Raw genomic sequence first — 46,392 nt, 5'->3', positions numbered from 1 at the left:
GATGTGATACTAAAACTTTAGTATTAACAATAACTAATGCAACAAATTCTACGCAGACAGAATTAGCTTGTGACAGTTACACTTGGCCTGTGAATGGGGTAACATACACAAATTCTGGAACTTACACTTATAGTGCTGGCTGTGATACTAAAACGTTACAATTAACTATCAACAATTCATCTGCCATTTTAAAATCTGTAAGTTTAAATTCAGGAATATTAACATCTGATCATGCAGGAGCCGTATACCAATGGTATAAATGTCCAAATACATTATTAGCTAACGAAAACAATCAATCCTTTACACCATCTGTTGTTGGAGAATATAAGGTTGAAATTACGGTGGCAGGCTGTACAATTGTTTCAGATTGTATAAATGTATCAACATTAGGTGTTGATGATTTTAAATCAGCCGAATTTAGAATGTATCCTATTCCAAGTAAAGGAATATTAAATATTGTAACTAAATATAATGGAAATTATATCATTATTGATGCTTCTGGTAAAATTGTAAAATCAGTAAATCTAGATTCAGATATTCTAAATACAATTCACATAGAAAATCTTTCTGATGGTGTTTATTTAATTAAAAACAGCAATCATAATACATTTAAAGCTCAAAAATTTATTCTAAAAAAATAATATATTTTAATATTTAAAGTAGCCCCGAATTAAAATTTAATTCGGGGTTTTTTATATCTAAAAATCTTACTTTTAGAGTCCCTAAATCTATTAAACAATAATTATGAAAAACCTACTTCTAATTACTGTTGCTTTTTTGTGCCTCAAAAGTAATGCACAAAAGCAGCCCTTTCCTGCCAATGTTGTTTTTGCGAATGGCTTGATGCCTTCACCCAAAAACAGTCTGGATGCCCAAAACAATTATGATATTTGGAAAAACAATTTTGTTGAGTCTTGTTCTAACGGAAGATACAGAGTGAAATTTGATACTTCTTCTCAAACAGTTTCTGAAGGAATTGGATACGGAATGCTCTTATCTGCTTACATGGCAGACAAAAACCTTTTTGATGGACTTTGGTTGTATTATAAAGACAATGTAAACAGCAACAAAGTAATGAACTGGAAAATTAATGGCTGTTCTGGAGCTATTGGTCAAAACGGAGCTACAGATGCAGAACTTGATGCTGCATTTGCCCTTATCGTTGCCGATTATCAATGGGGAAGCAGTGGTAACATTAACTACAAAACCGATGCGACTGCTTTAATTTCTGCTATTAAAAATTATGAAGTGGAAGCCAATACTTATGTTTTAAAACCTGGAGATCAATTCGGCGGCAGCCAAATCACAAATCCTTCTTACTTCTCGCCTGCTTATTACAGAGCATTTGGAGTTTTTACAAATGATGTCGTTTTTTGGAATCAGGTTGCAGCGAAATCTTATACGGTTATTAACAATAATCTTACTGTAAACAATGCCGTTGGCGGATTAGTTTCGGACTGGTGCGAAGCTTCTGGCGCTTATTCTGCTATAGCTGCAGCAAACGGATATAACAATTCCGGAAAAGGATATACATATGATGCTGCAAGAACTCCTTGGCGTATTGCGGTTGATTATTTATGGTATGGAAATGCCGATGCCAAAACTTATGCTAAGAAATCATCTGATTTTGTTCGTGTTAATCTTGGAGGTTCGGCAAATATTAAAGATGGATACAATCAAAACGGAACAGTAAGCGGCCAATGGCACAATGCTACTTTTGTGGGTGCATTTGCCTGTGCTGCAATGGCTGGAGAAAATCAAGCGCATTTAGATGCTTCTTACACCGATTTAAAAAACCTCAACGAACCAAACAGCTACTTCAATCACACCCTAAAAACATTATATTCTTTTTTACTAACTGGTAATTTTTATCTGCCTCCAACTGCTACTTTGTCCAATGAAAATTTTGATATTGAAAAATCTACTGTTACGCTTTTTCCAAATCCGAGCGCTGATCGAATCACAGTTAGTGCACCTGGGAAATCTACTATCTCGATAATATCTCCTTCAGGGAGTGTTATTCATCAACAAAAAACAACTTCAGAATTGACAGAAATAAATTTAGCCAACCAAGCGCGAGGAGTTTATTTGGTAAAAATATCCAATGATGATTTTAAAAACATTACCAAAAAAGTGATTTTGAAATAGTCTAAAAATAGAAACTCCCAAATTACAATTGTAATTTGGGAGTTTTTCATTTAAAGATTCCAAACAGTTTGGAATTTGGAATTTTATAAATTGGAATTTTATAAAATCATCGTCAGCTGAATCCTTTTTCTATCTTCATCAACTTCCGTAACCTTCACATCAACATGCTGATGTAATTTTACAACCTCGTTTACATCGCTTACAAATCCAGCTTTTAACTGTGAAATATGTACTAAACCGCTTTCTTTGATTCCGATGTCAACAAAACAGCCGAAGTTGGTAATGTTATTCACAATTCCAGGTAAAATCATTCCTGTTTTCAAATCTTTGATTGATTTTACATTGGCGTCAAATTCAAAAACCTTAGCCGACTTTCTTGGGTCTAAGCCAGGCTTTTCCAGCTCTTTTATGATGTCTTTTAGCGTAAGCAAACCAATTTCAGGTGTAATATAGTTTTCGGCCTTAATAAGCGCTGTTTTCTCTTTATTAGCAATTAATTCGTTTACAGAAATTTTCAAATCTTTTGCCATTTTCTCCACAACTGGATAAGCCTCTGGATGCACTGCCGAATTATCCAGCGGATTTTTAGCATTTGTAATTCTAATGAACGCTGCTCCTTGTTGATAAGCCTTATCTCCCAAACGAGGCACTTTTTTCAACTGTTTTCTGTCTTCAAAAGGTCCGTTTTCAGAGCGGTATTGTACGATGTTTTCTGCCAGCTTCTCTCCTATTCCACTCACATAACTCAGTAAATGTTTACTTGCGGTGTTGATGTTAATTCCAACCGAGTTTACGCAGCGAATTACGGTGTTATCCAATTCTTCTTTTAATTTCGTTTGGTCAACATCGTGCTGATACTGACCTACTCCAATGGCTTTTGGGTCAATTTTTACCAATTCGGCTAAAGGATCTGAAAGCCTTCTTCCGATAGAAACCGAACCACGAACCGTTACATCATAATTTGGAAATTCTTCCCTCGCAATTTTGGAAGCTGAATAAACTGAAGCTCCAGCCTCAGAAACTATAAAAACCTGCACTGGTTTGTCGAACGCGATTTTTTTGATGAAAAATTCGGTTTCGCGCGAAGCAGTTCCATTTCCAATAGAAATCGCATCAATTTGATAGGCGTTAACCATCGAACGAATTTTTTTAATCGCCATAGATTCTTCGTTTTGAGGCGCGTGCGGGTAAATCGTTTCGTTATATAACAAATCGCCTTTTTCGTCTAGACAAACTACTTTACAACCGCTTCTAAATCCTGGATCGATTGCCAGAATACGTTTTTCTCCCAAAGGCGGTGCCAATAATAATTGTCCTAAATTGTTGGCAAAAACCTGAATAGAATTCGCATCGGCTTTTGCTTTTGCTTCCTGAAGTGTTTCGTTTCCAATTGCTGGGTTTAATAAACGTTTGTAACTATCTTCAATTGCTAACTGCAAATGAGCTGTTGTGCTATTTTGTTTTTTAATAATGATTTCGTCAATAACATCGTAAGCATCATCGATATCAACATCTATTTTCATTTTAATAAAACCTTCGTTTTCAGCGCGAAGCATTGCCAATAAACGATGCGCCGGCGCTTTTGTCAAAGGCTCCTCCCAATCAAAATACTGACTGAATTTTTGTGCTCCTTCTTCTTCCGCTTTCTTTTTTACGACTTTGGTTGCAATTGTTGCTTTTCGTTGATATAATCTACGAAGCTGTTTACGAACATAAATATTTTCATTAATCCATTCTGCCACAATATCTCTTGCGCCTTGCATAGCCGCTTCTTCATTAATCACATTTTCATTAATGTATTGTGTCGAAACAAAATCGACATCAACATCACTTTCAGACATTATGATTTTTGCCAAAGGCTCTAAACCAAACTCGCGGGCAACATCTGCTTTTGTTTTTTTCTTCTTTTTGTACGGAAGATAGAAATCTTCAATTTCCTGCAGATCAAAACTGTCTTCAATTTTTTTCTTCAAATCCGCCGTGAGCGCTTTTTGTTCTTCAATAGATTTCAGAACTGCTTCTTTACGCTTTACAAGTGTGTCAAAATCTTTCTGCAATTTTGCAATCTGTTCAATTACAGTTTCATCAAGATTACCAGTCGCGTCTTTTCGGTATCTCGAAATAAACGGAATTGTACAATCTTCCTCTAATAATTTTACGGTGTTTTGAATGCTGACTGCAGGTGCCTGAACAGATTTGGCAATGAATTGAATATTAGTCATACGTTTAATGAAATAAATTCTTAATTACAACATGATATAATTTACTTGTTAAAACGATTTGTAAATTCATCAATGATTCGGCTAAAATAATATCTTTGTTTTTAATTTTACGCCAATGGAAATTTTTTTACTCTATTTTTTATTTATAAATATTGTTCTTTTTATTCTTGCTGGATACGATAAATATCTGGCTCGAAAAAATAAACGAAGAATTCCTGAAAATACTTTGTTTTTTCTTCAAACAATTGGCGGAACAATAGGTTTATTAACAGCTATGTTTTTCTTTAAACATAAAACGAGTAAAACTTCATTTATTGTCAAATTCTTATTGATTCTTTTACTACAAGTTGTTTTAATTTACTTCATGCTAACTCAAAAAATATAGATATTAACATTGTTAATAACCTTAAAAAGTATAATTTAAAATAACTTCAATATATTGAATGTAAGTACTTTAAATAAAAAAACCGGATGAATTTTAAAAATCCGCCCGGCTTGTTTATTTACATTGGTGCGAAGCACCCGATTTTTTTTGACTTTTTACGAACAAGCAATCTTATTAACTCTGTTTTGATGTCTTCCGCCTTCAAAAGCTGTTGTCAGGAAAGTTTCAACGATTTCAACTGCTTGATGAATAGAAGTAAAGCGCGCCGGAATACTTACAATATTAGCATCGTTATGCAAACGTGTCAAATAAGCAATTTCCTTAGTCCAGCATAAACCAGCTCTCACTTTCGGATGTTTATTAACAGTCATTGCAATTCCGTTACCGCTTCCGCAGATCACAATTCCAAAATCAGCTTTTCCTTCAGATACATCATTTGCAACTGGATGTCCAAAATCTGGATAATCTACAGAAGCATCAGTATCAGTTCCGTAATTCGTTACTTCGTATCCTTTTGCTTTAAGCATTTCAACAATTGCTTTTTTATATTCTGGTCCAGCGTGGTCGTTTCCTATCGATATTTTCATTTTCTATACTATTAAGTTGTGTAGTACAAATTTACTCAATTAATAAATGGTTGCCACGAATTACACCAATTTTCACAAATTATTTTCTTTTTTGAATACTATATAAACATTCCAATATAAATTCGTGTAGATTCGTGAAATTCATAGCAAAAAGCTTAGAAAGATAACTTACGTAATATCAAATATTTACCACTTATTAACAATTTTGATAACTTCATAAGTATCTCATAATCAATAAAGAATAACCAGAATATTTGTTAAAATTTTAAGGTGTTAATAGGAGTTTGTAATTCGTTGATATTCAGTTAACTTTAAATTAACAGAAACTGTTAATAAGTTCGAAAAGAAAATTAGAAGTTTTTTTTGGTTGTGTCGAAAAAAAACCTAATCCAAAACTGGAATCAAAAATCCTAATAAAGTTTCGGGAATTTTTAGAAAAGTTATCAATATCAAAAATGCCATTTTCAACAAATATCAACATATGAACTTATCTACAAAATCAATTCATTTTTGGTTGTCAACCGTTGTTAATTAAAATACAAAAAGTCTTATAAATTAATATTTTAGCTAAAAATAACTATGTTGATAACTCAAAATAACTAAGAGAAACTTCATTTCAATGCTTTTAAAAATAAATTTATTCGACATATTAACACACTATAATAACCAACAATTTTTTTTAAATTTTTAAAAATCTTTTTTGTTGTATTTAATATATGTTGAAAACTAAAAAAGTTTAAAAAGAAAAAAATTGAATTTAGTTTGAAAAAAGAATCTCTTTAAACGATTTTGAGAGGATTGTTTAAGTTGTCAAGGATTTCCTGAACTTGTTCGAAATCGTTGGGATGAACTTTGAGTTTGATTCCACCCAGCGCCGAAGTGTACATTGGAACGACTGAAAGTGTCATTTCGTTTTCGAAAAAATAAGGGATTTGTTCCTGCTCCAGTAAGTGTTTGAGAACCACTGTTTCGTGCTGATAATTGAATATGGCGATGGTCTTAAAGCTTTCCATATGAGGTGTTTTTGTAAATGTACGAAAAGTTATATTTTTAATAATTCTATTTGTTAAAAAGTATTATCTGATTTCTTATTTGTAATTTTAAACCTTATAAGAAAAGATATATGAGTAAGAAAATTAGAAAGCCGATAAAAAAAGAGAAAGATTTCTCTGGAAAAATAATAAAGATTTTATCGCAAAATGCTAATAAACCATTCAATTATAAACAAATAGGAGCAAAGCTTGAACTTGACGATACCAATAGCAGGAATCAAATTATAAAAGAACTAAAAATTCTAGCTTCGCAAAAGAAAATTATAGAATCAGAGCCTGGAAAATATCTAGTAAAAGCCGAAAGTCAGGATTACTACGAAGGAACAATAGATATGACGAGCAGAAAAACTGCTTATTTTATTTGTCCAGATTTTGCAGAAGATGTTTTTATTCCGACCAATAATTTGAATCGTGCATTAGATAAAGACAAAGTAAAAGTCTATGTTTATAATAGAAGAAAAGGTAAAAGACCTGAAGGTGAAGTAATTGAAGTTGTAGAAAGAGATAAAACAGAATTTGTTGGTGTAATTGATATGCAGCCAAATTTTGCATTTGTTTCTACTGCAAATCCTAAAATGTATACCGATATTTTTATTCCGAAGGATAAAATTGGTGAAGCAGAAAACGGTGATGTTGTTTTAGTTAAGATTGAAGACTGGCCAAAAAGAGCTGATAGTCCGTTTGGATCTGTCATAAAAGTTTTAGGAAAACCTGGTGAACACAATACTGAGATTCACGCTATTTTAGCGGAATATGGACTTCCATCAGATTTTCCGGTAGAAGTAGAGGTTTATGCACAAAAAATAGATACTTCGATTCAGGAATCTGAAATAGCAAAACGTCGTGATATGCGTGATACGCTTACGTTTACGATAGATCCAAAAGATGCAAAAGATTTTGATGATGCCTTGTCTTTCAAAAAGTTAGAGAATGGAAACTTCGAAATTGGAATTCACATTGCCGATGTTTCTTATTATTTGGAAGAAGGTACAATCTTGGATGATGAAGCTTATCAAAGAGCTACTTCTGTTTACTTAGTAGATAGGGTAGTGCCAATGCTTCCTGAAGTTTTATCTAATTTTGCCTGTTCACTTCGTCCGAATGAAGAGAAATATACATTCTCTGCGATATTCGAAGTTTCTCCAACTGCACAAGTTATCAACCAATGGTTTGGAAGAACAGTAATTTATTCAGATCAGCGTTTTGCTTACGAAGAAGCACAGTATATTATTGAAACAAAAGATAATACAATTCCAGTTGATGTTTCAATTACTGGAGAATCTTATGTTGTTTCAGATGAAATTACAGAAGCAACTTTAAAATTAGATGAATTAGCGAAGATTTTAAGAAAGAAAAGAATGCAGAATGGTGCAATTTCTTTTGATAAAGTTGAAGTGAAATTTAATTTGGATGCAGAAGGTGAACCAGAAGGAGTTTACTTTAAAGTATCTAAAGATGCCAATCATTTGATTGAAGAATTTATGCTTTTAGCCAACAGAAAAGTGGCTGAATACATTGGAAAACAAAAGAAAACATTTGTTTACAGGATTCACGACGAACCAAACGAAGACAAATTAATTGCGATGCAAACCGTAATTGCTAAATTTGGTTATAAAATAGATTTCCGTAACAAAGGCGATATTTCAAAGTCTTTGAATGCATTGATGGAAGAAGTAAATGGTAAAAAAGAACAGAACTTAATTGACACTCTTGCGATTAGAAGTATGAGTAAAGCCAAATATTCTACAGATAATATTGGTCATTACGGATTAGCTTTTGATTATTACAGCCATTTTACATCGCCAATTCGTCGTTATCCAGACGTAATGGTACATCGTTTGCTGCAGTATTATCTAGATGGCGGCGCTTCTGTAGACGAAGAAACTTATGAAACAAAATGTCTGCATTGTTCTAATATGGAAAGTTTAGCAACAAATGCTGAGCGAGATAGTATTAAATACATGCAGGTTAAATACATGCAGGATCATCAGGACGAAGAATTTTTGGGAGTTATTTCAGGAGTTACAGAATGGGGAATTTATGTTGAAATTGTTTCTAACAAATGCGAAGGAATGGTAAGAATCAGAGAAATAAAAGATGATTACTATACTTTTGATGAAAAGCAGTATGCTTTAGTTGGAGCAACTTCAAACAGTATTTTACAATTAGGAGATGAAATTTATGTTAAAGTAAAAAATGCCGATTTAGTTAAAAAACAATTGGATTTTCATTTTTTAAGAAGAGCAGAATAAAGTTTAATTTAAAAAAATAAAAGTATGAAAAAGTTAATTATAGGAGCTGCAATTTTATTTGTTCAAATGTCTTTTGGTCAGGTTACCAAAGAGTTAGGTGAATTCGATACCGTAAAAGTTTACGATAAGTTAAGTGTAAAATTAGTTCAATCTTCAGAGAATAAAGTTGTTATAAAAGGAGCAAGAGAAGCAGAGGTTGAAGCTGTCAATAAAAATGGAATATTAAAATTAAGAATGCCTTTTCCTAAACTATTATCAGGAAATGATTTAGATATTACTTTGTATTACAAAAGAATAGAATTGATTGATGTTAATGAAGGAGCAGAAGTTACAAGTAAAGAAACACTAAAAGCAACTTCGTTTAAAGTAAGTGCGCAGGAAGGTGGAAAAATTAATGTAGATTTGAATGTTGATAAGTTAAAAGTAAGTTCAGTTTCTGGTGGAGAAATCACTGCAACTGGTAAAGCAGATAACCTTGATGCCAGTTTAGGAGCCGGTGGTTATTTCCTTGGAAGTAAATTAGCGACTTCTCAGACTAATGTAAGCGTTTCTGCGGGAGGAAAAGCTGATGTTAATGCTTCGACCTTAGTTGATGCAAAAGTAAGCGCAGGAGGCTCTATTTACATTTATGGAAAACCAAAGCAAATAAATCAAAAAACAGTTTTTGGAGGTAAAATCGAAGAAGTAAAATAACAAGTTGTATTTTGATGGTAAATGATATTTTGGCTGGACTGCCATGGGGACTTTTTCTAAGTTTTATGGTAGGTCCAGTATTTTTTATACTACTAGAAACCAGTATTACAAAAGGATTCAGAGCAGCAATTGTATTTGACTTCGGTGTAGTTCTAGGTGATATTTTTTTTATAGCTATCGCGTATTTAGGAAGTTACAGATTAATTCAGAGTTTAAAAGATAAACCAGCTTTGTTTATTTTTGGAGGAATAATAATGCTGGCTTATGGTATAATTTCTTTCGTTCGTTTAAAAAATGAAGAAAAAATAGACGATGAAGAAATTGATCGTGATATCATCAAAAGAAACTACGGAAGTCTATTTATAAAAGGCTTTTTACTCAACGTTATTAACATTGGAGTATTAGGTTTTTGGCTGGCTGTTATCATTTCTGTAGGACCAAAATTAGAAATGCAAAACTCAAGAATGATTACTTTTTTTACATCAGTTATCATTACTTATTTGCTGGTTGATTGTCTTAAAATAGTATTAGCCAAACAATTAAAATCTAAAATGACACCAACTAATATCGTTAAAATCAAAAAAGGAATTAGTATTGTTTTAATGGTTTTTGGAGTTGCTTTAATCACACAAGGATGGTTTCCAAAAGAAAAAGAAATGGTTAAAAATGCTTTCGAAAAAATAGAAAAGTAGTTGTTAATAACTCAAAAATATAAAATTAAGCCTCTGAATTTCAGAGGCTTTTTTGTGTTTATAAGTCCTTGCGAGGAACGAAGCAATCTAACTAATTATATCAACATTTATAATCTATAGTAGTGAGATTGCTTCGTTCCTCGCAAGGACAAGACATAAAAAAAAACCTTCAAATTGCTTTGAAGGTTTTAGAGGCATCGTCCGGATTCGAACCGGAGTAGGAGCTTTTGCAGAGCCCAGCCTAGCCGCTCGGCCACGACGCCATTGCTTGAACGGATGGCAAAAGTAACTAAAATCTTTAAATTTCAAAAGTTTCATATGAACTATTTTGAAAAAATACGATTTTAAATAAAATAATTACTTTCTAATTTCTGTCATTTTTATAGTAACTGACTCAACATCACCACCAATAGGAGGATTAATTTTAGAAACCCAAACTGTTGTTTTTTCTACAGTTTCTATCTCTGCCAGCACACGAATATTGATTCTTTTGGCTACATGTTCTAGTAAATGCGAACGAATTGCCATTTCTTCAGTAACAATTTTATTCAAATGAACGTAATCAACAGTGTCTAAAAGATGATCTGTTTCAGCCGATTTCTGAAGATTTGTTTTAATTTTTAGATCTACAGTATAGTCAGATCCTATTTTTCCTTCTTCAATTAAACATCCGTGGTATGAAAAAGTGCGAATGTTTTTAAGTTTAATAACTCCCATTTTTATCTTGTTTCAAGTTTAAAGTTTCAGGTTTTGCGCTAGTTAAATGACTTTAAACCTGAAACCTGAAACCTTTTTTTTATCTTTGCTAAAATTACTATAAAATAATGGCATCAGAAGAGAAATCACTCAATTTTATTGAACAAATCATAGAGGAAGATCTAAAATCAGGTCTTTCGCAAACTAAACTTCATTTTCGTTTTCCACCAGAACCAAACGGTTATTTACACATTGGGCACGCTAGTTCTATTGCTTTAAATTTTGGTTTAGGTATTGATTATCAGTCACCTGTAAATTTACGTTTTGACGATACAAATCCAGAAAAAGAAGAGCAGGAATTTGTTGACGCCATTAAAAAAGACGTTGAATGGCTGGGTTATACCTGGGCAGAAGAACGTTATGCTTCTGATTACTTTCAACAATTATACGATTGGGCTGTTTTATTAATTAAAAAAGATAAAGCCTATGTTGATAGCCAGTCTTCTGAAGATATGGCCATTCAAAAAGGAACGCCATCAACAGTTGGGACAGATAGTCCATACAGAAATCGTTCTGTTGAAGAAAATTTAGATTTATTCGAAAGAATGAAAAACGGTGAATTTGAGGCTGGTACACATATTCTTCGTGCAAAAATAGACATGAAATCAACTAATATGTTGATGCGTGATCCTATCATGTACAGAATTTTACATAAGCATCATCATAGAACTGGAGATGCCTGGAAAATTTATCCAATGTACGATTGGGCACACGGACAAAGTGATTATTTAGAAGAAATCTCACATTCATTTTGTACACTTGAATTCTTGCCTCACCGTGAATTATACGATTGGTTTTTAGACCAGATTTTAGATGAAAATAAACTGCGTCCAAAGCAGAGAGAATTTGCAAGACGTAATTTATCACATACCGTTGTTAGTAAAAGAAAATTACAGCAACTAGTTAAAGAAAAGCATGTTAATGGTTGGGATGATCCTAGAATGTCAACAATTTCTGGGTTAAGAAGACGTGGTTATACAGCAGCATCTTTACGTAATTTTGCCAACACAATTGGAATTGCAAAACGTGATAATTTAATTAATGTATCGGTTTTAGAATTTTGTATTCGTGAAGATTTGAACAAAATTGCACCTCGTGTAATGGCTGTTTTAGATCCGGTAAAATTGGTAATTACCAATTATCCAGAAGGTAAAGAAGAGTGGTTAGAAGCTGAAAATAATCAGGAAGATGAAAATGCAGGTTTCAGAAAAGTACCTTTTTCTCGTGAATTATACATCGAAAGAGAAGACTTTTTAGAAGAAGCTCCAGCTAAATTTTTCCGTTTGACTTTAGGAAAAGAAGTTCGTCTTAAAAATGCTTATATCATTAAAGGTGAATCTGTTATAAAAGATGCAGAAGGAAATATTACTGAAATTCATGTTACTTATGATACCGATTCTTTAAGCGGAAGCGGGACAGAAGCAAGCCAAAGAAAAGTATCTGGAACATTACATTGGGTTTCTATTCAACATGCGCTTGAAGCAGAAGTTCGTTTATACGATCGTTTGTTTACAGATGAAGCTCCAGACAGTTATAAAGAGAAAAATTTCTTAGATTTTGTGAATCCAAATTCATTAGAAATTGTAACTGGATATGTTGAACCAAGTTTAGCTACAGCTCAAAATGAAGATAAATTCCAGTTTCAACGTTTGGGTTATTTTACTGTTGATAAAGACTCAACTGCTTCAAAATTAGTGTTTAACAAAACTGTTGGACTAAAAGATGCTTGGGAAGAAAAAGGTAAAAAAGAAGAAAACAGCATTAATAATTCGTTAAAAGAAATCAACAAATATTTTAAAGTTGAAACTAAACCAGAACGTATTGCAATTGAAAGTGCGATAGGGGAGAACATTAAAAATGTTACTAGTTTTTCACTTTTACAGAATTCTTTAAAGAAAAATATCAATAATAATAAGGCTTCGTTGTTGTTTGCTCAATTTATTTTGAAATATGGAAGTTGGAAATCAACAGATTTTGAAGAAGAAGATATTAAGAAATTATATTCAATGTCTTTAAAAAGTGAATCAACTTATGTTCGATCTAAAGCATTATTAAATTTGAGAGATATCGAAGAAGTAAGTTTCAAAAATCAATTTGATGATGAAATTTTAAAATTATATTCAAATCCTCCCAAAAATGCATCGGAGAGAGAAATTGAAATTCTTGCCGAGATGGTAAAAAAATAAAATAACTAGAATCTATGGAGAAGCGCTTTTTAAAAGCGCTTTTTTATTATATATAAAATTTATTAAAATATTAATATCTATAACTTTTATAAATTAAAAATAGCTTTCATACATTAATTTTAAAGCATTTTTTTAATTCGTCCACCTCATTAACCTTATTTTAAAAGATCTTTTATTACAAGTCTTTATTTTAAATTTTACTTTTTTTACTACATATTTTACTTTTTTTGAGCCAGATTTTTTTCTTTAAAAATTTTTAAATGAAATTCTGGTATAATTTTTAATGTATTTTAAATTATAAAATAGTATTATTGCTATTTTGTATATGATAATTTATTTTTATTATTATTAAAATTGATGTGTATAATAAAAAATATAGATTTTATAAATTAAAAGTGACTTTCATAAATTTATTATAAGAGGCTTTTTAAATTTATCCATCTCTAGAATCCTATTATTTAAATTGATTGAAATTTGCTGCTTATTTTAAGTTTTGAATTTTTTGACCAAATTTTTACCTTGTCCAAACTTTTTTATTTTTCATAATATAAAACCGATTTTATTATATAAATTAATTTGATTAAAATTTTAAAACGATAGTTTAATTTAATAATTAATATAATTGATTAAAATATTAATTATTATAGTTTTTATATATTAAAATAGCTTAAATAAATTAATTTTAACGCATTTTTTTCTTCAAGTTGATATGTAACTCGTTTTTTGATTTATTGTTTATTTATGAGCTTTATTTTAGTTTTAGCTGTTATTTTTGTCAGTTTAACGGGTTGTTAACATACAATTGTTTATAAAGTTGCTATTTTTAACTCAATACCAAAAGTCAGAGATGATTTTTATAAAAATTAAAATTTGCCGTTAAAGAAACTAAACTGAAATTTATTGTTTTTAAAAACTCGTAATTTTTAAAACAGTAAATCTTCAAAATTGATTTCTTGAAAAGACAATTTTATGTTCTCATTTTTATTATGATGTAATCCTGATAATATTTCGCGTAAAAGGTATTTTTCAAATTGTATCATAATGTACAAAATTCCATAATGTTGAATTTGTGTTAAGCTTTAGTTTTTAAATTTCAAATCTGATCATTTTTAATTTAAATCTAATTATCATGAAAATTTTATATTTTACGCTAGCAATGTTATTTGCAAATGTTGCAATTTCACAAACACATCAAATTACAAAACACAATGGTGAACAACTTGATGTTAATTTCATAAAAAACGAAAATGGTTTAATTTATTATTCACTAAACGGAAGTTCAGAAGAAATTAAAATTAGCAAACATGCTGTTTCATCAATTACGAATAAGCAAACCAAACAAACTCAAAAAATTTCTGATAAAATAATAGTAGATTCAAAAGATGATTACAAAATGGTAACTGTTCTGCCTCAGGAAAAGACAATAGGACTGAAGCAATCTGCTAGTTTTACTGGTGTCTCGACAAGGACAAAAGGTGAACCGCCAATTGCAAACCAGAAACAAACTGCTATGAGAATAAAATCTAAGTCGGCTTCAAATGGTTCTCCTTTTGTGAGTATTGTTGAAAAAGGTGATGGAAAATATGAAGCAGTTACTTATGTGTATTAATTCTATTGTTAAATTTTGAATTTTACTGTTTAGCATTTTAAAAAAGAACTATCTTTATTAATCACTAAAAAAGAAATATTATGTCTAATAATTCAAATACAATTGCAGCAATTTTAGCTGGTGCTGCAGTAGGAGCGGCAATCGGGATTTTATTTGCTCCAGAAAAAGGATCAAAAACTCGAGCTAAAATTAAAGAAGGAATTGATGATGCAAAACATAATTTGCAGGATTCATTTGAAGCAAGTTCTGAAGTACTACGTGAAAAATTCACAGGTGCAACCAAAAATCTTGATGGAACTTTAAATGATTTACTTTCAAATGTAAGTCATAAGACAGAAGAAGTGATCACTTTTTTAGAATCTAAATTGGCTGATTTAAAAGCACAAAACGCTAAACTTCAAAAATAAAAATCTATTAAATTGTACAAGAAGCACTTAACTTGCTTATTTTTATAAGACAGTTTTGTGCTTTTTTTATTTTAAAAAATCTAGTTATGGCTTTTGAAGAGTTAAAAGAAAACACCGAAAAAATTCAGGATCAGACTAAAGTTTACATCGACAGTCATTTGGCCTATTATAAACTTTGGGGTTTTAAAGTTGCAATGAAATCAACAACGCTAATTTTTAAATTCACGTTGATATTATTGTGTTTTAGTATGGTTTTGATTTTTGGATCTTTTGCAGCAGCGTATGCTTTTGGAGATTTGTTAGGCAGTAATGCTCTAGGATTTTTAGCAGTAGGAGGGATCTATCTATTATTTAGTATTTTACTTTTCTTTATAAAAGATAAAATGGTTGAAGGACCAATTTTAGAAAAGTTTTCAGAAATATTTTTTAACGATTGAGAATTATGGAAAAGAAAAAATACTCATCTTATGCTGAAATTGACAGAGATTTAGAAATCTTAAAATTGGAAAAAGATATCAATTATCAGAAATTGGTTTTAAGTTTTCAGAGAACAAAAGAAAGCATAACTCCGCAAAATATTGTAAACGGATTTGTTTCATCGTATACAGATTATTTTAAAAATTCGTATCCGCAAATACTTCAATCTATATTACCATTTGTTATCAATTGGTTTACCAATAAAAAAAGAGGCCGTTAAGCCTCTTTTTTATTTTACAATTATTGTTGAACATCTGGTTGAATATCATCTTCATAACCAGATTGAGGTTTTATTTGTTTTGGTTTTTCTACTTTTTTATTATTTTTCTTCATCATTTCGCCAACTTGGTTAGAAGCTGAAAAAGAAGCAACCATATTATTCAACATGTCACTTCCGGCTTGTGGTGAGTTTGGTAAAAGAATCAAGTTAGAGTTTGTATCAGATCCGATAGATTGTAGAGTATCATAATGTTGTGTAACCACAATTAAGGCAGATGCTTCTTGAGAATTAATTCCAACATTATTCAAAACTTCAACACTTTCTACAAGACCTCTAGCAATTTCACGACGTTGATCTGCAATACCTTGACCTTGTAAACGTTTACTTTCTGCTTCTGCTTTTGCTTTTGCAACGATTCTAATTCTTGAACTTTCTGCTTCAAATTCTGCTGCAGTTTTTTCTCTGTCAGCCGCGTTGATTCTGTTCATTGCATTTTTTACCTGAATATCTGGATCAATATCAGTTACCAAAGTATTGATAATATCATAACCGTAAGTAGTCATTGCTTCATTCAATTCTCTTTTTACCGCAATTGCGATATCATCTTTTCTTTCAAAAACATCATCCAGTTTTAGTTTCGGAACTTCGGCACGGACAACGTCAAAAACGTAAGCCGTAATCTGATCGTGTGGATATTCTAGTTTGTAAAATGCATCATACACTTTATCCTGAATTACTTTAAACTGAACTGAAACTTTCATTTTAATAAAAACGTTGTCTTTAGTTTTAGTTTCGATGATAACATCTAATTGCTGGATTTTAAGATTTACACGTCCGGCCAATCTATCTACCAACGGAATTTTAAGTTGTAATCCTGAATTTCTAACACTCTGAAATTTTCCGAATCTTTCTATTATGACAGAACTCTGCTGTTTTACTGTAAAGAAAGAAGACATGAAAATGAAGAATGCCAATACTAAAAAGATAATTAATCCTGTACCCATGGTTATAAAATTTATGTTTATGATTTTGGTAAATTACGAAAATTCTTCTAAAATAAAATTTTTAGACATTAAAAAAACGCTAAGAACATTTGTGATATGTTTCTTAGCGTTTCAATTTTAATTCGAATTCTAATTATAAAGTAGCTATCGCTTTTTGAATTCTCGAAATAGTTTCTTCTTTTCCAATGATTTCAACAATGTCAAATAGGTGAGGACCTTTAAGAGCTCCAACCAAACTTAAACGGAAAGGCTGCATAACTTTACCCATTCCGATTTCGTTTTTGGTTAACCAATCTTTTACAACACTTTCAATATTTGCCGAATCAAAACCATCAATATATTCTAGAGTAGAAATCAATTCTTGCATTAAAGGTGGAGTTTCTTCTTTCCAGTTCTTGCTTGCTTTTTCATCATAAGATGTTGGAGCTTGGAAAAAGAAATCTGTTAGATCCCAAAATTCAGAAACAAAATGCGCTCTTTCTTTTATTAATGAAACAATTCTTGTGATGTCATATTTAGAAATGTCAATTCCTTTTTCCTGTAAAATAGGAGTGAAGGCTTTAGCTAAATCCTCATCATTTTGTTTGACTAAATATTGGTGATTGAACCATTTGTTTTTCTCCGGATCAAATTTAGCTCCAGCTTTATGCACTCTGTTCAAGTCAAAAGATTGAGCTAATTCTTCTAAAGAAAATAATTCTTTATCAGTTCCATCATTCCATCCTAATAAAGCTAGGAAGTTGACAACAGCTTCTGGGAAAAATCCTTTTTCTCTGTAACCAGATGAAACTCCTTCTTCAGTTTTCCATTCTAAAGGAAATACTGGGAATCCCATTTTATCACCATCTCTTTTTGATAATTTACCATTTCCAATTGGTTTTAAAATCAAAGGTAAATGAGCAAATTCTGGAGCTTCCCAACCAAATGCTTTGTATAATAAAACGTGAAGTGGCATAGATGGCAGCCATTCTTCGCCACGAATAACGTGTGAAGTTTCCATCAAATGATCATCTACAATATTTGCTAAATGGTATGTTGGCATTCCATCACTTTTAAACAAAACTTTATCATCCAAAAGATTAGTTTCAAACTTAACATCTCCGCGAATAATATCTTTCAAATGTAAAGTTTCATCAACCGGAGTTTTAAAACGGATTACATAATGCTCTCCATTTTCAATTCTTTTAGCAGTTTCTTCTGCAGAAATTACTAATGAAGTATCTAGTTTTTCACGATTGTGATGATTGTAAATAAATGTTTTTCCTTCAGCTTCGTGTTGTTTTCTATGTGCATCTAAAGCTTCAGGAGTATCAAAAGCATAATAAGCCCAGCCAGAATTTATTAATTGATCGGCATATTGCTGGTACAAATCTTTACGTTCGCTTTGTCTGTATGGACCAAATTTTTCATTTTTCCCTACAGTTTCTTCAGGAGCAATTCCTAACCATTCAAGGGCTTCCATAATGTAAGCCTCTGCACCTGGAACAAAACGGGTCTGATCTGTATCTTCAATTCGAAGATAAAAAACACCGTTATGTTTTTTTGCAAATAAATAATTAAATAGGGCAGTACGAACTCCGCCAATATGTAATGGTCCAGTTGGACTTGGTGCAAAACGCACGCGAACTTGCTTTGACATTTGTTTAAAATTTTGATGCAAAGATACAACTTTAGATAAATCCCAATTTTTTAAAATTCCAAATTCCAAACACAGTGAATAGTTGGAATTTGGAATTTAATTTTTTGGAATTTGAATCTTTATAATTACTACTTTTATAGGTTATAATCAAAACAGATTTATTTTGAAAACAACATCTGCTATATATCAGAAGCTCGAGGCTTTCATTAAGAAATATTATACCAACGAACTGATAAAAGGAATGCTTCTTTTTACTGGTTTTGGTTTATTGTATTTTTTATTTACGCTTTTTGTAGAGTACTTTCTATGGTTAAAACCTTTGGGAAGAACTTTTCTATTCTGGTTATTTATTGCCGTTGAAGTTTTCCTTCTGGTTCGATTAATTATTTTCCCTTTGTTTAAATTATTTAAACTTCAAAAAGGAATAGATTATACTCAGGCCTCAAAAATTATTGGAAACCATTTTACAGAAGTAAGTGATAAACTAACTAACTTTTTACAATTATCAGCTGATAATAATGCTGAAAGTTCTGAATTGGTTTTGGCTTCGATAGAACAAAAAGCAAATTCACTTCAGCCAATTCCTTTTGGAAATGCCATTAATTTTAAAGCTAATAAAAAATATCTGCCATTGGCCTTGGTTCCAGTTTTGCTTTTTGCCGTGTTTTATATTTCTGGAAATAGCAATATTATTTCTCAAAGTTTGAATAGGGTAGTGCATTTCAATTCTGCATTTTTGCCACCTGCTCCTTTTAAATTTGTGGTTTTAAATTCTAATTTACAAGCAGAACAAAACAAAGATTTCGTGATCAAAATGGAATCAGTTGGGAATGTTGTTCCAGAAAATGTCATGATCCATATTGGTGATGAAAGTTATTTTATGGAATCTTCACAGCCAGGAAAGTTTGAATTTAAAGTTGAAAAACCAGCAGAAGATATTAGCTTTTCTTTTGAAGGAAATAATGTTACTTCTCAAGAATATGAATTGAAAGTTATTACAGTTCCATCTATTGCAAACTTCGAAATGGTTTTAAATTTTCCTTCTTACTTAAAGAAAAAATCTGAGACAATTCAGGGAACTGGAAACGCAATTGTACCAGAGGGAACAACAGTAACTTGGAAAATGAATACCAAATCGACTCAAGAAATTATATGGAAAAGAGATAATGAAGTTTTTAGATTTAATAAGATAGAAAATGACTTTAAATTGGCTAAAAATATTAGTCAAAATACAGAATATCAAATTCTTACGTCAAATGATAAGGTTAAAAACTACGAAAAACTAGATTATCAGCTGTCTGTTATCAAAGATCAGTTCCCAACCATCAATGTTGGGCCTGCACCAGATAGTTTGAAGCTGGATAAGAACTATATTTTAGGAAGATTAGGTGATGATTACGGACTTTCAAAACTACAAATTGTATACTACGAACGTAACAAACCTCAGTCTGCTAAACGTGGAAACATTCCGGTAAAGGCTGGTGTATTTGATCAGTTTGTTTTTAATTTTCCGAGTAACCTTCCAGTAGAAGAAGGAGTTTCATACGAATACTATTTTGAAGTTTTTGATAATGATGCGACACATGGTTTTAAGAGTACAAAGTCTTCAACGTTTTCAGATCGAGTAGCTACAACAGACGAGATTCAAGATCAAGAATTGCAACAGCAAAATCAAAATATAAGTAGTTTATCTAAATCTTTGAAGAACCAAAACAAGCAGATTTCAGAAATGGATAAGCTTCAAAATACCGGAAAAGAGAAAGATAATTTAGAGTTTAAAGATCAGCAGAAGATCAATGATTTTATCAAACGTCAGAAACAACAAGACGAAATGATGAAACAGTTTTCTGAAAAAATGAATCAGAACTTAGATAAATTTAAGGATGATAAGAAAGATAAAACGGCTGAAGATTTACAAAAACGTTTAGATAATGCACAAAAAGATTTAGAAAAGAATCAGAAATTATTAGACGAATTGAAGAACTTAAACGATAAATTAAACAGTGAAGAATTGTTTGATAAAATGGAAAAGTTCAAACAGATCAGCAAAAACCAATCTCGTAATTTAGAACAATTGGTTGAGTTGACCAAGCGTTTTTATGTTTCTAAGAAAGCAGAACAAGTTGCTGAGAAACTAAATAAACTGTCAGAACAACAGGAACAGTTATCTAATAAAGAGAAAGAAAATACGAAAGAAAAACAAGATGAAATCAATAAATCTTTTGATAAAATTCAAGAAGATTTAAAAGATTTGAAAGAGGAAAATAAGACTTTGAAGAAACCTTTGGACATTCCATCTGATGCTTCAAAAGAGAAGGATGTAGATAATGATCTTCAAAAAGCTTCAGAAGAATTAAGTAAAAAGAATACTTCTTCGGCTAAGCCAAAACAGAAAAGTGCTTCAAAGAAAATGAAAAGCATGGCTCAGGAAATGCAGAGCGAAATGGAAGGCGGCGAGCAAGAACAGATGGAAGAAGATGTCGCAATGCTTCGTCAGATTCTAGACAACCTTTTAGCATATTCTTTATCACAAGAAGATGTAATGAAACAGTTTAAATCTATGAAATTGGGTTCATCTGCATTTACAAAAAACATTAAAATTCAGCAGAATTTGAAACAACAATTCAGACATGTTGATGATAGTTTGTTTGCACTTTCACTACGTAATCCAAAAGTAGCTGAAGACGTAACAAAAGAAATTGGAAACGTACAATACAATATGGATAAAGCTATAGAAACTCTAACCGATGTTCAAATTCCAAGAGGAGTTTCACACCAGCAATATGCAGTTTCATCCGCCAATAAGTTAGCTGATTTCTTGAGTGATTTATTGAATAATATGCAGATGTCCATGTCTAAACCGGGAGCGGGAAAACCTAAACCAGGAGATGGTCAAGGGATGCAACTACCAGATATTATTCAGAAACAAAAAGGACTTGCTGATAAAATGAAAGAGGGAATGAAACCAAGTCAAAAGCCTGGTGATAAACCGGGGGAAGGTCAAGAAGGAAAGTCTGGTCAAGGACAAAGTGGAAAAGGTAAAGAAGGTCAGGGTAAAGAAGGTCAGGGTAAAGAAGGGCAAGGTAACAAAAGCGGTGATAAAGGTTCTTCTGGTAAAGATGGAAAAAGCGGTAAAGGAGAAAAGGGAGATAAGAATGGAAATGAAGGTGAAGATGGAGAAGGAGATGCAGAAGCTATAATGGAGATATACAAAGAACAGGTTAAACTTCGTGAAGCTTTACAAAAAGAATTAGCGAAGAAAGGTTTAGATTCTCAAGGCAAATCTGTAATCGATCAGATGAAGCAATCAGAAAAGCAAATTTTAAATAAAGGATTTAAGAATGAAAACCTGCAGCGTATCTTAAATATTCAACAAGAATTATGGAAACTAAACAACGCAGTTCAGCAACAAGGACAAGATACACAAAGACAATCTGAAACCAATAAAGCTGAATTTAGTAATCGTTCGAATGCTTTACCAAGTTCATTATTGGAATATTTAAACAGTGTAGAGATATTAAACAGACAATCACTACCTTTGCGCTCGAATTTTAATCAAAAAGTTCAAGAATACTTTAATACAAAATGATAAATTTTAATTACGAAACTGATTTTACTTTAGGAGACGAGCAGGCTTTTAGTGACTGGCTTAGTGCTGTGATTGTTTCTGAAAAGAAAAATGAAGGAGAGATCAATTATATATTTTGTGATGATGAATATCTACATAAAATCAATGTTGAATATCTAGATCACGATACACTTACAGATATTATTAGTTTTGACTATACTGTTGGCAACGAGTTAAATGGAGATATTTTTGTATCTGTGGAACGTGTTGCAGACAACGCTAAAGACTTCAATGTTTCGTTTGCTGAAGAATTGAAAAGAGTACTTTCCCATGGGATACTTCATTACTGCGGTTACAAAGATAAAACGGATGAAGATGCTCAATTAATGAGAGCAAAGGAAGAAGAAAAAATGAAGATGTTTCACGTGGAACAGTAATTAAATCTCTTTTTTATTTTCAATGTTCCACGTGAAACGTTGTAGTTTTTAATTTTTAATTTTTAAGAACGTTCCACGTGAAACATTTTTATAGGAAATAAAAGTTTTTTATAACGTTCCACGTGGAACGTTGAAGTAATGAATTCAATAAAAGATTTAATCGTTCCACGTGGAACATGATTCTTGATAGGTTTTTAGAAGTAGAGAATGGAAGTTTAGGAAATGTTTCACGTGAAACATTTCGTTTTAAAGATTGTATTTTGAAAATCTGGATTTGAAGTTCTATTTTGAAGATTCTATTTTGAAGATTCTATTTTGAAGATTTCGGTTTGAAGATTTCGGTTTGAAGACTCCAGTTTGAAGACTCCAGTTTGAAGACTCCAGTTTGAAGACTTCAGTTTTGGAATTTGGAATTTTATAGATTGAAAATTAAATATGCGTTCCACGTGGAACAAGAAAAAATATAAATGTAATTCTAAAAACCGCGTTAGCGGTTTTTGGAGAATAATAAAACAAAATGTTTTTAGAAGAATACGATGTTATTGTGGTGGGTGCAGGCCATGCTGGTTCTGAAGCTGCGGCTGCGGCTGCAAATTTGGGATCGAAAACTTTATTGGTTACAATGAGTTTGCAAAACATTGCACAAATGTCTTGTAATCCTGCGATGGGAGGAATTGCAAAAGGACAGATCGTTCGAGAAATTGACGCGCTTGGTGGATATTCGGGAATTGTGTCGGATAGAACGGCAATTCAATTTAAAATGTTGAATAAATCGAAAGGACCTGCAATGTGGTCGCCAAGAGTTCAAAGTGACAGAATGCGTTTTGCTGAGGAATGGAGAATGATGTTGGAGGGAACTCCAAATTTGGATTTCTACCAAGAAATGGTAAAAGGACTGATTATTGAGAATGGAAAGATAAAAGGAATTAGAACTTCACTTGGTGTGGAGATTCGTTCCAAATCTGTTGTTTTGACAAATGGTACCTTTTTGAATGGTTTGATTCATATTGGAGAAAAACAATTCGGTGGAGGAAGAGCAGGGGAAAGTGCTGCAACTGGAATTACCGAGGATTTGATTAAAGCAGGTTTTGAAGCTGGAAGAATGAAAACAGGAACGCCGCCTCGAGTAGATGGACGTTCTTTGGATTATTCTAAAATGAATGAAGAAAAAGGAGATGCGAAGCCATCGAAATTTTCGTATTCAGATGTGACAGCTCCATTAACACATCAGCGTTCTTGTTACATGACGTATACGTCATTGGATGTTCATGATATTTTGAGAGAAGGTTTTGATCGTTCCCCAATGTTCAACGGAAGAATCAAAAGTTTAGGTCCAAGATATTGTCCGTCGATCGAGGATAAGATAAATCGTTTTGCAGATAAAGAACGTCATCAATTATTTGTAGAGCCCGAAGGATGGAATACTTGTGAAGTTTATGTAAACGGATTTTCAACTTCGCTTCCTGAGGATATTCAGTTTAAAGCGCTTCGTTCTGTAGCAGGTTTTGAGAATGTAAAATTCTTTAGACCTGGTTATGCTATCGAATATGATTTCTTTCCACCAACACAATTGAAACATACTTTGGAAACAAAGTTGGTAGAGGGATTATATTTTGCTGGACAAATAAATGGAACAACTGGATATGAAGAAGCAGCTTCTCAAGGTTTGATGGCTGGAATAAATGCGCATTTAAAAGTGCACGAAAAAGATCCTTTAATTTTAAAACGTGATGAAGCGTATATTGGAGTTCTAATTGACGACTTAATTACAAAAGGAACGGAAGAACCATATCGTATGTTTACATCGAGAGCAGAATATAGAACATTGTTGCGTCAAGATAATGCCGATTTCAGATTGACTCCAATGTCGTACGAAATTGGTTTAGCTTCTGAAGATCGTTTACGCAGAATGGAACAGAAATTAAACGAATCTGAAAAGATGGTTTCGTTCTTCAAAGAAACGAGTGTTAGTGTTGCAGAAACAAATCCAATTTTGGAGGCGAAAGAATCTGCCCCAATCACACAAGGAGATAAAATGTTTAAAATTTTCTCTCGTCCACAAGTTGAATTAGAGGACATGGTAAAATTTGAAAAAGTCGCATCATATATTCAAGAAAATGATTTGGATGAAGAAATTGTTGAGCAAGCAGTTATTCAAGTAAAATATTCTGGTTATATTGAGAAAGAAAGAAATAATGCTGATAAACTAAATCGTTTAGAAGAAGTAAAGATTCCAGAGAATTTCGACTATAATAAAATTAAATCAATGTCTATTGAGGCAAAACAAAAATTAAGCAAGATACGTCCTGTGACAATTTCTCAAGCTTCAAGAATAAGCGGGGTATCACCAAGTGATATTTCCGTACTTTTGATTTATATGGGAAGGTAGTCTAGTTTTATATTTCAGTTTGTTGATTTTAGATTTTAGTTTTTTAATTTGTATTATAAATCTAAAATGTGAAATGTTCCACGTGAAACCTTTTACAAAATAAATAATCTAATTTATCGTTTCACAATCTGAAAAAGACATCTTTTCGAGTGTAATATTTTCTAAAACTTCTGCAAAATAAGATTTGCAATTATGTTGAATATTAAATCTCGTGAGAACGAAAAGAATTTAAAAGAATAAAATAAAAAAACTAAAAAATCCTAAAAGCGATAAAATTCGTTTTTAGGATTTGCTATAAATTAAACCCAATATCTATAAAATTTAAAAATGAACGTTTTAAACAAAAAACACTTTCTAACTGTAAAAGACCATTCTGTTTCAAAAGAAATTTTTGATTTGTATTACGATGAAGAATTAGATATGCTAATTACTTCTCCACAACCCGAACTTCAAAATTTAGGAAAATACTACGAAAGCGAAGATTATATTTCTCATACAGATAACAAACGTTCATTATTTGAAAAAGCTTATCATTTTGTAAAAAACATTGCACTTCAAAACAAATTGAATTTAATTAATAGTGAACAGCCTAAAAAAGGTAAACTTCTGGATATTGGAGCTGGAACTGGAGATTTTCTTTTAACAGCAAAAAATAATGGCTGGGAAACAATTGGAGTAGAACCAAGCGAAAGAGCAAAGAATATTGCCAAACAAAAAGGAATTTTATTTGTGGAAGAAATAAGCAGTTTAGAAAATAATTCTTTAGACGTGATTACAATGTGGCATGTTTTAGAACACGTGCCAAATTTAGAAGTTCAGATTCAAGAATTGAAGCGTTTATTAAAACCAACTGGAACATTAATTGTTGCGGTTCCAAACTACAAATCGTTTGACGCAAATCATTATCAAACTTTTTGGGCAGCTTATGATGTGCCAATTCACTTTTGGCATTTTTCAAAAAAATCAATTCAGCTGCTTTTTGAAAGGGTAGATATGAAATTAGAAAAAATACTTCCAATGAAGTTTGATTCATTTTACGTTAGTCTTTTATCAGAAAAATACAAAACAGGAAAAATGAATTACATCAAGGCATTTTTCATTGGTTTGAAATCAAATTGGAAAGCTAAAAAAACAAACGAATTTTCATCACACATTTACGTGTTGAAAAATAAATAAGATTTTATAAAGCTATTTTGCCCTCGATGGGTGAGATGGCTTTTTTAGGTTAAAAAAATCGTAAAAAATGCGATTTTATTCTAATAGTGTCAGTTTATTGTAAATATTTTTTCAATAAATAAAAACAATATCATAAAATTTGCGCATTTTTTAAACTTTATGCTGATGCTATTGATTTTTTTATATTTTTGTCTTCAATACTTAAAAAATAGAATTAAAAAAAATGAAAAAAGCATTAGTTATTATCGCACTTTCAGTTTTCGCAGTTTCTTGTAATAAAACAGCAGAGGTAAAGGAAGTAAAAACAGCTTACGTGGATACTTCGGTTTTGATGAAAGAGTACACTGAGGCAAAAGATTTAGAGGCAAAATACAAAGCTCAAGCGGAAGAAAAAGGAAGACAATTACAAGCTGAAATTTCACGTTTTAAACAAGACGCTGCTAATTTTCAAAGTCAAGCGCAGGCTAATGGTCAAGCATGGGCACAGCAAAGAGGTGCTGAATTGCAAAAAAGAGAGCAGCAATTAGGATATGCTCAACAAGCACTAGCACAACAATTACAACAAGAAAGTGGTGTAGAAATGGATTCTCTTGTTAGTGGAGTTAAAAAATTCATCAAAGATTACGGAAAGAAAAACGGTTATTCTTACATCTACGGAACTGGAGATGCTGCAAGTATTTTGTATGCTGAAGATAAATATGATATTACAAAAGATATTATTAAAGCACTAAATGATAAATATAAAGCAGAGCCAAAAACAGATGCAAAACCAGCAGCTGAAGCTAAAGAAGGCGAAGCAAAAAAATAAAACTACCAAACTAACTAAATTACTGAAAACCTAAATCCACTAAGATTTAGGTTTTTTCTTTTTATAAAAATGCGGTAATTTTATTTTTTAATACAAGCCCAATGCAAAACGTTTCAGAAGCGGCAGCTTACACTTTACAATTCATCAATCAGACGCAAAAATCTATTTTCCTAACGGGTAAGGCAGGAACAGGAAAAACTACGCTTTTACGCGAAATTATTGCCACAACCCACAAAAATACAGTGGTTGTAGCTCCAACAGGAATCGCTGCCTTGAATGCAGGTGGAGTAACAATTCACTCGATGTTTCAACTTCCTTTTTCGGCCTTTATTCCGTCTTACGAGGGGAGTGCGCAATTTACAGACACGGTTAAGTTTGAAAATAAAGAATCACTTCGCCGTCATTTTAAGATGAATAACGTCAAAAGAAATGTAATTCGAAATATGGAGCTTCTGATAATTGATGAAGTTAGTATGCTTCGAGCAGATTTATTGGATGCAGTCGATTTTATGATGCAGTCTGTGCGACGAAACAGCCAGGCTTTTGGAGGTGTTCAAGTTTTATTTATTGGAGATTTATTACAGTTACCGCCGGTTATTCGCGATGAAGAGTGGAGAACTTTGAAAAATTACTATCGAGGAAAATTCTTTTTTCATTCGCATGTGCTGCAGCTCAATCCGCCGATTTATATCGAGTTGTCTAAAATTTATCGCCAGACAGACGATATTTTTATTTCGGTTTTGAATAATCTGCGAAATAACCAGATTACACCAGAAGACGTTGCGGTTCTAAATCAATATGTTAAGCCCGATTTTGATTTCAAGGAAAACAAAGGCTACATAACGCTTACAACGCATAACGCTAAGGCAGATTCTATTAACTTACAGTCAATCAATGATTTACATGGTAAAGAGTATGTATACACGCCATTTGTTGTGGGCGATTTTCCAGAAAAGATTTTCCCAGTCGAAGAAGAATTAAAATTGAAAGTCGGAGCACAAATCATGTTCGTTAAGAATGATTTGTCTTTCGAAAAAAGATATTTCAACGGAAAAATGGGTGTAATCAAATCACTTTCAGACGAGGAAATCTTTGTTCATTTTCCAGAAGAGAATATGACACTTGAAGTGGAAAAGTACGAATGGAAAAATATTCGGTACAAAGTCAACGAACAGACAAAAGAAATCGAAGAAGAAGTTTTAGGCACATTTGCGCATTATCCCATCAAACTTGCTTGGGCGATTACGGTTCACAAAAGTCAAGGTTTAACTTTCGACAAAGCTGCGCTCGATGTATCGCAAGTTTTTCTGCCGGGACAAGCCTATGTTGCACTTTCGCGTTTGCGTTCGTTAAACGGGCTTATTTTGCTTTCTCCGATGCAGATGAATGGCATTTCGAACGATCAAGATGTGATGGATTATGCTTTGAACAAAGCAACAGAAGAAGTTTTGAAAAACTCACTGCATTTTGAAATCAAGAATTTTATTCATAACTATTTGATAAACAGTTTTAATTGGACAGAACTCGCGCAGGAGTGGCGCAATCATCGTTTTAGTTATAACGAAAATGCGGCAGGTTCAGAAAAATCAAAGCATACCGTTTGGGCACATAAGCGTCTAGACACAATCGAACAGCTTTTAGAGCCTTCGCAGAAATTCATCATTCAGCTGAATAAAATTTTCAGCAAAGAAACGGTTGATTTATTTTTTGTGAAAGAAAGGGTAGAAGCGGCCTATGATTATTTTTTCAAACCAATGGACAAATTGGTCGATGACTTGATTTATAAAATTGCTGAAATCCAAAAATTTAAAAAAGTAAAAGAGTTTTATGAAGAGCTTCATTTTTTAGAAGATCTGCAGACAAAAGCAGTTTTGAGATTATTGAAAGCAAAACTGTTGATCGAAGTTATGGTTTCTGGCGAAGCAATCTCCAAAGAAAAGCTTTCATCTCCATTTATTAGAAATTATAAAAGCAATAAAGCCGAAAGGATTCGTGATGAGCTTAAAATAACAAATACAGACATTTTTAGAACCGAAGAACCCGTTGTTCGATACAAACCAGCTAAAGCAGATAAAAATGAGCTTAAAACGGCTAAAAAAACAACAGTAGAAGAAACGTATGATTTGTGGCTGGAGAAAAATTCTGTTGAAGATATCGCAAGAATGCGTAAATTGAATGTTCAAACTATAGAAGGACATTTGATAAGACTTATCCAAGCGAAGAAAATTGAAATAACGGATGTTTTACCTTATGATAAAATTTTGGCTTTGAGAGAAGCGTTTGAGTTTTATCAAGAAGAATCTCTAAGCGGTTTGAAAGAAAAACATGGAGATGAATTTACCTGGGATGAACTAAAAATGTTCAAAGCCAGTATTAATTGATTTTCTAGAGGTCCCACGTGAAACATCATTTTCGTTTTTCAAAATACTTATTTATAACGCATTAAATTATTTTGATATGAAAATAGTCAGATTGTTTTTAATTTATTTTATGTTTTGTGCTTTGAGCATGAGCGCACAGGATTTGAAACCTGAATACCAAAAATTTGTTTCAAAATTTATTTCAGAAGTAAAAAGCGGTAATAAAACAGCTGTTTCAAATCGGATAAAATTTCCATTAAAAAGAGATTCTCCAATTCCAGCGATAAAAAATAAAACAGATTTTGTTAAAAAATACGATCAAATTTTCGACCCGATTTTAGTTGAAAAAATTAGCAAATCAGATCCTGCAAAAGATTGGTCGGAACTGGGCTGGAGAGGAATTATGCTGAATCAAGGAGATTTGTGGATTGATACTGATGGAAAAATCATCAGCATAAATTACCAGTCAGAAGCAGAGAAAAAATTAAAAAATTCGCTGATTGCTTCTCAGAAAAAAAATGTAAACAGTTCTATTTCAGATTTCAAACAACCTGTTGTGGTTTTAGAAACGTCAAAATTTCGAATCAGAATCGATGATTTAGGAAATGGCAAATATCGCTACGCTTCTTGGTCAATCAAACAAAAAATGACAGACAAGCCAGATTTAGTAATTGAAAATGGAGTTTTCTTTGCCGATGGAACAGGAGGGAATCATTATTACGAATTTAAAAAAGGTGATTTTAGATATGAATGTCATTTTATCGTTTTGGGCGAAAAAAATTCGGCGCCTGCGGCGTTAATTGTATATCAAGCCGAGAAAAAAATTCTATCACAAGATGCAAAAATTGTTTCACGATAAACATTAAAAAAGCCTAATTCATAACGAATTAGGCTTTTTAATTAGATTGCTGAAATCACTTTTTCAAGTTCTTTTTCCTGAGTAATTTGAGTCAGTTTCAGTTTCTGAATGTTCACCTCATTTTCTTTAGTTTTGATTCTCTGCTTTTGAATTTCTTCATCAGAAATTGAAGACGTTGTTATCTTGTTTTCAATTTTCTGATTAGCAAGTTCAAGTTTGCTGATTTTTTCCTTCGTCGATTTCAAATTGTTTTCAGATTTCGAAAGGTTTTTCTTTTTGCTTTCCAGTTCTTTCTGCTCCTTCTTCAGCTGTTCAATTTTGTCATCCAATCTTTTATAATTTTCTTTTAAGATTTTTTGCGTTTCAGCTTCAGCTTTTTTCAGTTCTAAATCTGGAGCATTATTGTTTTGAATTTGCTGTGCAAAAAATGACTGCGAATTAAGCAATAATAAGAATACTAGGGTTTTGAAGATTTTATTCATTTTGTTTTAAATTTTTACGGGACGAATTTATTCGAAGGAATCTTCAAAAAGTGCCAGTCAAATTTTTTAAAACAACAGAATAGGACAAAAAAAATCCCGTTCAAAAGAACAGGATTTTTAAAATTATAAGTTTTCGACCAAGATCCAGGCTTGTGGATTTTCGCCTTTTTGTATTTCTTTCTGAGCTACTTCAGCTTCTTTCATTGTAGCATAACTTCCGTATAAAACCGGAAACAAACCGTGCTTATTTTCTTTTAGCATTCTAGCTTTAAAACCATCTTTAATTAATTGATTATAAGCTTTTCTAGCATTTTGTTCGCTTCTAAAAGCACCGGCCATAATGTGGTATGGCATTGTTGGCTCAACAGTTTCAACTTTAGCAGAATCTACAGAAAGCGTAACAGCTGGAAGCGGACTTTTGATAAAAAATGTTGCTTCTTGAATTTTGTCTTGTACTTTTTTCTGAACCGATTTTTCTACCAAAAGGGTTTGGTTATCAATTTGGTTTTGGTACAATGGATAACCGATGCTTCCTGTAATTCCAAGTCCTAAAACTAGAATAGCAGCATATCTTAAGAATGAATTTGAAGATTTAGTCTGTTCTTCGTTTTCATATAACAAAACAGCGTCTTTTTCTTTTGCCGCAATCTTTTCGATTTTTTTCTCGAAAATTTCTTTTTTCACAACTGGAGAAACAAAAGGACTTAATCCGAAAGAAGTAGCCAAATAGTTAGTTTGATCGTTTGGTCTGAAAACAATATTCCCTTCAGAATTTAAACGAAGCTCTCCAATATTTTTTAAAAGAATAACACCGTTTTCATCTAAAGTTTTTTTCCAATTTAAAACCTCAAAAGCAATTGCGCTAACTGCAAAACCATAAGATGTTTTTTCAGCTTGAGCAATATGATTTGCCAGCAATCCGTCATTATTTTTGATACGGCTGTTGAAAGAAATGGTTTTTTTTGGAGGAAAAAACGAATTAGTGCTCTCATTCAGCTGAGCCGAATGAATTTCGGTTAAAAATGCACCAAATCCTGGAACCGTTACACACTGATAACGATACAATAACTGCGAGATATATACTTCGATTTTCATAGTAACAAAGTTATGCATCGCTTATAGTTATCAAAATTTTATTCACAATTTTTATTAACAATTCACAATTATTTTTAGACAATTCGTTTTCAAATATTTAGCTCAATGTTTTGGCTTAGTACAAAAAGTAAATAGATTTTAATTTTAAAATTTATTAAGAAATTACTTTGTTTTAATGATATTTGCGCCTCCTAAAAAGTAAAATTATTTTTCTATTTTACATAATGTTTTAAAAGATGACCGATCAAGAATTGTTTTATTTATTAGCCCTGCTAAAGGTTGATGGAGTGGGTGATATAATGGGTAAAAAGCTGCTCCATTCATTTGGTAGTGCTCAAGCTATTTTTAATGCAAAAAACAATCAACTAGCAGCAGTTGACGGAATTGGAACGGTTTTATTGAAGAACTTAAAAGATAAAAGTGTTTTTGAAAAGGCTCAAAAAGAATTAGAATTCATACAAAAGAACAATATTCAGATTTCTTGCTTTAAAGATGAAAGCTATCCCGAAAGATTAAAGCATTGTATTGATGCGCCAATTTTAATTTTTACAGCTGGGAATATTGATCTTAAAAACAAGAAAATAATCAGCATTGTCGGTACTCGGCAGATTACTTCGTATGGAACTGAATTTTGTAAAAAACTGATCGAAGATTTGGCGCCCTTAGACCCTATAATCGTCAGCGGATTTGCTTATGGTGTTGATATTGTTGCCCATCAAGCCGCGATGGATTATAATTTGCAGACCATTGGAGTTTTGGCTCATGGATTAAATCAAATTTATCCCAGAACGCATAAAAAGTATATGGCAAAAATGGAGGAGAACGGCGGTTTTATAACTGAATTTTGGAGCGATTCTAATCCTGATAAAGAGAAATTTGTACGCCGAAATCGAATTGTAGCAGGAATGACCGAAGCAACAATTGTAATCGAATCTGCAGACAAGGGAGGTTCGTTAATAACGGCAAATATGGCCAATGAATATAATCGCGATGTATTTGCTGTGCCTGGAAGAGTTACAGACAAATACAGTCAAGGCTGTAATAATTTGATTAAAACTCAGAAAGCTAATCTATTAACAGATGCAGCCGATTTGATTTATATGTTGAATTGGGATATTAAAGAAAAATCAAAAAGTATTCAGAAACAGCTTTTTATAGAACTAGAACCTGACGAACAGAAGATCTATGATTTTCTTCAAAAAAACGGCAAAGAATTGCTAGACATTATTGCTGTTAAATGTGATTTTCCAATTTATAGAATGTCGGGAATTTTAATTAATATGGAACTTAAAGGCTTAATACGACCACTTCCTGGAAAACTTTTTGAGTCAATTTAACGCAGAAAATCTTATTTTTTATTCTTGAAGTGTTTGTACAATTTGTAAAGTATAAAAATCAGTAATAGCCCAAATAGGATATTTAGAATTTGAAATAAATAGGGCGGTACATCATAATCTTCAATATATTTATTCATCTTTTTATTCTTTAAAAGATTAATATAGATGAAGTTACAAAAAAATATTCAGATATTTTACAAAAAAAACGTTGACAAGTTTTGAAACTTGATCAACGTTTTAATTTATGAAACTTAAATTTTATTTTGTGAAGCCAAGTACTTCGCGAACTTTTGCTAAAACTCCATCGGCAACAACAGAAGCTTTTACTGCACCTTTTTTCAATAGAGCGTCTACCTCTTCAAGGTTATTGATGTAGTAATTGTATTTTTCTCTTTCAGTTTTGAATTTCTCTGTAATCAATTCAAACAAAGCTTGTTTCGCGTGACCGTAACCATAATTTCCGCCTAAATAATTTGCTCTCATTTCGGCAATCTGATCTTCATTTGCTAACAAAGAATAAATTGCAAAAGCATTACAAGTATCTGGATTTTTCGGATCTTCAAGCGGCGTACTGTCTGTTTCGATACTCATTACCTGTTTGCGTAACGCTTTGTCGTCCAAGAAAATATTAATAATATTATTGGCAGATTTACTCATTTTTCCTCCATTTGTTCCAGGAATCAACATAATGTTTTCTTGAATTTTAGCTTCAGGAATTACAAAAGTTTCGCCCATTTGATGATTAAAACGAGAAGCGACATCGCGAGTGATTTCTAAATGCTGCAGTTGATCTTTTCCAACCGGAACAAATTCAGCATCATACAATAAAATATCTGCAGCCATTAACATCGGATACGTAAATAGTCCAGCGTTAACATCATCTAAACGATCCGCTTTATCTTTGAAAGAATGTGCTAAAGTCAATCTTTGGAAAGGGAAAAAACAGCTTAAATACCAAGTCAATTCAGTAGTCTGCACCACATCAGATTGTCTGTAGAAAGTCACTTTTTCAGGATTTAAACCACATGCAAGCCAAGCCGCAGCCGTGCTGTAGGTGTTTTCTCTTAAAGTTTTTCCGTCTTTAATCTGAGTAATCGAATGTAAATCAGCAATAAACAAAAAAGATTCGTTATCCGGATTGTTTGACAATTCGATTGCTGGAATAATTGCTCCTAATAAATTTCCTAAATGCGGCGTTCCTGTACTTTGAACACCCGTAAGTATTTTTGCCATTCTAGATTTTTTCTTAACTGCAAATGTCGTGATGTTTTTTTTAACCGCAAAGTGTGCAAAGGTTTATAACAATGTTTTTGTTTTTTTGTGAGTCATTTTAACGCAGAGCGCGCAAAGGGTTTTCGCAAAGGAAACAAGTTTATTTCTTTGAGAAATTGCTTTGCAATAAGTTCACTAAGCTTTATCTTCTGTAAAGTAGTCTGAATTAAAACCATTCAATTAAATTATAAGAAAATATTTATAATTTTGATTTTTTTAGATTATGACAGAAAACGAAATATCAAATATTGTAATTGGGTTAGCTATTGAAATTCATAAAAAACTTGGACCAGGTTTATTAGAAAATGTGTATAAAGAATGTTTGTTTTATAAGATTAAACAAAAAGGTCTTCTTGTCGAAAAAGAGAAAGCTTTGCTATTAGTTTTTGAAGAAGTAAAGCTGGATTGTGGATACCGCATTGATTTGCTTGTGGAAAACAAATTATTAATAGAAATAAAAAGTGTGGAATCACTCACCGTTAATCATTTGGCTCAAACATTAACGTATTTAAAACTTGGAAATTTTAAACTCGGCCTTCTCATTAATTTCAGCGAAAGTCTTTTAAAAAATGGTGTCAGAAGGGTAGCGAATAATTTACAACAATAGCTTTGTGAACTTATTGCGTAGCAAAAGAACTTCTAAATCTTTGCGAAAACTCTTTGCGGTCTTTGCGTTAAAAGATATTTTGCGGTGGCATTAATAATTCTTTTTGTAAAATTCGCTTCTGTTTTTCTTACTTTTGAAACCATGAAAGGATTAAAGATTATTTTTTGGGTTTTATGGCGCGTTTGGTTTTACATTTTAATGGCCATTCCGATTTTGATTATGCTGCCGTTTTTACTGATTTCTATTATCTCAGAGAAAGGTTATCCCTATTTTTTTAAAATGGCTCGTATTTGGGCTAAATTCATTCTTTTTGGAATGGGTTTTTACTATACCGTAAAACGCGAACAGAAGCTCATTAAAGGCAAAAGTTATATGATTGTGGCCAATCATACCTCAATGACAGATATAATGCTTATGCTGGCCATAATTAAAAATCCGTTTGTTTTTGTTGGAAAAAAGGAGCTTGTGAAGATTCCACTTTTTGGATTTTTCTATAAAAGGACCTGCATTTTGGTTGACAGAAGTTCTTCAAGAAGTAAAAATGAAGTTTTTAAAAGAGCTCAAAGCCGTTTAAATCAAGGTTTGAGTATTTGTATATTTCCAGAAGGCGGCGTCCCAGACGATGAAAGTATTTTGCTTGATGAATTTAAAGACGGGGCTTTCAGACTAGCAATAGATCATCAAATTCCGATTGTTCCAATAGTTTTTGCCGATAATAAAGAACGTTTTTCGTATACTTTTTTAAGCGGAAGTCCTGGCAGAATGAGAGTTAAAGTTCTTCCTTTTATAGAAACAAAAAATTTGACCATTGATCATAGGAAAGAACTTAAAGATCAGGTTCGAAATATAATTTACGATGGTTTGGTTGATTTCCAGAAGACCAAATAAATATAAAAGCCGATAGATTTCTTAAATCTATCGGCTTTTGTTTTTGAATTAAAAACCCCCCATTTTTATTCAAAAGTTATCTATGAATTATTTTTTCAGAAATAAAACGCAATACTTTTTTAAATTTCAATTTGGTTTTTCTTCGGTTTTTATTGTACAACAATTCTATTTTTTCTTTCATGGTTAAAAATATTAATGGTTGATAATAAAGAGTTTAAATTAATAACTCAAGTTAATGTCACATTATTATAGATAGAGAAAAATAAAAATGGTTGCGTCAAAATTGGAAAAAAAAGTAAAAAAAATTTGATAAAACCCGTCAGTATGAATAACTAACGGGTTTTAATTCAAATAACCAACCAATTTAAATTCTAAAAAAGCCTCAAATTGATATATGGCTTACCAATTTGGAAACCCTGCTTTTTTAATAGATGCACTTTTGTCGAAAAGGTTGCGTCAAGTTTTTATTTTTATTTGAATAAAAAAATCCTGACAGATTTTATAGTCTATCAGGATTTAGATTAGTCTTTTTTTGACTTATATGAGATTAAGCATTTGCTAATTCTTTAATATGTTCTTTAATTTTAACTTCAAGTTCGTCAGCAAGTTCTGGATTATCTTTAATTAAAGTTTTAACAGCATCACGACCTTGTCCTAATTTTGTATCGCCGTAGCTGAACCAAGATCCTGCCTTTTTAACGATGTCAAATTCTACAGCTAAATCTAAAATTTCTCCTGTTTTAGAAACTCCTTCTCCATACATAATGTCAAATTCGGCAGTTTTAAAAGGTGGAGCAACTTTATTTTTAACAATTTTAACTTTAGTTCTGTTTCCAATTACATTTTCACCGTCTTTGATTTGTGCAGAACGACGAATATCTAAACGTACAGAAGCGTAAAATTTAAGTGCATTACCTCCAGTTGTAGTTTCTGGATTTCCGAACATTACACCAATTTTTTCACGAAGCTGGTTGATAAAGAAAACAGTACAATTCGTTTTGCTGATAGTTCCAGTAAGTTTTCTCAAAGCCTGAGACATTAGACGAGCATGAAGACCCATTTTCGAATCTCCCATTTCACCTTCGATTTCGCTTTTTGGAGTCAACGCTGCAACCGAGTCAATTACGACAATATCAATTGCTCCAGAACGAATTAAGTTCTCTGCAATTTCTAAAGCCTGTTCACCATTGTCCGGCTGAGAAATAATTAAATTCTCGATATCAACATTTAGTTTTTCTGCATAGTTTCTATCAAAAGCATGTTCCGCATCGATAAAAGCAGCAATACCTCCAGCTTTTTGAGCTTCTGCAATAGCATGAAGCGTCAAAGTAGTTTTACCAGAAGATTCTGGTCCGTATATTTCAATAATTCTTCCTTTAGGATAACCATTCACTCCAAGAGCTAAATCAACGCCAAGTGAACCAGAAGAAATCGTTTCTACCTCCACAATGGCTCTGTCGCCCATTTTCATTACGGTTCCTTTTCCGTAGGTTTTGTCAAGTTTGTCAAGCGTTAATTGTAACGCTTTTAATTTGGCTTCTTTGTCTGAACTCATCTTTTTATTAAGTGTCTAAATTGTTATTTTCTTTCAAACAAAAATCAAAAAGAGCAAATAACTTCCTGGTTTTTATTTGAGACTTGTAATTTGGTAAAATTAGTTCTTTTTTTTGAAGTTAATTGTCCCAAATTGTATCAAATTTGCACAAATTGTACTATAAAAATAAAGCCTTTAATTCTGTTGCATCAGATGGTTTTATCTTTCCGGCAAGTAGTAAACTCAGCTGTTTACGACGAAGCGCCGCGTCAAAACGTTGTATTTCTAGATCGGTTTCAGGTACAATCGAAGGTACTTCAACTGGTCGTCCAGTGTCGTCTACGGCAACAAAAGTATAAATTGCTTCATTTGCTTTTGTTCTGTTTCCAGATTCGCGGTCTTCTACCCACACATCAATAAAAACTTCCATAGAACTTTTGAATGATCTTGAAACTTTTGCTTCTACCGTTACAACGCTTCCAAGCGAAATAGCTCTGTTAAAAGCAACGTGATTTACAGAAGCTGTAACTACAATTCTACGTGAATGTCTGCGGGCAGCAATACTTGCAGCGCGATCCATTCGGGCTAATAATTCGCCGCCAAAAAGATTGTTTAAAGGATTAGTTTCGCTCGGTAAAACTAAATCAGTTAAAATAGTTAGAGATTCTGAAGGATGTTTTGGATTCATTTTTTTAATAATAAAATTTTGTTTGGATGCCGAATAATTGGACTTTTTTTTACCACAGATTACACAGATTAAAATCTGCTAGAATTTGTGTAATCTATGGCTAACTTTTAAAATATTTACGGTTGTTAATTCAACCAATAAACTGCCATTACAGCCGGTATAAAATATATAACAATGGTTCTCGCGCCATCGTAATCTTTTGCTAGTCTTTGTCCGAAAAGCATCATTAAGAGACAAATACATGAAAATATAGCTCCATAAAAACCAAATTCTCTTCCGTTATTTGTTAGCAATTGAATACCGCCGACAACACATAAGATTCCCGAAATTAATTCTAATATCAGTAAGTGTAAAAGAGCGAGCGGTACTTGATTTTTTAGTGGTGTTTTGGCAAAATGTTCTTTAAGCCAAGTTACATTATCATTCCAATAAAAAATTTTTTCGTAGCCCGATTGTAAAAAAGTTAAGGCTAAAAATGCCAAAAGTAAGATTGAAGCAACATTGTTCATTTGAAATCTATTTTTTATGAATTAAACGAGTCAGTTTGATAGATAAATCGGTTAGAATTATTTTTGCATTTCCGTTTCTTTCAATATGGTACATAGCATCTGAAAGTTCTTTGAAAATTTCGTGAATGTTGTTTCCATTTACAAAAGGCGCAAAATTTTCGAGTTTAAATTTATCAACTTTAGGTTCGATGTAAACTAAACTCGGTGCTTGATAATTTAACATCAGAGCTTGACGAAACATTTCGATACAATACTGTATGAATTTTTTCTGGCTTTCGCGTCCAAGTGCAGCAATTTGTTCGCTCCAGGCAATTAAATCCTGAATAGCTGCTGCATTTCCTTTTGCTCTAAAAGCAGCTCGAACCCAATTTACAAACCATTGTTCAAACGGAAATTCGTCATCATCTTCTTTTAATAAATGCAGTGCTTTGCTAAAATTACCCTGTGCTTGATGCGCAATTTTTTTAGCTAAATTCGGATCTATATTTTCTCGTGCAACCAAAGCTTCGGCTATAACTTTTTCCGGAAGTCCATTAAAGTGAATTACTTGGCAGCGCGAACGAATGGTTTGAATAATATCTTCTTCATTTTCAGAAATCAGAATAAAAATGGTTTTATCTGACGGTTCTTCTAAAAGTTTCAAAAGTTTATTAGAAGCGGCGATATTCATTTTATCGGCCATCCAGATAATCATGATTTTATAACCGCCTTCATAAGATTTCAAAGCAAGTGATTTTAACACTTCCTGAGCATCTTCAACACGAATCTCTCCCTGTTTGTTTTGTACACCAAGAATTTTATACCAATCAAACAAACCACCGTAAGGCATTTCTTGAATGAAACTTCGCCAGTCTTGTATAAAATCTAAACTTTTGGGTTTGGTTTTTACATCTTCGGTAGTAACGGTTGGATAAATAAAATGCAGATCTGGATGTGAAATGTTTTCAAACTTAAGATTACAAGAATCGTTTCCGTTTGAATTTTCGTCACCTGTATTACTGCATAAAATGTACTGGGCATAAGCAATGGCAGTGATTAATGTGCCGCTTCCTTCTGGACCAACGAATAATTGTGCATGCGGGATTCTACCAGAAGCAGCACTTTTTATCAAGTGGCTTTTGATGTAATCTTGACCTAAAATTTGAGAAAATTGCATGGAGCAAAGATAGAAGAAAATGATGTAGTCAAAAATTTTACAGATAAGATTATTTCGTAGTTATAATTTTGAAATTACAAACTCATTTTTCGATTTTTTTCGGATGACTTTCGACATAATTTTGTTAATAAATGTCTCAACCTGAGCAGATATCAAGATTTTTTTGTTAATATTTTTTTTCAAAAAACGCGAAACGTAAGTATTTTTTTATTATTTAAAAGAAAGAATTCATTTTTTTTATAGCGATTATCCTACGGTTTCGATTTTAACAAATTTAACAAAAAGCACGTTAAAACGCACATTTTCTCGACATAACACTGGTTTTTAAGGTTTTTTTAAGGTTTTTTTTTGAAAAAAAAAACCATTAGAGTTGTAATTTAAGTTAATTTATATATTTTTGTTTTTATCAACAACCAATTATAAATAAGAATCTATGAAAGGGAAAATTACTCTGTTAAGTGCACTTTTTATCTTAACTACTGCAGCCGTTTCGGCACAGGCAAAAAACGCACCAAGAAGTATTATTAGTACAACAGCTCTTATTCGTAAATACCATGATCAAAAAGAATTGAGTGGTATGCAAAAAGGAGAACTTTTGGAATTATACATTGAGCGTATCAAGGTTCTTGTAAAAACCCTTCCTTACATTGCTTTGGTTACAAAACCTGGAGTTACTATGGCCGATCTTGGTATTCCAGACGATAACGAACACAAAAAAGTTTTAGATGCTCAGGCAGTTGGTACATCAACATTTTTGGATACTACAGTAGAATTCCAAAGAAAAATGATGCCTTACTCTGATAAAGGAAATCTAATCGCTGCAATCTTGTTCTACGAAAGTACATTGAAATCATTACACGAGTTCAACGATTTGAACGAAATGTAATAAAGATATTTTTTTTAAAACCTTTTTCGAAATGTTTACGTAGATGGATGAAATCTATTTGAACATTCTTGAGAAACAAAATAAAAAAAAACTCATTCTCGAGGGTTCTGATAATTTCGGAAAACTCGAGAGGAGTTTTTTCATTTACGCATACCCAAATTTATTATTAACCGTAATACCCCCCTTATCATGAAAAAAATTACTCAATTAATCTGCGTTCTTTTGACAGTTACGAGTATGAGTGCTCAACAAGAGAAAGGAATTATGGGCTACAACAATTGGTTAAACAATTGGACTGAATTTAAGCCTAACAAAGTGGACTATGGAGAAGCAAACCAAATTTTAGCAGGAAATATTTCTGTTAATACTAAATTGCTGAAAAGAAATATCTACGTTTTGCAAGGAAACGTATATGTTACAAACAATGCTGTTTTAACTATTGAACCAGGAACTTTAATTATTGGTGATTTCGAAACAAAAGGAACATTGGTAGTTACAAAAGGTGCACAAATTGTTGCAGACGGTTTAGAAACAGATCCAATTGTATTTACTTCAAACCGCAGCATGAAAAAAGCTGGAGACTGGGGTGGACTTGTAATTCTTGGTGATGCTCCAATTAATAAATTTGGAAATGTAGGTTCTTACAACCTTGATCTTGACCCAACTCTTACTACTTACGGTGGAGACAACGTAGCTTCAAACTCTGGAATTTTAAGATTTGTTAGAATCGAGTTTGCTGGTAAAAAAGTAAAAGGTTTAGATACATTTAACGGTTTAACTATTGCAGGTGTTGGTAACAAAACGATTATTGACAATGTAATGGTAAGCTACTCTGGAGGAGATTCATTTGCTTTCTTCGGTGGAGATGTTAATGCTTCTAAATTAGTTTCTTATAAATCTATCAACGACGACTTTAAATTTACACAAGGTGTACAATGTCGTTTATTCAACTCTTTAGCAGTTAGATCTTCTTACTTATCAAGTAACAAAGACGGATCTCGTTGTATGGAAGTGAAATCTTATGAGAAAAAGAACGAAACAGACTTTACAAAAAAACAAACTCTCGTAGCTGCTACAAATATTACTATGCTTAATGACAGTGAAAATATCAAAGCTGATATTCAAGCAGGGTTAGTAAAAGAATGTGTATATGTTGCAGAAGCTGCTTCTCTTGAATTAAAGCGTAGTGTAATCTCTGGTTTCAATCCTGCTGTTTTATTAGACAGTAAAATTGAAATCAACGATGCTAATCTTAAAAAAATCAAATTTGAAGAAATGTACTTCAACTTATGTAACGGAAACATCTTTACAGAGTACAATTCTAATAATGAAGATTTAGAGAGCTGGTATGGAAATAGCGTGTTTTTTAACGTTTATTCTCAAAGCAGTAACAATGAAACATTCATTGATATCGCAAACCCTAAAAAACCAGATTTCAGATTACAACTAGGAAAAATCACGGCTTCAAGCGGCAATAGATAAATAGATTTCGATTTTTATTTCCACGCGTAAATTTTATTAATAAAGTCCCCAGACACAATTTATGTATCGTCTCTAACGGACCCAAATAAAGATCAAAACATAATGGTATCTACGAAAAAATATTTTTTATATATAATATTTTTGGTTTCGCCTATTTCGTTAACTCTATATGCACAGAATACAGCAGAAAAACCTACAAAGGCTGCTGGTTCTGAGTGCACATTAACTTTAGGTAATGTTAACCAAAACAGTACTAATGCTGTAATTGAAAACAGCAATTCGGATAAATTTAATCAGTTTATAGTAGGGATGTCCAACCCCAAGGACAGCCTTACTATAGTAGCTGAACCAAATACTGTATCTGACGAATGTCAGGAAAATTCATCGCTTACAGCAACTTCAATTCTTGCAAAAGATATAATTGAAAACTACAAGTATGATTTTTCTGAAACATTCATTGATATTTTGTTTTTTGAGCGTATAGACTTAGCAAGAACACGCACTATATGATTCAAAAAATTACTTTATCTTTTACTAAATTTTTACTTTTATTTAGCATTTTGTTCTTTGCTAAATCGAATTCTTATGCGCAAACTATAGTGCCTCAAACATTTGATGGTTTAGAAAAGCTTTGTGCTGGAAATTCGTTTAATGAATTTTATGCTAGTTTCAGTTATATAGATTTTCCCGCAGGTACTACTTTTGTAGTTGAGCTTTCAGACGCTGCGGGAAATTTTACTTCTCCTATTGCTACGACACTGCTACAGACAATCGATGTTTCTGCTACTCAAAAAACAATTAAATACGCAGTGCCAACAGATTTAGTTGGTTCTGACATCTATAGTTTAAGAGTGAAAAGTTCAACTGGAGTTACTAGTACGAGATTTAAAAATTCTTTGGGAAATACTTCTTTTCCTGCTTATTTTAAACAATTCGAAGGTCCTTTCTTTATTAATAACAAAAGTGATGTCGCTATGATTTGTTCTGGCGGTAATTTAACACTTTCTATTAGTTCAGAATCACCTTCTCCTGCCAGTATCGCTAATATTAAATACAAATGGTATAAAGACGATGTTCTAATAGCAGGACAAAGTTCTAAAGAGATAGTTGTAAACAGTACAGGAAAATATTATGCAGAGATTGATTACGGACAATGTTCTGATGTAAACTTTAGTTCTAATCGTGTCAATGTCACTTCTTCAAGCAGCGGTTCTGCTGTTACTATCGATTCAAGCTTAGGTAACCCATTTTGTGCCAGCGGTACAGGAACGGTTTTAACAGCAACTTCAGGAAATAGTTATGTTTGGAAAAAAGACGGAGTAGTTATAGCAGGTGCAACAAATCGTACGTATTCAACAAATGAATCTGGAGTTTATACTGTTGAAGTAGATTTTGGAGGATGTAAAGCTACAGGAAGTATTAATCTTCAAAGCAACGGATTTGAAGCAAGCATAGATGCTCAAGATGGATATAAACTAAGTGAAGGTGAAACATTAATGGTTAATGTTACAACAGATGCTACAAATGCTACTTTCGAATGGTACTTAAACAACAATTTAATTGCTGGAGAAACAGGAAGTTCATATGTGATATCCGTAAAAGGTAATTACAAAGTAAAAATTTCTCAAGCCTCTGGTTGTATTGCAAACAGAGAGTTTTCATTTAAAATTAATGGTGATTCCGGACCGTCAACAGTTATTCCAAATATCATAAAGTTGAGCGGGATGAATCCGTATTGGAATATTCCAGATGAATATAAGAATGCGTCTACCAGTGTAATTATTATTAGTTCAAACGGAGATAAGGTTCTCGATGTAGTGAATTATCAAGGCGATTGGCCTCAAAACAATATAGATTTTAAAAATGTAAATCCCGTTTATTACTATGTCATTAAAGGCGACACAGGTGAAAAAAAAGGATCAATAACTGTGATAAAATAATATGAAGAAAATTTTACTATTCATCACTTTATTTTACGGTTTTTCAAATGTACTCTATTCTCAAAATGCTTCTGAGGATGGAGTTGTTTCGTTTTCATTACCTATCAGAAATTCTTTAAAGTTTAATAGATATTTAATTAACCCAACATTCAGTTTTGTTCGAGAAACAAATCCATATATAAGCTTTTATAATAAGAGGCAATGGGTTCAGTTTGATGATGCTCCACAGACTTATATTGCCAATTATTCTGGACGTATCAAAGAAAATGATGCTTTTGCAGTTGCATTATTTCAACAAAATTATGGATTAATGACTGTTTTTGGAGGTGTTGTCAATTTTGCGCACAACATTGTTCTTCAAGAAGACAGTAATTTGACTTTTGGTTTAAATGTTGGTGCTTACCAAAGCGGTTTAAATACAGGAAAAATTATCTCAGACGATTCAGATATTCTAACTGGAGAATTTCCTAAAAGTACACTTCTTACCGTAAATCCAGGTATTAACTATGGTACAACTTTTCTAGATTTCGGATTGTCGATCAACAATTTAGTGCTTTACAATTTTGGGTCCGGAATGGTTAAAGATGATCCAGAAAGAGCAATTGAACTTCATGCAATGTACACTGGGTACATTGACAGCTATGGATTTTTTGACAGAAGTAAATTTTCAGGTATTTTAAAAACAGAGATTAAAAAAGACAAAACAGTTATTTCCGGACTTGGTATGCTGACTCTTCAACAAGGAGTTTGGGCACAAGCAGGTTACAACACTTTATATGGAGTTTCAGCGGGACTTGGGGTTAATATTTCTCCAAGCATTGCTATTGAATATAACTACGAAAGAGGAATGGGCAATTTCTCAAACCTAGGCGGATCACACGAATTTGCCATTGCCTATAAATTCAAAAACAGAAATTATTATTACGGAGATGATGATGAAGGATCATTGATTGATCCATCTAAACCAAAGCCAGTACCTGCAAAACCAAAATCAGAAGCAACTCAAGTTAACAGAACTGAGATTGCTGAAAAGAATAGACTGGCAGCCGAAGCAAAAGCAAAAGCCGATGCTGAAGCAAAACAAGCCAGACTTGCCGCTGCAGAGAAAGTTAAGGCAGATGCCGAAGCTGCTGCAAAAGCAAAATTAGAAGCTGACAACAAAGCTAAAGCAGATGCTGAAGCTATTAAGATAAAATTAGCGGCAGATGCAAAAGCAAAAGCCGATGCTGCTGCTGCTGCGAGAGCACAAACAGCCACAGCAAATAGAGCAGTTGCTGCAACACAAAAAACTGCTGCACAATTGGCTGCTGATAAAGCAAGAGCAGATGCAGAAGAACGTAGAATAAAATTAGCTGCAGATAATAAAGCTAGAGTGGATGCTGCTGCCGCTGCAAGAGCACAAGCCGCTGCAAACAAGCCAGGAGCAACTGCAGCACAAAAAACACAAGCACAACTTGCAGCTGACAAAGCGAAGGCTGATGCAGAAGCAATGAAATTAAAATTAGCTGCAGACGCAAAAGCAAAAGCTGATGCTGAAGCTGCCGCAAAAGCGAAAGCTGCTGTTGCAACTCCGCAAAAAACACAGGCACAACTTGCAGCTGACAAAGCTAAGGCAGACGCGGAAGCAATGAAATTAAAATTAGCTGCAGATGCAAAAGCAAAAGCCGATGCTGAAGCTGCTGAGAAAGCAAAAGCTGCCGCTGCAAAACCAGTAGCCGCTCCGCAAAAAACAGCTGCACAATTAGCTGCAGATAAAGCAAAAGCAGATGCAGAAGCTGCTGCTAAAGCAAGGTTAGCCGCTGCTGAAAAAGTAAAAGCTGATGCCGAAGCTGCAAGACAAGCTAGACTGGCAGCAGCAGAAAAAGCTAAGGCAGATGCTGAGGCTGCAAGATTAAAATTAATTGAAGATAATAAAGCGAAAGCAGAAGCTGCTGAAGCAAAACGTAAAGCCGATGCAAAAGCGAAAGCAGAAGCTGCAGATATGCAGTCAATTCTTGCTGCCGATGCAAAAGCGAAAGCAGACTCAGATGCATTACAAGCTAGATTAGCTGCAGAAGCAAAAGCAAAAGCCGCAGCTGAAGCAAAAACTAAAGCATCTATTGATGCTGCTAATAAGGCAAAAATTGCTGCCGATGCAAAAGCAAAAGCTGCAGAGGAAGCTGCTCTTAAAGAAAAATTAGCTGCCGATGCAAAAGCAAAAGCAGATGAAGAGGCAAGACAAGCTCTAATTGCTGCTGAAGCAAAAGCAAAAGCCGATGCGGAAGCATTGAAATTGAAACAAGCAGAAGATGCTCGTCAAGCACAATTAGCTGCAGAAGCAAAAGCGAAATCAGATGCTGAAGCACTTCAAGCGAAACTTGTTGCAGATGCAAAAGCGAAAGCCGATGCCGAAGCTGCAGCAAAAGCAAAATTAGAAGCAGATAATAAAGCAAAAGCGGAAGCCGAAGCACAACAAGCAAGACTAGCTGCAGAAGCTGCGGCAAAAGCCGATGCAGAAGCTGAAAAAGCTAGATTGGCTGCAGATGCAAAAGCAAAAGCAGATATGGAAGCTCTACAAGCAAAACTAATTGCTGACGCCAGAGTTAAAGCC

The 46,392-nt window shown here is 32.7% G+C and carries 38 protein-coding genes, 1 tRNA gene and 1 pseudogene; 26 read left to right on the top strand and 14 right to left on the bottom strand.

Going from position 1 to position 46,392, the window contains the following annotated elements; all coding sequences use genetic code 11:
• Both ASE40_RS03810 and ASE40_RS03805 read left to right on the top strand, forming a co-directional pair.
• The coding region (locus ASE40_RS03810; protein ID WP_131726576.1) for a T9SS type A sorting domain-containing protein at positions 1 to 641 on the top strand (641 nt) is incomplete at its 5' end.
• 103 nt (positions 642 to 744) lie between these two features.
• On the top strand, positions 745 to 2,148 hold the full coding sequence (locus tag ASE40_RS03805) for a glycosyl hydrolase family 8 (protein ID WP_057115466.1): 1,404 nt from the start codon (positions 745 to 747) through the stop codon (positions 2,146 to 2,148).
• A 98-nt stretch (positions 2,149 to 2,246) separates the two neighbouring features.
• Here the strand turns inward: ASE40_RS03805 and ASE40_RS03800 are convergent, their stop codons facing one another.
• Positions 2,247 to 4,370 carry a Tex family protein gene (locus ASE40_RS03800; RefSeq protein ID WP_057115465.1) on the bottom strand — a complete coding sequence of 708 codons (2,124 nt, stop codon included), beginning with the start codon at positions 4,368 to 4,370 and terminating at the stop codon, positions 2,247 to 2,249.
• 115 nt (positions 4,371 to 4,485) lie between these two features.
• On the opposite strand from ASE40_RS03800, the gene ASE40_RS03795 reads away from it, so the two are divergent.
• A complete protein-coding gene (locus tag ASE40_RS03795) occupies positions 4,486 to 4,755 on the top strand; it encodes a DUF1294 domain-containing protein (protein ID WP_057115464.1) in 270 nt (89 codons plus the stop codon).
• A gap of 155 nt (positions 4,756 to 4,910) precedes the next feature.
• On the opposite strand, the gene rpiB is transcribed toward ASE40_RS03795, so the two are convergent.
• Positions 4,911 to 5,342 carry a ribose 5-phosphate isomerase B gene (gene rpiB / locus ASE40_RS03790; protein ID WP_057115463.1) on the bottom strand — a complete coding sequence of 144 codons (432 nt, stop codon included), beginning with the start codon at positions 5,340 to 5,342 and terminating at the stop codon, positions 4,911 to 4,913.
• Between the two features lie 779 nt (positions 5,343 to 6,121).
• A complete protein-coding gene (locus tag ASE40_RS03785) occupies positions 6,122 to 6,355 on the bottom strand; it encodes a putative signal transducing protein (protein ID WP_057115462.1) in 234 nt (77 codons plus the stop codon).
• 110 nt (positions 6,356 to 6,465) lie between these two features.
• Here ASE40_RS03785 and rnr point away from each other — a divergent pair, with 110 nt between their 5' ends.
• Genes rnr through ASE40_RS03770 form a run of 3 tightly spaced genes read left to right on the top strand, consistent with a single transcriptional unit; the run spans position 6,466 to position 10,031 of the window.
• Positions 6,466 to 8,646, top strand: a complete 2,181-nt coding sequence (gene rnr, locus ASE40_RS03780; RefSeq protein ID WP_057115461.1) for a ribonuclease R — start codon at positions 6,466 to 6,468, stop codon at positions 8,644 to 8,646.
• Positions 8,647 to 8,670: 24 nt separating this feature from the next.
• Positions 8,671 to 9,339 (top strand): head GIN domain-containing protein, encoded by a 669-nt coding sequence (locus tag ASE40_RS03775; protein WP_057115460.1) that lies wholly within the window; start codon positions 8,671 to 8,673, stop codon positions 9,337 to 9,339.
• A 14-nt stretch (positions 9,340 to 9,353) separates the two neighbouring features.
• A complete protein-coding gene (locus ASE40_RS03770; protein ID WP_057115459.1) occupies positions 9,354 to 10,031 on the top strand; it encodes a LysE family translocator in 678 nt (225 codons plus the stop codon).
• A 192-nt stretch (positions 10,032 to 10,223) separates the two neighbouring features.
• On the opposite strand, the gene ASE40_RS21955 is transcribed toward ASE40_RS03770, so the two are convergent.
• A tRNA-Cys gene (locus ASE40_RS21955) sits at positions 10,224 to 10,294 on the bottom strand.
• A 94-nt stretch (positions 10,295 to 10,388) separates the two neighbouring features.
• Positions 10,389 to 10,748, bottom strand: a complete 360-nt coding sequence (gene folB / locus ASE40_RS03760) for a dihydroneopterin aldolase (protein ID WP_057115457.1) — start codon at positions 10,746 to 10,748, stop codon at positions 10,389 to 10,391.
• Between the two features lie 107 nt (positions 10,749 to 10,855).
• Here folB and ASE40_RS03755 point away from each other — a divergent pair, with 107 nt between their 5' ends.
• The 5 genes from ASE40_RS03755 (at position 10,856) to ASE40_RS03735 (ending at position 15,686) form a co-directional block, all read left to right on the top strand.
• Complete coding sequence (locus ASE40_RS03755) at positions 10,856 to 12,973, top strand: glutamine--tRNA ligase/YqeY domain fusion protein (protein WP_057115456.1); 2,118 nt, start codon at positions 10,856 to 10,858, stop codon at positions 12,971 to 12,973.
• A 1,129-nt stretch (positions 12,974 to 14,102) separates the two neighbouring features.
• Complete coding sequence (locus tag ASE40_RS03750; protein ID WP_057115455.1) at positions 14,103 to 14,582, top strand: hypothetical protein; 480 nt, start codon at positions 14,103 to 14,105, stop codon at positions 14,580 to 14,582.
• An 80-nt stretch (positions 14,583 to 14,662) separates the two neighbouring features.
• The gene (locus ASE40_RS03745; protein ID WP_057115454.1) at positions 14,663 to 14,989 is read left to right on the top strand and encodes a YtxH domain-containing protein; all 327 of its coding nucleotides are present in this window, start codon (positions 14,663 to 14,665) and stop codon (positions 14,987 to 14,989) included.
• 86 nt (positions 14,990 to 15,075) lie between these two features.
• Positions 15,076 to 15,426 carry a hypothetical protein gene (locus tag ASE40_RS03740; protein ID WP_057115453.1) on the top strand — a complete coding sequence of 117 codons (351 nt, stop codon included), beginning with the start codon at positions 15,076 to 15,078 and terminating at the stop codon, positions 15,424 to 15,426.
• Positions 15,427 to 15,431: 5 nt separating this feature from the next.
• Complete coding sequence (locus ASE40_RS03735; protein ID WP_057115452.1) at positions 15,432 to 15,686, top strand: DUF6327 family protein; 255 nt, start codon at positions 15,432 to 15,434, stop codon at positions 15,684 to 15,686.
• Between the two features lie 20 nt (positions 15,687 to 15,706).
• Here the strand turns inward: ASE40_RS03735 and ASE40_RS03730 are convergent, their stop codons facing one another.
• Positions 15,707 to 16,690, bottom strand: coding sequence for an SPFH domain-containing protein (locus ASE40_RS03730; protein ID WP_057115451.1), 984 nt, complete (start codon positions 16,688 to 16,690; stop codon positions 15,707 to 15,709).
• Between the two features lie 133 nt (positions 16,691 to 16,823).
• Positions 16,824 to 18,329, bottom strand: coding sequence for a glutamate--tRNA ligase (gltX, locus tag ASE40_RS03725; RefSeq protein WP_057115978.1), 1,506 nt, complete (start codon positions 18,327 to 18,329; stop codon positions 16,824 to 16,826).
• A 163-nt stretch (positions 18,330 to 18,492) separates the two neighbouring features.
• On the opposite strand from gltX, the gene ASE40_RS03720 reads away from it, so the two are divergent.
• The 7 genes from ASE40_RS03720 (at position 18,493) to ASE40_RS03690 (ending at position 29,926) form a co-directional block, all read left to right on the top strand.
• A complete protein-coding gene (locus ASE40_RS03720) occupies positions 18,493 to 21,918 on the top strand; it encodes a coiled-coil domain-containing protein (protein ID WP_057115450.1) in 3,426 nt (1,141 codons plus the stop codon).
• A complete protein-coding gene (gene ybeY, locus ASE40_RS03715; protein WP_057115449.1) occupies positions 21,915 to 22,334 on the top strand; it encodes an rRNA maturation RNase YbeY in 420 nt (139 codons plus the stop codon). Before ASE40_RS03720 ends, ybeY begins: the two co-directional genes overlap by 4 nt.
• Before the next feature lie 517 nt (positions 22,335 to 22,851).
• Complete coding sequence (mnmG, locus tag ASE40_RS03710; protein WP_057115448.1) at positions 22,852 to 24,723, top strand: tRNA uridine-5-carboxymethylaminomethyl(34) synthesis enzyme MnmG; 1,872 nt, start codon at positions 22,852 to 22,854, stop codon at positions 24,721 to 24,723.
• Between the two features lie 327 nt (positions 24,724 to 25,050).
• Entirely contained in the window at positions 25,051 to 25,899 is an 849-nt protein-coding gene (locus tag ASE40_RS03705; RefSeq protein WP_057115447.1) for a class I SAM-dependent methyltransferase, read from the top strand.
• Positions 25,900 to 26,122: 223 nt separating this feature from the next.
• Complete coding sequence (locus tag ASE40_RS03700; protein WP_057115446.1) at positions 26,123 to 26,707, top strand: OmpH family outer membrane protein; 585 nt, start codon at positions 26,123 to 26,125, stop codon at positions 26,705 to 26,707.
• Positions 26,708 to 26,808: 101 nt separating this feature from the next.
• Entirely contained in the window at positions 26,809 to 29,088 is a 2,280-nt protein-coding gene (locus ASE40_RS03695; protein ID WP_057115445.1) for a helix-turn-helix domain-containing protein, read from the top strand.
• Positions 29,089 to 29,164: 76 nt separating this feature from the next.
• Positions 29,165 to 29,926 (top strand): hypothetical protein, encoded by a 762-nt coding sequence (locus ASE40_RS03690; protein WP_057115444.1) that lies wholly within the window; start codon positions 29,165 to 29,167, stop codon positions 29,924 to 29,926.
• A 41-nt stretch (positions 29,927 to 29,967) separates the two neighbouring features.
• Here ASE40_RS03690 and ASE40_RS03685 read toward each other — a convergent pair whose 3' ends face one another.
• Both ASE40_RS03685 and ASE40_RS03680 read right to left on the bottom strand, forming a co-directional pair.
• Positions 29,968 to 30,408 carry a hypothetical protein gene (locus ASE40_RS03685; protein ID WP_057115443.1) on the bottom strand — a complete coding sequence of 147 codons (441 nt, stop codon included), beginning with the start codon at positions 30,406 to 30,408 and terminating at the stop codon, positions 29,968 to 29,970.
• 123 nt (positions 30,409 to 30,531) lie between these two features.
• Positions 30,532 to 31,503, bottom strand: a complete 972-nt coding sequence (locus ASE40_RS03680) for an SPOR domain-containing protein (RefSeq protein WP_057115442.1) — start codon at positions 31,501 to 31,503, stop codon at positions 30,532 to 30,534.
• A gap of 236 nt (positions 31,504 to 31,739) precedes the next feature.
• Between ASE40_RS03680 and dprA the strand changes: the two genes are divergently transcribed.
• Positions 31,740 to 32,840, top strand: coding sequence for a DNA-processing protein DprA (gene dprA / locus ASE40_RS03675; protein ID WP_057115441.1), 1,101 nt, complete (start codon positions 31,740 to 31,742; stop codon positions 32,838 to 32,840).
• Positions 32,841 to 33,098: 258 nt separating this feature from the next.
• Here the strand turns inward: dprA and trpS are convergent, their stop codons facing one another.
• Complete coding sequence (gene trpS / locus ASE40_RS03670) at positions 33,099 to 34,073, bottom strand: tryptophan--tRNA ligase (protein WP_057115440.1); 975 nt, start codon at positions 34,071 to 34,073, stop codon at positions 33,099 to 33,101.
• A 262-nt stretch (positions 34,074 to 34,335) separates the two neighbouring features.
• On the opposite strand from trpS, the gene ASE40_RS03665 reads away from it, so the two are divergent.
• Together ASE40_RS03665 and ASE40_RS03660 are read left to right on the top strand one after the other, a co-directional pair.
• Positions 34,336 to 34,719 carry a GxxExxY protein gene (locus ASE40_RS03665; RefSeq protein ID WP_057115439.1) on the top strand — a complete coding sequence of 128 codons (384 nt, stop codon included), beginning with the start codon at positions 34,336 to 34,338 and terminating at the stop codon, positions 34,717 to 34,719.
• A gap of 141 nt (positions 34,720 to 34,860) precedes the next feature.
• Positions 34,861 to 35,607 carry a lysophospholipid acyltransferase family protein gene (locus ASE40_RS03660; protein ID WP_057115438.1) on the top strand — a complete coding sequence of 249 codons (747 nt, stop codon included), beginning with the start codon at positions 34,861 to 34,863 and terminating at the stop codon, positions 35,605 to 35,607.
• 547 nt (positions 35,608 to 36,154) lie between these two features.
• Here the strand turns inward: ASE40_RS03660 and recA are convergent.
• From recA to ASE40_RS03640, 4 genes are all read right to left on the bottom strand, one after another.
• A complete protein-coding gene (recA, locus tag ASE40_RS03655; RefSeq protein WP_057115437.1) occupies positions 36,155 to 37,162 on the bottom strand; it encodes a recombinase RecA in 1,008 nt (335 codons plus the stop codon).
• Between the two features lie 157 nt (positions 37,163 to 37,319).
• Entirely contained in the window at positions 37,320 to 37,829 is a 510-nt protein-coding gene (locus ASE40_RS03650; protein ID WP_057115436.1) for an acyl-CoA thioesterase, read from the bottom strand.
• A 125-nt stretch (positions 37,830 to 37,954) separates the two neighbouring features.
• On the bottom strand, positions 37,955 to 38,338 hold the full coding sequence (locus ASE40_RS03645; protein ID WP_057115435.1) for a hypothetical protein: 384 nt from the start codon (positions 38,336 to 38,338) through the stop codon (positions 37,955 to 37,957).
• A 7-nt stretch (positions 38,339 to 38,345) separates the two neighbouring features.
• Positions 38,346 to 39,494: an ATP-binding protein gene (locus ASE40_RS03640; RefSeq protein WP_057115434.1), complete on the bottom strand. Its 1,149-nt coding sequence runs from the start codon at positions 39,492 to 39,494 to the stop codon at positions 38,346 to 38,348.
• 433 nt (positions 39,495 to 39,927) lie between these two features.
• Here ASE40_RS03640 and ASE40_RS03635 point away from each other — a divergent pair, with 433 nt between their 5' ends.
• The 5 genes and pseudogenes from ASE40_RS03635 to ASE40_RS22255 all read left to right on the top strand — a co-directional run.
• Positions 39,928 to 40,380 (top strand): hypothetical protein, encoded by a 453-nt coding sequence (locus ASE40_RS03635; protein WP_057115433.1) that lies wholly within the window; start codon positions 39,928 to 39,930, stop codon positions 40,378 to 40,380.
• Positions 40,381 to 40,569: 189 nt separating this feature from the next.
• Positions 40,570 to 41,862, top strand: coding sequence for a hypothetical protein (locus tag ASE40_RS03630; protein WP_057115432.1), 1,293 nt, complete (start codon positions 40,570 to 40,572; stop codon positions 41,860 to 41,862).
• 102 nt (positions 41,863 to 41,964) lie between these two features.
• On the top strand, positions 41,965 to 42,372 hold the full coding sequence (locus tag ASE40_RS03625) for a hypothetical protein (protein ID WP_057115431.1): 408 nt from the start codon (positions 41,965 to 41,967) through the stop codon (positions 42,370 to 42,372).
• Positions 42,369 to 43,802: a gliding motility protein SprC gene (gene sprC, locus ASE40_RS03620; RefSeq protein ID WP_057115430.1), complete on the top strand. Its 1,434-nt coding sequence runs from the start codon at positions 42,369 to 42,371 to the stop codon at positions 43,800 to 43,802. The genes ASE40_RS03625 and sprC overlap by 4 nt, the downstream gene beginning before the upstream one ends.
• Before the next feature lies 1 nt (position 43,803).
• A pseudogene (locus ASE40_RS22255) lies at positions 43,804 to 46,392 on the top strand (type IX secretion system membrane protein PorP/SprF); the annotation flags it as partial.

The organism is Flavobacterium sp. Root935 (assembly GCF_001429295.1).
GTDB lineage: Bacteria > Bacteroidota > Bacteroidia > Flavobacteriales > Flavobacteriaceae > Flavobacterium.
This window is presented reverse-complemented; position numbering and strand designations above follow the sequence as displayed.

Bases quoted from the DNA above. Each gene is read 5' to 3' on its own strand.
- ASE40_RS03680 (WP_057115442.1), bottom strand. From the start codon at position 31,503: ATGAAAATCGAAGTATATATCTCGCAGTTATTGTATCGTTATCAGTGT.
- ASE40_RS03750 (WP_057115455.1), top strand. From the start codon at position 14,103: ATGAAAATTTTATATTTTACGCTAGCAATGTTATTTGCAAATGTTGCA.
- ASE40_RS03690 (WP_057115444.1), top strand. From the start codon at position 29,165: ATGAAAATAGTCAGATTGTTTTTAATTTATTTTATGTTTTGTGCTTTG.
- trpS (WP_057115440.1), bottom strand. From the start codon at position 34,073: ATGGCAAAAATACTTACGGGTGTTCAAAGTACAGGAACGCCGCATTTA.
- ASE40_RS03635 (WP_057115433.1), top strand. From the start codon at position 39,928: ATGAAAGGGAAAATTACTCTGTTAAGTGCACTTTTTATCTTAACTACT.
- ASE40_RS03685 (WP_057115443.1), bottom strand. From the start codon at position 30,408: ATGAATAAAATCTTCAAAACCCTAGTATTCTTATTATTGCTTAATTCG.
- ASE40_RS03645 (WP_057115435.1), bottom strand. From the start codon at position 38,338: ATGAACAATGTTGCTTCAATCTTACTTTTGGCATTTTTAGCCTTAACT.
- ASE40_RS03775 (WP_057115460.1), top strand. From the start codon at position 8,671: ATGAAAAAGTTAATTATAGGAGCTGCAATTTTATTTGTTCAAATGTCT.
- ASE40_RS03805 (WP_057115466.1), top strand. From the start codon at position 745: ATGAAAAACCTACTTCTAATTACTGTTGCTTTTTTGTGCCTCAAAAGT.
- ASE40_RS03755 (WP_057115456.1), top strand. From the start codon at position 10,856: ATGGCATCAGAAGAGAAATCACTCAATTTTATTGAACAAATCATAGAG.
- ASE40_RS03660 (WP_057115438.1), top strand. From the start codon at position 34,861: ATGAAAGGATTAAAGATTATTTTTTGGGTTTTATGGCGCGTTTGGTTT.
- folB (WP_057115457.1), bottom strand. From the start codon at position 10,748: ATGGGAGTTATTAAACTTAAAAACATTCGCACTTTTTCATACCACGGA.
- gltX (WP_057115978.1), bottom strand. From the start codon at position 18,329: ATGTCAAAGCAAGTTCGCGTGCGTTTTGCACCAAGTCCAACTGGACCA.
- ASE40_RS03740 (WP_057115453.1), top strand. From the start codon at position 15,076: ATGGCTTTTGAAGAGTTAAAAGAAAACACCGAAAAAATTCAGGATCAG.
- ASE40_RS03770 (WP_057115459.1), top strand. From the start codon at position 9,354: ATGGTAAATGATATTTTGGCTGGACTGCCATGGGGACTTTTTCTAAGT.
- ASE40_RS03785 (WP_057115462.1), bottom strand. From the start codon at position 6,355: ATGGAAAGCTTTAAGACCATCGCCATATTCAATTATCAGCACGAAACA.
- sprC (WP_057115430.1), top strand. From the start codon at position 42,369: ATGATTCAAAAAATTACTTTATCTTTTACTAAATTTTTACTTTTATTT.
- ASE40_RS03650 (WP_057115436.1), bottom strand. From the start codon at position 37,829: ATGAATCCAAAACATCCTTCAGAATCTCTAACTATTTTAACTGATTTA.
- ASE40_RS03795 (WP_057115464.1), top strand. From the start codon at position 4,486: ATGGAAATTTTTTTACTCTATTTTTTATTTATAAATATTGTTCTTTTT.
- mnmG (WP_057115448.1), top strand. From the start codon at position 22,852: ATGTTTTTAGAAGAATACGATGTTATTGTGGTGGGTGCAGGCCATGCT.
- ASE40_RS03735 (WP_057115452.1), top strand. From the start codon at position 15,432: ATGGAAAAGAAAAAATACTCATCTTATGCTGAAATTGACAGAGATTTA.
- ASE40_RS03665 (WP_057115439.1), top strand. From the start codon at position 34,336: ATGACAGAAAACGAAATATCAAATATTGTAATTGGGTTAGCTATTGAA.
- ASE40_RS03730 (WP_057115451.1), bottom strand. From the start codon at position 16,690: ATGGGTACAGGATTAATTATCTTTTTAGTATTGGCATTCTTCATTTTC.
- ASE40_RS03800 (WP_057115465.1), bottom strand. From the start codon at position 4,370: ATGACTAATATTCAATTCATTGCCAAATCTGTTCAGGCACCTGCAGTC.
- ASE40_RS03625 (WP_057115431.1), top strand. From the start codon at position 41,965: ATGGTATCTACGAAAAAATATTTTTTATATATAATATTTTTGGTTTCG.
- ASE40_RS03705 (WP_057115447.1), top strand. From the start codon at position 25,051: ATGAACGTTTTAAACAAAAAACACTTTCTAACTGTAAAAGACCATTCT.
- rnr (WP_057115461.1), top strand. From the start codon at position 6,466: ATGAGTAAGAAAATTAGAAAGCCGATAAAAAAAGAGAAAGATTTCTCT.
- ASE40_RS03700 (WP_057115446.1), top strand. From the start codon at position 26,123: ATGAAAAAAGCATTAGTTATTATCGCACTTTCAGTTTTCGCAGTTTCT.
- rpiB (WP_057115463.1), bottom strand. From the start codon at position 5,342: ATGAAAATATCGATAGGAAACGACCACGCTGGACCAGAATATAAAAAA.
- dprA (WP_057115441.1), top strand. From the start codon at position 31,740: ATGACCGATCAAGAATTGTTTTATTTATTAGCCCTGCTAAAGGTTGAT.
- ASE40_RS03745 (WP_057115454.1), top strand. From the start codon at position 14,663: ATGTCTAATAATTCAAATACAATTGCAGCAATTTTAGCTGGTGCTGCA.
- ASE40_RS03630 (WP_057115432.1), top strand. From the start codon at position 40,570: ATGAAAAAAATTACTCAATTAATCTGCGTTCTTTTGACAGTTACGAGT.
- ASE40_RS03640 (WP_057115434.1), bottom strand. From the start codon at position 39,494: ATGCAATTTTCTCAAATTTTAGGTCAAGATTACATCAAAAGCCACTTG.
- recA (WP_057115437.1), bottom strand. From the start codon at position 37,162: ATGAGTTCAGACAAAGAAGCCAAATTAAAAGCGTTACAATTAACGCTT.
- ybeY (WP_057115449.1), top strand. From the start codon at position 21,915: ATGATAAATTTTAATTACGAAACTGATTTTACTTTAGGAGACGAGCAG.
- ASE40_RS03695 (WP_057115445.1), top strand. From the start codon at position 26,809: ATGCAAAACGTTTCAGAAGCGGCAGCTTACACTTTACAATTCATCAAT.